Annotated in this window: 53 protein-coding genes (1 of these 53 cut by a window edge); 28 read left to right on the top strand and 25 right to left on the bottom strand. The window is 67.4% G+C overall.

What is annotated here, in order from left to right:
* The 3 genes from V6M63_RS05225 to V6M63_RS05235 form a co-directional block, all read left to right on the top strand.
* On the top strand, positions 1-436 hold a 436-nt coding region (locus tag V6M63_RS05225), incomplete at its 5' end, for an electron transfer flavoprotein subunit alpha/FixB family protein (protein ID WP_332740168.1).
* A 78-nt stretch (positions 437-514) separates the two neighbouring features.
* Complete coding sequence (locus V6M63_RS05230) at positions 515-2,305, top strand: acyl-CoA dehydrogenase (RefSeq protein ID WP_332740170.1); 1,791 nt, start codon at positions 515-517, stop codon at positions 2,303-2,305.
* 26 nt (positions 2,306-2,331) lie between these two features.
* Entirely contained in the window at positions 2,332-3,312 is a 981-nt protein-coding gene (locus tag V6M63_RS05235) for an NAD(P)H-dependent flavin oxidoreductase (RefSeq protein WP_332740172.1), read from the top strand.
* Positions 3,313-3,390: 78 nt separating this feature from the next.
* On the opposite strand, the gene V6M63_RS05240 is transcribed toward V6M63_RS05235, so the two are convergent.
* On the bottom strand, positions 3,391-5,700 hold the full coding sequence (locus V6M63_RS05240; RefSeq protein WP_332740173.1) for a penicillin-binding protein 1A: 2,310 nt from the start codon (positions 5,698-5,700) through the stop codon (positions 3,391-3,393).
* Between the two features lie 124 nt (positions 5,701-5,824).
* On the opposite strand from V6M63_RS05240, the gene creB reads away from it, so the two are divergent.
* The 3 genes from creB (at position 5,825) to creD (ending at position 9,411) form a co-directional block, all read left to right on the top strand.
* The gene (gene creB / locus V6M63_RS05245; protein ID WP_332740175.1) at positions 5,825-6,520 is read left to right on the top strand and encodes a two-component system response regulator CreB; all 696 of its coding nucleotides are present in this window, start codon (positions 5,825-5,827) and stop codon (positions 6,518-6,520) included.
* 3 nt (positions 6,521-6,523) lie between these two features.
* On the top strand, positions 6,524-7,963 hold the full coding sequence (gene creC, locus V6M63_RS05250) for a two-component system sensor histidine kinase CreC (protein WP_332740177.1): 1,440 nt from the start codon (positions 6,524-6,526) through the stop codon (positions 7,961-7,963).
* 95 nt (positions 7,964-8,058) lie between these two features.
* Complete coding sequence (creD, locus tag V6M63_RS05255; RefSeq protein ID WP_332740179.1) at positions 8,059-9,411, top strand: cell envelope integrity protein CreD; 1,353 nt, start codon at positions 8,059-8,061, stop codon at positions 9,409-9,411.
* Here creD and V6M63_RS05260 read toward each other — a convergent pair.
* Positions 9,405-9,692 (bottom strand): DUF1330 domain-containing protein, encoded by a 288-nt coding sequence (locus V6M63_RS05260; RefSeq protein ID WP_332740180.1) that lies wholly within the window; start codon positions 9,690-9,692, stop codon positions 9,405-9,407. The genes creD and V6M63_RS05260 overlap by 7 nt on opposite strands.
* Before the next feature lie 104 nt (positions 9,693-9,796).
* Between V6M63_RS05260 and V6M63_RS05265 the strand changes: the two genes are divergently transcribed.
* From V6M63_RS05265 to V6M63_RS05275, 3 genes are all read left to right on the top strand, one after another.
* On the top strand, positions 9,797-10,174 hold the full coding sequence (locus tag V6M63_RS05265) for an ArsR/SmtB family transcription factor (protein ID WP_332740182.1): 378 nt from the start codon (positions 9,797-9,799) through the stop codon (positions 10,172-10,174).
* The gene (locus V6M63_RS05270) at positions 10,171-10,731 is read left to right on the top strand and encodes an SRPBCC family protein (RefSeq protein WP_332740184.1); all 561 of its coding nucleotides are present in this window, start codon (positions 10,171-10,173) and stop codon (positions 10,729-10,731) included. The genes V6M63_RS05265 and V6M63_RS05270 overlap by 4 nt, the downstream gene beginning before the upstream one ends.
* Before the next feature lie 116 nt (positions 10,732-10,847).
* Complete coding sequence (locus V6M63_RS05275; protein ID WP_332740186.1) at positions 10,848-11,198, top strand: GFA family protein; 351 nt, start codon at positions 10,848-10,850, stop codon at positions 11,196-11,198.
* Between the two features lie 4 nt (positions 11,199-11,202).
* On the opposite strand, the gene V6M63_RS05280 is transcribed toward V6M63_RS05275, so the two are convergent.
* On the bottom strand, positions 11,203-12,282 hold the full coding sequence (locus V6M63_RS05280) for a LacI family DNA-binding transcriptional regulator (RefSeq protein WP_442909543.1): 1,080 nt from the start codon (positions 12,280-12,282) through the stop codon (positions 11,203-11,205).
* A 125-nt stretch (positions 12,283-12,407) separates the two neighbouring features.
* Between V6M63_RS05280 and V6M63_RS05285 the strand changes: the two genes are divergently transcribed.
* From V6M63_RS05285 to V6M63_RS05300, 4 genes are all read left to right on the top strand, one after another.
* The gene (locus V6M63_RS05285; protein ID WP_332740189.1) at positions 12,408-12,947 is read left to right on the top strand and encodes a gluconokinase; all 540 of its coding nucleotides are present in this window, start codon (positions 12,408-12,410) and stop codon (positions 12,945-12,947) included.
* Positions 12,944-13,438 carry a TRAP transporter small permease gene (locus tag V6M63_RS05290; RefSeq protein WP_332740191.1) on the top strand — a complete coding sequence of 165 codons (495 nt, stop codon included), beginning with the start codon at positions 12,944-12,946 and terminating at the stop codon, positions 13,436-13,438. Before V6M63_RS05285 ends, V6M63_RS05290 begins: the two co-directional genes overlap by 4 nt.
* Positions 13,439-13,523: 85 nt before the next feature.
* Entirely contained in the window at positions 13,524-14,801 is a 1,278-nt protein-coding gene (locus tag V6M63_RS05295; protein ID WP_332740193.1) for a TRAP transporter large permease, read from the top strand.
* Positions 14,802-14,861: 60 nt separating this feature from the next.
* Positions 14,862-15,878 (top strand): TRAP transporter substrate-binding protein, encoded by a 1,017-nt coding sequence (locus V6M63_RS05300; RefSeq protein ID WP_332740194.1) that lies wholly within the window; start codon positions 14,862-14,864, stop codon positions 15,876-15,878.
* Between the two features lie 55 nt (positions 15,879-15,933).
* On the opposite strand, the gene pgi is transcribed toward V6M63_RS05300, so the two are convergent.
* The 6 genes from pgi to V6M63_RS05330 form a co-directional block, all read right to left on the bottom strand.
* On the bottom strand, positions 15,934-17,511 hold the full coding sequence (pgi, locus tag V6M63_RS05305) for a glucose-6-phosphate isomerase (protein ID WP_332740196.1): 1,578 nt from the start codon (positions 17,509-17,511) through the stop codon (positions 15,934-15,936).
* Between the two features lie 16 nt (positions 17,512-17,527).
* Positions 17,528-18,166 carry a bifunctional 4-hydroxy-2-oxoglutarate aldolase/2-dehydro-3-deoxy-phosphogluconate aldolase gene (eda, locus tag V6M63_RS05310; protein WP_332740198.1) on the bottom strand — a complete coding sequence of 213 codons (639 nt, stop codon included), beginning with the start codon at positions 18,164-18,166 and terminating at the stop codon, positions 17,528-17,530.
* 15 nt (positions 18,167-18,181) lie between these two features.
* Positions 18,182-20,005 (bottom strand): phosphogluconate dehydratase, encoded by a 1,824-nt coding sequence (gene edd / locus V6M63_RS05315; RefSeq protein WP_332740200.1) that lies wholly within the window; start codon positions 20,003-20,005, stop codon positions 18,182-18,184.
* Between the two features lie 121 nt (positions 20,006-20,126).
* Positions 20,127-20,825 (bottom strand): 6-phosphogluconolactonase, encoded by a 699-nt coding sequence (gene pgl, locus V6M63_RS05320; RefSeq protein WP_332740202.1) that lies wholly within the window; start codon positions 20,823-20,825, stop codon positions 20,127-20,129.
* Positions 20,822-22,312 (bottom strand): glucose-6-phosphate dehydrogenase, encoded by a 1,491-nt coding sequence (zwf, locus tag V6M63_RS05325; RefSeq protein ID WP_332740204.1) that lies wholly within the window; start codon positions 22,310-22,312, stop codon positions 20,822-20,824. The genes pgl and zwf overlap by 4 nt, the downstream gene beginning before the upstream one ends.
* A 134-nt stretch (positions 22,313-22,446) precedes the next feature.
* A complete protein-coding gene (locus V6M63_RS05330) occupies positions 22,447-23,460 on the bottom strand; it encodes a PfkB family carbohydrate kinase (protein WP_332740206.1) in 1,014 nt (337 codons plus the stop codon).
* Between the two features lie 128 nt (positions 23,461-23,588).
* On the opposite strand from V6M63_RS05330, the gene V6M63_RS05335 reads away from it, so the two are divergent.
* From V6M63_RS05335 to V6M63_RS05355, 5 genes are all read left to right on the top strand, one after another.
* Positions 23,589-24,605 (top strand): sugar ABC transporter substrate-binding protein, encoded by a 1,017-nt coding sequence (locus tag V6M63_RS05335; protein ID WP_332740208.1) that lies wholly within the window; start codon positions 23,589-23,591, stop codon positions 24,603-24,605.
* 174 nt (positions 24,606-24,779) lie between these two features.
* Positions 24,780-25,739 (top strand): ABC transporter permease, encoded by a 960-nt coding sequence (locus V6M63_RS05340; RefSeq protein WP_332740210.1) that lies wholly within the window; start codon positions 24,780-24,782, stop codon positions 25,737-25,739.
* 135 nt (positions 25,740-25,874) lie between these two features.
* A complete protein-coding gene (locus V6M63_RS05345; RefSeq protein WP_332740212.1) occupies positions 25,875-26,672 on the top strand; it encodes an ATP-binding cassette domain-containing protein in 798 nt (265 codons plus the stop codon).
* Between the two features lie 3 nt (positions 26,673-26,675).
* On the top strand, positions 26,676-27,128 hold the full coding sequence (locus V6M63_RS05350) for an RbsD/FucU family protein (protein ID WP_332740214.1): 453 nt from the start codon (positions 26,676-26,678) through the stop codon (positions 27,126-27,128).
* Positions 27,129-27,240: 112 nt separating this feature from the next.
* Positions 27,241-28,389, top strand: a complete 1,149-nt coding sequence (locus V6M63_RS05355; RefSeq protein WP_332740271.1) for an ROK family transcriptional regulator — start codon at positions 27,241-27,243, stop codon at positions 28,387-28,389.
* 4 nt (positions 28,390-28,393) lie between these two features.
* On the opposite strand, the gene V6M63_RS05360 is transcribed toward V6M63_RS05355, so the two are convergent.
* From V6M63_RS05360 to mutL, 5 genes are all read right to left on the bottom strand, one after another.
* Positions 28,394-29,044 carry an ABC transporter ATP-binding protein gene (locus tag V6M63_RS05360; RefSeq protein ID WP_332740216.1) on the bottom strand — a complete coding sequence of 217 codons (651 nt, stop codon included), beginning with the start codon at positions 29,042-29,044 and terminating at the stop codon, positions 28,394-28,396.
* 5 nt (positions 29,045-29,049) lie between these two features.
* Entirely contained in the window at positions 29,050-30,015 is a 966-nt protein-coding gene (gene miaA, locus V6M63_RS05365; protein WP_332740218.1) for a tRNA (adenosine(37)-N6)-dimethylallyltransferase MiaA, read from the bottom strand.
* Between the two features lie 8 nt (positions 30,016-30,023).
* Positions 30,024-31,268: a Bcr/CflA family efflux MFS transporter gene (locus V6M63_RS05370; RefSeq protein ID WP_332740220.1), complete on the bottom strand. Its 1,245-nt coding sequence runs from the start codon at positions 31,266-31,268 to the stop codon at positions 30,024-30,026.
* A gap of 87 nt (positions 31,269-31,355) precedes the next feature.
* Entirely contained in the window at positions 31,356-32,222 is an 867-nt protein-coding gene (locus V6M63_RS05375; RefSeq protein ID WP_332740222.1) for an alpha/beta hydrolase, read from the bottom strand.
* Positions 32,223-32,357: 135 nt separating this feature from the next.
* Positions 32,358-34,286 (bottom strand): DNA mismatch repair endonuclease MutL, encoded by a 1,929-nt coding sequence (gene mutL, locus V6M63_RS05380; protein WP_332740224.1) that lies wholly within the window; start codon positions 34,284-34,286, stop codon positions 32,358-32,360.
* 35 nt (positions 34,287-34,321) lie between these two features.
* On the opposite strand from mutL, the gene V6M63_RS05385 reads away from it, so the two are divergent.
* The gene (locus V6M63_RS05385) at positions 34,322-34,975 is read left to right on the top strand and encodes a DedA family protein (protein WP_332740225.1); all 654 of its coding nucleotides are present in this window, start codon (positions 34,322-34,324) and stop codon (positions 34,973-34,975) included.
* Between the two features lie 7 nt (positions 34,976-34,982).
* Here V6M63_RS05385 and V6M63_RS05390 read toward each other — a convergent pair whose 3' ends face one another.
* On the bottom strand, positions 34,983-35,903 hold the full coding sequence (locus tag V6M63_RS05390) for a LysR family transcriptional regulator (protein WP_332740227.1): 921 nt from the start codon (positions 35,901-35,903) through the stop codon (positions 34,983-34,985).
* A gap of 132 nt (positions 35,904-36,035) precedes the next feature.
* On the opposite strand from V6M63_RS05390, the gene V6M63_RS05395 reads away from it, so the two are divergent.
* From V6M63_RS05395 to V6M63_RS05410, 4 genes are read left to right on the top strand one after another with little or no spacing between them, the layout of a single operon-like run.
* Positions 36,036-37,022 carry a 2Fe-2S iron-sulfur cluster-binding protein gene (locus V6M63_RS05395; RefSeq protein ID WP_332740229.1) on the top strand — a complete coding sequence of 329 codons (987 nt, stop codon included), beginning with the start codon at positions 36,036-36,038 and terminating at the stop codon, positions 37,020-37,022.
* 19 nt (positions 37,023-37,041) lie between these two features.
* A complete protein-coding gene (locus tag V6M63_RS05400; RefSeq protein ID WP_332740231.1) occupies positions 37,042-38,397 on the top strand; it encodes an aromatic ring-hydroxylating dioxygenase subunit alpha in 1,356 nt (451 codons plus the stop codon).
* A gap of 2 nt (positions 38,398-38,399) precedes the next feature.
* Positions 38,400-38,891: an aromatic-ring-hydroxylating dioxygenase subunit beta gene (locus V6M63_RS05405; RefSeq protein WP_332740233.1), complete on the top strand. Its 492-nt coding sequence runs from the start codon at positions 38,400-38,402 to the stop codon at positions 38,889-38,891.
* A gap of 6 nt (positions 38,892-38,897) precedes the next feature.
* Positions 38,898-39,221 carry a non-heme iron oxygenase ferredoxin subunit gene (locus V6M63_RS05410; protein WP_332740234.1) on the top strand — a complete coding sequence of 108 codons (324 nt, stop codon included), beginning with the start codon at positions 38,898-38,900 and terminating at the stop codon, positions 39,219-39,221.
* Positions 39,222-39,294: 73 nt separating this feature from the next.
* Here V6M63_RS05410 and V6M63_RS05415 read toward each other — a convergent pair whose 3' ends face one another.
* The 4 genes from V6M63_RS05415 to tsaE form a co-directional block, all read right to left on the bottom strand.
* Entirely contained in the window at positions 39,295-42,006 is a 2,712-nt protein-coding gene (locus V6M63_RS05415; protein WP_332740236.1) for a tannase/feruloyl esterase family alpha/beta hydrolase, read from the bottom strand.
* Between the two features lie 141 nt (positions 42,007-42,147).
* The gene (locus V6M63_RS05420) at positions 42,148-43,026 is read right to left on the bottom strand and encodes an alpha/beta fold hydrolase (protein ID WP_332740238.1); all 879 of its coding nucleotides are present in this window, start codon (positions 43,024-43,026) and stop codon (positions 42,148-42,150) included.
* 25 nt (positions 43,027-43,051) lie between these two features.
* Positions 43,052-44,506 (bottom strand): N-acetylmuramoyl-L-alanine amidase, encoded by a 1,455-nt coding sequence (locus V6M63_RS05425; RefSeq protein WP_332740240.1) that lies wholly within the window; start codon positions 44,504-44,506, stop codon positions 43,052-43,054.
* Positions 44,503-45,078 (bottom strand): tRNA (adenosine(37)-N6)-threonylcarbamoyltransferase complex ATPase subunit type 1 TsaE, encoded by a 576-nt coding sequence (gene tsaE, locus V6M63_RS05430; protein WP_442909544.1) that lies wholly within the window; start codon positions 45,076-45,078, stop codon positions 44,503-44,505. Before tsaE ends, V6M63_RS05425 begins: the two co-directional genes overlap by 4 nt.
* Here tsaE and queG point away from each other — a divergent pair.
* A complete protein-coding gene (gene queG / locus V6M63_RS05435; protein WP_332740242.1) occupies positions 45,073-46,161 on the top strand; it encodes a tRNA epoxyqueuosine(34) reductase QueG in 1,089 nt (362 codons plus the stop codon). The two genes, tsaE and queG, sit on opposite strands and share 6 nt — an antisense overlap.
* A gap of 7 nt (positions 46,162-46,168) precedes the next feature.
* Here the strand turns inward: queG and V6M63_RS05440 are convergent, their stop codons facing one another.
* A complete protein-coding gene (locus V6M63_RS05440; protein WP_332740244.1) occupies positions 46,169-46,612 on the bottom strand; it encodes a MarR family winged helix-turn-helix transcriptional regulator in 444 nt (147 codons plus the stop codon).
* 71 nt (positions 46,613-46,683) lie between these two features.
* Between V6M63_RS05440 and V6M63_RS05445 the strand changes: the two genes are divergently transcribed.
* Positions 46,684-47,490 (top strand): siderophore-interacting protein, encoded by an 807-nt coding sequence (locus V6M63_RS05445; RefSeq protein ID WP_332740246.1) that lies wholly within the window; start codon positions 46,684-46,686, stop codon positions 47,488-47,490.
* A 142-nt stretch (positions 47,491-47,632) separates the two neighbouring features.
* On the opposite strand, the gene V6M63_RS05450 is transcribed toward V6M63_RS05445, so the two are convergent.
* Positions 47,633-49,195: an acyl-CoA synthetase gene (locus V6M63_RS05450; RefSeq protein WP_332740248.1), complete on the bottom strand. Its 1,563-nt coding sequence runs from the start codon at positions 49,193-49,195 to the stop codon at positions 47,633-47,635.
* A gap of 156 nt (positions 49,196-49,351) precedes the next feature.
* Between V6M63_RS05450 and V6M63_RS05455 the strand changes: the two genes are divergently transcribed.
* The 3 genes from V6M63_RS05455 to V6M63_RS05465 are packed head-to-tail and all read left to right on the top strand — an operon-like array spanning position 49,352 to position 51,819.
* Positions 49,352-50,158, top strand: coding sequence for an MlaE family ABC transporter permease (locus tag V6M63_RS05455; protein WP_332740250.1), 807 nt, complete (start codon positions 49,352-49,354; stop codon positions 50,156-50,158).
* 6 nt (positions 50,159-50,164) lie between these two features.
* Positions 50,165-51,169: an MlaD family protein gene (locus V6M63_RS05460; RefSeq protein ID WP_332740252.1), complete on the top strand. Its 1,005-nt coding sequence runs from the start codon at positions 50,165-50,167 to the stop codon at positions 51,167-51,169.
* Positions 51,166-51,819 carry a hypothetical protein gene (locus V6M63_RS05465; RefSeq protein ID WP_332740254.1) on the top strand — a complete coding sequence of 218 codons (654 nt, stop codon included), beginning with the start codon at positions 51,166-51,168 and terminating at the stop codon, positions 51,817-51,819. The genes V6M63_RS05460 and V6M63_RS05465 overlap by 4 nt, the downstream gene beginning before the upstream one ends.
* On the opposite strand, the gene V6M63_RS05470 is transcribed toward V6M63_RS05465, so the two are convergent.
* The 4 genes in view from V6M63_RS05470 to V6M63_RS05485 are tightly spaced (at most 36 nt apart) and all read right to left on the bottom strand, a layout consistent with a single transcriptional unit that may run on beyond the window.
* Complete coding sequence (locus V6M63_RS05470) at positions 51,820-52,314, bottom strand: CreA family protein (protein ID WP_332740256.1); 495 nt, start codon at positions 52,312-52,314, stop codon at positions 51,820-51,822.
* A gap of 26 nt (positions 52,315-52,340) precedes the next feature.
* Positions 52,341-53,261 carry an AEC family transporter gene (locus tag V6M63_RS05475; RefSeq protein ID WP_332740258.1) on the bottom strand — a complete coding sequence of 307 codons (921 nt, stop codon included), beginning with the start codon at positions 53,259-53,261 and terminating at the stop codon, positions 52,341-52,343.
* 36 nt (positions 53,262-53,297) lie between these two features.
* On the bottom strand, positions 53,298-53,729 hold the full coding sequence (locus tag V6M63_RS05480) for a DUF1850 domain-containing protein (protein ID WP_332740260.1): 432 nt from the start codon (positions 53,727-53,729) through the stop codon (positions 53,298-53,300).
* An 8-nt stretch (positions 53,730-53,737) separates the two neighbouring features.
* Positions 53,738-55,006: the 3' portion of a TRAP transporter permease gene (locus tag V6M63_RS05485; RefSeq protein ID WP_332740262.1), read on the bottom strand. Its footprint extends 786 nt past the window's final position; 1,269 of the gene's 2,055 nt are visible here — the last part of the coding sequence; the start codon falls outside the window, past its right edge — the gene reads right to left on this strand; its stop codon occupies positions 53,738-53,740.

A 55,006-nucleotide genomic window follows, 5' to 3' on the forward strand; every position in this document is an offset into this window, starting at 1 on the left:
CGCCACGGCCGCGGCCGACGACGGCAAGTCCAAATTCATGGGCAGCGAGATCGCCAAGAGCGACCGCCCCGAACTCACCGCCGCGAAGATCATCGTCTCCGGTGGACGTGCCTTGGGCAGCGCGGAGAAGTTCAACGACGTGATGACGCCGCTGGCCGACAAGCTCGGTGCCGCACTCGGTGCGAGCCGCGCCGCGGTGGACGCGGGTTACGCGCCCAACGACTGGCAGGTCGGTCAGACCGGCAAGATCGTCGCACCGCAGCTCTACATCGCCGCCGGCATCTCGGGTGCCATCCAGCACCTGGCCGGCATGAAGGATTCGAAGGTGATCGTGGCGATCAACAAGGACCCCGAGGCCCCGATCTTCTCGGTGGCCGACTACGGCCTGGAGGCCGATCTGTTCGAGGCTGTGCCTGAATTGATCAAGGCGCTCTGAGCCCTCTGAACAACACAAGGGCATCGTTCGCGATGCCCTTGTCGTATCTGCATCCCTGAATTCCGTGGAGACAAGACCATGAGCTACACCGCCCCCCTCAAAGACATGCTGTTCGACATCGAGCACCTGGCACGCATCGACCAGGTCTCGCAGATGCCGGGCTTCGAAGACGCCGGCCTCGAGACCGCGCAAGCGGTGCTCGAGGAATGCGCCAAGCTCAACGAGGGCGTGATCGCGCCGCTGAACTTCGAGGGCGACAAAAACCCGTCGTCGTTCAAGGACGGCGTCGTCACCACCACGCCCGGCTTCAAGGACGCCTTCAAGCAGTACGCCGAAGGCGGCTGGCAGGGCCTGCAGCATCCGGTGGACTTCGGTGGCCAGGGCCTGCCCAAGACCATCGGCGCGGCCTGCGGCGAAATTCTCAACAGCGCCAACATGAGCTTCGCGCTCTGCCCGCTGTTGACCGATGGCGCCATCGAGGCGCTGATCACCGCGGGCAGCGACGAGCTCAAAGCCATCTACCTGGAGAAGCTGGTGAGTGGCCAATGGACCGGCACCATGAACCTCACCGAGCCACAGGCTGGCTCCGACCTGGCGGCCGTGCGCAGCCGCGCCGAACCGCAGCCCGATGGCAGCTACAAGGTCTTTGGCACCAAGATCTTCATCACCTACGGTGAGCACGACATGGCCGAGAACATCGTGCACCTCGTGCTCGCACGCGTGACCGGCGCGCCCGAGGGCGTGAAGGGCATCAGCCTGTTCGTGGTGCCGAAGTTCATGGTGAACCAGGACGGATCGCTCGGTGCGCGCAACGACGTGCACTGCGTGAGCATCGAACACAAGATGGGCATCAAGGCCAGCCCCACCGCCGTGCTGCAGTACGGCGACCACGGCGGTGCCGTGGGCTATCTCGTGGGCCAGGAAAACCGGGGCCTGGAGTACATGTTCATCATGATGAACGCCGCGCGTTATGCCGTGGGCGTGCAGGGCATCGCCGTCGCCGAGCGCGCCTACCAGAAGGCCGTGGGCTATGCGAAGGACCGCGTGCAGAGCCGCCCGGTCGATGGAACGCTCTCCGCGGCCGCGCCCATCATTCACCACCCGGATGTGAAACGCATGCTCATGACCATGCGCGCGTTCACCGAAGGCTGCCGCGCCATGGCCGCTGTGGCCGCAGCGGCCTACGACGCCGCGCACCACCACCCCGATGCCGACACGCGCAAGCAGAACGCCGCCTTCTACGAATTCCTGGTGCCGCTGGTCAAGGGCTACAGCACCGAGATGAGCCTGGAAGTCACCAGCCTGGGCGTGCAGGTGCACGGTGGCATGGGGTTCATCGAAGAAACCGGGGCGGCGCAGTATTACCGCGACGCCAAGATCCTCACCATCTACGAAGGCACCACGGCCATCCAGGCCAACGACCTCGTGGGCCGCAAGACCGCGCGCGACGGCGGCACCGGTGCCAAGGCGATTGCCGCGCAGATCGAGAAGACCGAAGTGGAACTCGCGAAGCGCGAGAGCGCCAACGCCAAGGCCGTGCACAAACGCCTGAAGGCCGCGCGCGAGGCCTTTGTGTACGTGGTCGAGTTCATTGCCACCAACACCCGCAGCCATCCCAACGCAGCGTTTGCCGGCAGCGTGCCCTACCTGATGCTCGCCGGCAACCTCATGGCGGGTTGGCAACTCGCGCGCTCACTGATGGTGGCCGAGGATCTGTCCGCCAAGGGACAGGACGCGGCCTTCATGCAGGCCAAGATCATCACCGCACGCTTTTACGCTGACCACATCCTCAGCCGCGCGCCGGGCACGCGTGATGCCATCGTGGACGGCGCCGAGGCCGTGACCGCATTGGCCATCGAATCGTTCTGACCCACAACACACCCGACGGAGACTTCATGACCGCACCCGCCCGCAGCCTGCCCCCGGTTCTCAAGAACATCAAGTTCCCGGTGATCGGTTCGCCGCTGTTCATCATCAGCAACCCCAAGCTTGTCATCGCGCAGTGCAAGGCGGGCGTGGTGGGCGCGATGCCCGCGCTCAACGCCCGCCCGGCCGCGCAGCTCGACGAGTGGCTGGCCGAGATCACCGAGGCGCTGGCCGCGCACGACCAGGCGAACCCGGACAACAAGGCCGCGCCGTTCGCCATCAACCAGATCGTGCACAAGAGCAACGACCGGCTGGAGCACGACATGCAGCTGTGCGCCAAGTACAAGGTGCCGATCATCATCACCAGCCTGGGCGCGCGCGAAGACGTGAACCAGGGCGTGCACAGTTGGGGCGGCGTGGTGCTGCACGACGTGATCAACAACGTGTTCGCGCACAAGGCGATCGAAAAAGGCGCCGATGGCCTGATTCCCGTGGCGGCCGGTGCCGGTGGCCACGCCAGCGTGAAGAGCCCGTTTGCCATGGTGCAGGAAATCCGTGAGTGGTTCGGCGGCCCGATCGCGCTCTCCGGCTCCATCGCCTCGGGCGGTGCTGTCCTGGCCGCGCAGGCCATGGGCGCCGATTTCGCCTACATCGGCTCGGCTTTCATCGCCACCGAGGAAGCTCGTGCGGTGGACGGCTACAAGGAGATGATCACCCAGTCGAACTCGGACGACATCGTCTACAGCAATTTCTACACCGGCATCCACGGCAACTACCTCAAGGGCAGCATCCAGAAAGCCGGCATGGACCCGGACAACCTGCCGCAAAGCGACCCGAGCAAGATGAACTTCGCCACGGGTGAAGGCGCCAACGCCGCCAAAGCCTGGAAAGACATCTGGGGCTGCGGCCAGGGCATCGGCGCCATCCGCGAGGTGGTGCCCGCGGCCGACTTGGTGGCGCGCTTCAAGCGGGAATACGCGGAAGCCAAAGCGCGCATCTGCGCGGGCTGATCAGGCCTCTTCGCTGACAAAAAAAGGCCGGCTTGAAGAGCCGGCCTTCTTGCGTCTGCGGAGCAATCTTCGTCAGGACTACCGTTCGCCTCTCAACCAGGCGCCGAAGCTGCTGAGGGCTTCACCAATGGCCGCCCCCGGCGTCTGCGTGTACTGCACGCCGCCCACGTCCGAGATCTGCGCCACCGAGCCGCTGCCTTGCCACTCGGCGTACATCCAGTCGTCCGCCACGCGCGCCAAGCCGTCGGGCACGGCGGGCGGCTGTGCCACCGGCGTGCCCTTGAGCGCTGCGCTCATGTAGTCGATCCAGATCGGCAGCGCGATGCGCCCGCCAGACTCACCGCCGCCCAGGCTGCGTGGCTTGTCATAGCCCACCCACACGGCGGTGGCCAGGCTGGGCTGGTAGCCGGCGAACCAGGCGTCGACGGCGTCGTTGGTGGTGCCGGTCTTGCCGTACACATCGGGTCGCTTGAGCGTGGCCTGTGCACGCGCGGCCGTGCCTGTGCGCGTCACTTCGTTGAGAAGGCTGGACATCACGAAGGCGTTGCGCGCGGGAATCGCGCGGTTGGCCTCGGTCAGCGCCTCGGGCGGAGGCGCCTCAAACAGCACCTTGCCTTGGGCATCGGTGATCTTCTCCACCACCACCGGCGCCACCTTCCAGCCGCCGTTGGCCACCGTGGCATAGGCCTGCGCCATCTGCAGCGGCGTGACACTGCCTGTGCCCAGGGCCAGCGTGAGGTCGTTGGGCTGGCGCGCGGGGTCCAGGCCGAAGCGGGCGGTCCAGTCGCGCGCGGCCTGGGTGCCGGTGTGTTGCAGCACGCGCACGCTGGCGATGTTGCTGGACTGGGCCAGTGCCTGGCGCAGCGTGATGGGGCCGGCGTATTGACCGTTGCTGTTGGTGGGGGTCCAGCCGTTCGAAGCGGTGAAGGGCAGGTCGTCGACCAGCGTGCCCGGCATCACGCGGGCTTCGAGCGCGGCCGAGTACAGCAGCGGCTTGAGCGCCGAGCCCGGCTGGCGCCAGCCCTGGGTGACGTGGTTGAACGGCTGGCGGGTGAAGTCAAACCCGCCCACCAGCGCGCGCACGCGGCCGGTCTGGCTGTCCATGGCCACCAGCGCGGCTTCGGCCTCGGGCCATTGTGAGATGGCCCAGGCCGGCGTGCCCTTCACCTTGCCTGCGCTCACCACCCTCACGATGGCGCCACGCACGATCTTCAGCGGTGCCTTGGCCTTGGGGTCCAGGCCTTTTTGCGCCCAGCGCAGGCCCTGGCCCTGCAAGGTGATGCGCTCACCGCTGGCCAGTTGCACCTGCATGGCCTTGGGGCTGGCCGCGAGCACGATGCCCACGCGCAGCGTTTCGTCGTCGCGGTGGTCCTTCAGGGCCTCGGCGGCCGCGCGCTCCACGTCTGCGCCACTGCCCGACGGGAGTGCTTCAAGGTCTTCCGGTCCACGCCACGGGCCGCGCCGGTCGAAGGCCAGCACACCGCGCTGCACGGCGGCATACGCTGCGCGCTGGTCGGCTGCGCGCAACGAGGTGGTGACGCGCAGGCCATTGGAATAGGCCTCGGTCCCGAAGCGCTCCACCACCGCACGGCGTGCCATTTCGGCCACGTGGGCGGCGTGCACGCTGCGCAAGCCGGGCGTGCGCAGGACGAGCTTTTCGGCGCGCGCGGCGGTCAGTTGCGCGTCGGTGATCGAATCGGTGGCGCGCATGCGCTCCAGCACCACGCGCTGGCGCTGCGTGGCGCGCGCGAAGTTGGCCACCGGATTGGCGTAGTAGGGGTTTTGCGGCAGGCCGGCGAGCATCGCGGTTTCGGCCAGCGAGAGCTTGTCCAGCGGTTTGCCGAAATAGGTTTTTGACGCGGCGGCGAAGCCATAGGCACGCTGGCCCAGGAAAATCTCGTTGAGGTAGATCTCCAGGATGCGGTCTTTGGAGAGTTCGTCTTCCAGTTTCAGGGCCAGCCAGATTTCCTTGGCTTTGCGCTCGGCAGAGAACTCGCGTGTGAGCAGCATGGTGCGCACCAACTGCTGCGTGATGGTCGACGCACCCTGCTTGCGCCCACCGGTCACGGCCGCCACCAGCGCGCGCGCCATGCCCCGGGGGTCCACGCCGTTGTGTTCGCGAAACCGCGCGTCTTCCACCGACAGCACCGCGTCCTGCAGCAGCTTCGGCGTGCGCGACAGCGGCAGGTATTCGCGCCGCTCGGTGCCGAACTGCGCGATCTCCACGCCATCGGTGGTGAACACCTGCAAGGGCAGTTTGGGCTGGTACTTGACGATGCTGTCCAGCGGCGGCAGATCGAAGGGTGAGGCCTGCACGGCGGGTGCCGTGAAGGCGGCGGGCATCACCACCAGGGTGATCACCGCACGGCGAAGGTAAAACTTGGGCATGGGTGAGATTGTCCCGGATCGGTGTGCGGTGCATGTGCAGGCCGTGCGTGAGGGTGGTAACCACCTGTGTCTGAACCCGCGGGTAAGATGGCCAGCCGCCCCTGGCCCACCTGTGAAATCGCCCATGCGCAAGCGCATTCTGTTGCTGGAAGACGAACAAGCCATCGCGGACACCTTGCTCTATGCACTGCAGAGCGAGGGCTTCGAGGTGCAGCATGTGCGCCTGGCTGGCCATGCGCTGGAGGCGTTCCGCGCGCAGGCGCCAGACCTCGCCATTCTCGACGTGGGCGTGCCCGACGGCAACGGCTTCGATGTCTGCCGCGCCATGCGCAAGACCAGCGACATGCCCATCGTGTTCCTCACCGCGCGCCATGAAGAGATCGACCGCGTGCTGGGTCTGGAACTGGGGGCCGACGACTACGTGGTCAAGCCGTTTTCACCGCGCGAGGTGTGCGCGCGGGTGCGCGCGATCCTGCGGCGCAGCGCAGCGCTGCCGGTGGCGGCTTCGCCTGAGCAGGCGTCTCCGGGCCCGCGGTTGCAGCTCGATGAAGCCGCGCAGCGCATCCGCTGTGGCGGCGAGTGGCTTGTGCTCACGCGCTACGAATTCCAGCTGCTCGCCACCCTGCTGCGCAGGCCTGAGCGCATCTTCTCGCGCGTCGAGCTGATGGATCTGGTCTGGGGTGGTGCGCTGGACACGTCGGACCGCACGGTGGACGCACACGTGAAGCTGTTGCGCGCCAAGCTGCGCGCGCGTGGCGTGGCCGCCGAGCTGATCCAGACCCACCGCAACATGGGCTATTCGATCCGCGCGGTGGACTGACCCATGCGCATCGGTCTGCGGCTGCTGCTGGGTTTTTTCCTCATCCTGGGCGTGGCACTGGTGGTGGTGCTCAACGTGTTCCTGCAGGAGGTCAAGCCCGGCACGCGCCTGGCCATGGAAGACAGCCTGATCGACGCAGCCCATGCGTTTGCCCGGCTGGCCGCCGCCGACATGAAGGCCGGCACCATCGCCTCCGGCGGCTTCGCGCAGGCGCTGCACGCTTATCCGGGGGCGCAGCCCGGCGCCAGCATCTGGGGCTTTCAGAAGAACAGCATCGACTACCGCATCACCATCACCGACGCGCAAGGCATCGTGCGCTTCGACACGCGCCAGGAGGCGGTGGGGCAGGACTTCTCGCGCTGGAACGACGTGCTGCGCACACTGCGCGGCGAGTACGGCGCGCGCTCCAGTCTGGCCAGTCCGAACGATCCGAACAGCACGGTGATGCACGTGGCCGCGCCCATCCGCGATGGCGATCGCATCATCGGCGCGCTCACCGTGTCCCGGCCCAACCGCAGCCTGGAGCCCTACATCGAGCGCAGCCAGCAGCGCATCCTGCGTTGGTCCTGGGCACTGCTGGGCCTGTCGCTGTTGATGGGTGTTCTGCTCAGTTGGTGGATGGCGAGTTCACTCTCGCGCCTGCGGGGCTATGCCAACGCGGTGGCCAGCGGTGAGCGTGTGGCCCTGCCGCGCTTCGGGCGCCTGAGCGGCAACACCGAGTTCAACGATCTGGCCCAGGCCGTGGAGCGCATGCGCATCAAGCTCGAAGACAAGGCCTATGTCGAGAACTACGTGCACACGCTCACCCACGAACTCAAGAGCCCGCTGGCCGCGATCCGGGGCGCGGCCGAGTTGCTGGAGGAAGACCTGCCCGGGCCGGAGCGACAGCGCTTCGCCGGCAACATCCAGCGCCAGACCGAGCGCCTGCGCCAGCTGATCGACAAGCTGCTGCGCCTGGCCGATGTGGAGCAGATGCGCTCACTGAGCAAGCTTGAGCGTGTGGACCTGAGCGCATTGACACGCGAACTGTTGCTGCGCGCCGAGCCCCGCCTGCGCCTGAAGGGATTGCGTGTGCGCGACGAGCTGGGAGAGGGCCACGTTGTGCGCGGCGATCCCTTCCTGCTCGCTCAGGCGCTGCAGAACCTGCTGGACAACGCGATCGATTTTTCACCCGAACAAGGCGATCTGTGGCTGCGGCTGGTCAACGATGGTGATGCGCTCGTGTGGTCGGTGCGCGACCAGGGTCCGGGTGTGCCCGACTATGCGCAGGCGCACATCTTCGAGCGCTTCTACTCGTTGCCCCGCGGCGAGGCGCAAGAGAAGAGTTCGGGCCTGGGCCTGTGTCTGGTGAAGGAAGTGAGCGACCTGCACCACGGAGACATCCAGGTCGGCAACGTGAGCGATCCGCCCGGTTGCCTGGCGCGCTGGCGCCTGCCGCTCTGAGCCGTTTCACATTCACTGCACAAAACGCCGCGGCACTGCACGGCCGCTGCACACCCGCTTGAGAGACTGGCGCGGTCCCAACCATGGAGCCCGCCTTGAACAAATACCCCTTGCTGAGCAAGTTGCTCGTCATCTTCTCCCTGATGCTGCTGCTGTCGATCCCGTTGCTGATGGTGTTCGACACGATCCAGGAGCGCAGCGCCTACCGCGCCGAGGCCGCCACCGAGGTGGCGCGCGCCCATGCCGGCGCCCAGACCATCACCGGCCCGGTGCTCTACGTGCCGTACACCGAAACCTTCACGCGCACCGTGCTGGTGGAGACGGGGCGCGGCGAGACGCGCGAGGAACGGGTCACGCAGGCCCACGTGGCCTTGCGGTTTCCCACCCGCCTGGACACGCGCAGCCAGCTTGAGACACAGACCCGCTGGCGCGGCATCTTCCCGGTCACGGTCTACACCAGTGCCCACCAGAGCACCGGCCGCTTCGTGTGGAGCGGTGTGGAGCCGATGGAGAAGAACGGCCAGATCACCCTAGGGCAGCCGCGCATGATCCTGGGCGTGAGCGATCTGCGCGGCCTGCTCAGCGCACCCCAGCTCACGGTGGCGGGTCAAGCCGTGACCATGGCGCCATCACCCGCGGCGCAGAAACTGCCGCTGCCCCTCGCTGCTCCGGTGGATGTGGCGCTGCTCAAGCCCGGCGCCGCGTTCGACATCACCCTCAACGTGGAGCTCGCAGGCACCGGGCGCATCGGCTGGGTGCCGCTGGCCGACGAGAACAGCGTGAGCCTGCGATCCAGCTGGCCGCATCCCAACTTCGGGGGTGATTTTTTGCCGCGCACGCGCACGGTGAGCGAGCAGGGGTTTGACGCCACCTGGAGCGTGCCTTCGCTGTCGACGCAGGCGCAGCAGCAGTTCGCGCAGCAGGGTGAGCTGCGCTCCGCACCCGACAGCTTCTCGGTGTCGCTGGACAACCCGGTGGACGTGTACCGCCTGACCGAGCGCGCCACCAAGTACGCGCTGATGTTCATCGTGCTCACCTTCGCCGCGTTCTTCGTGCTGGAGATGGTCAAGCGCTGGCGCATCCACCCCATGCAGTACCTCATGATCGGCGCGGCGCTGGTGCTGTTTTTCCTGTTGCTGCTCTCGCTTTCCGAGCACCTCGATTTCGCCTGGGCGTATGGGCTGGCGAGCGTGGCCTGCATCGGGCTGCTGACACACTACCTGCGCCACGTGTTGGGCGGCTGGCGGCCCGCTCTGGGCATGAGTGCCATGCTGGTGGCGCTGTACGGCGTGCTCTACGGCATCCTGGTCTCGGAAGACAACGCCTTGATGATGGGCTCGCTGCTGCTCTTCGGCGTACTCGCGGCCATCATGGTGGTCACCCGCAAGGTGGACTGGTACAGCGTGATGCGAACGCCTGAACAGCCACTTCAACAGACGCGTCAGTAGCCTTCGATGGCGAACAGCGTGCCGGTGGAGGCACGCTGGCGGATCGCGACCAGGCGCTGGTAGTCGGGCGAGGTGTAGAAGGCCTGCAGGTGCGCCATGTCGGGGAACTCCAGAATCACCTGCCGGTGCGGCACACCGCTGCCTTCGAGCACGCTGACCGCGCCGCCGCGCACCAGGTAGCGCCCGCCGTGGGCGGCGATGAGCGCGGGCACGTCGCGGCGGTATTCCTCGTAGAGGGCGGGGTCGGTGATTTCAACATTGCCGTAGATGTAGGCGGGCATGGGGTCTCCTGTGGTGTGGGTTGCCCTTGAGCTTAAAGCCCGAGTTGCATCGAAATACAACCGGATGGTTGACCGTTGGATGCGCAGTCGATATATTCAACCACATGATTGAATATCAACCCGCCCAGCTCGACGCCGTGTTTCATGCCCTGGCCGATCCGACGCGGCGCGCGATGCTGCACACCCTGTCTGCGCAGCCGTTGCCCGTGGGCGAGCTCGCGGCGCCGTTCGAAATGTCGCTGGCCGCCGCTTCCAAGCACATCCAGGTGCTCGAGCGCGCGGGGCTGGTCCAGCGCAGCATCACCGGCCGAACCCACCTGTGCCAGTTGAACGCGGCACCGATGCACGCGGGGCTGGAGTGGATGCGCCACTACGAGCAGTTCTGGCAGCAGCGCGTCGATGTGCTGGAGGCCTTGCTCAAGGCCGAGGACAAGGCCCGCGATCCGTCCAGACTCCCCCACAACCCAAGGAGAAAGCCATGAATGAAGACTACGGCGTGCTGACCGCACCCGACACCGTGCGCATTGAGCGCCTGCTGCCCGGATCCATCGATCGGGTGTGGGCCTGGATCACCGAGGAAGACAAGCGCGCCCGGTGGTTCGCGGGCGGCACGATGGAGCTGCGCGTGGGGGGCCGGGTGGCGCTGGCGTTCCGCCACAGCGAGCTGACCCATCCCGAAGACCCCGCACCCGCGAAGTACGCGGACATGGCCGACCACGCCGAGCTGCGGGGTCAGGTCACAGTGTGCGAGCCGCCGCATCTGCTGGCCCACACCTGGGGCGGGCAGGGCGAGGTCCGGTACGAATTGTCTGAAACCGCGGGCGGCGTGAGGCTCGTGATCACCCACCAGCGTTTGCCGGGTCGCGACGACGTGCTCAGCGTGTCGGCGGGCTGGCACGCGCACCTCGCCTTGCTGGTTGCGCAGCTTCAGGGTCGCGAGCCGCCGAGGTATTGGCAACTGCACACGCGGCTGGAAGCCGAGTACGCGGCGCGCATGGCGCGGACCTCGTTCGAACCGCGGAAACGGGTCAGCGACTGACGGCGGAACTCCGATCTCTTGTCGCCACCGTTTCACGACGATCTTGTTACTCCCCGTCGCACGGCCGTTTGACTAGAGTCGGGTCTCCCTCCAAACCTCACCGAGAGCCAACACCCATGACCACCTACACCGGCAGTTGCCACTGCGGCAACATCGCATTCGAAGTCGAAGGCACCATCGACAGCGGCCTGGCGTGCAACTGTTCGATCTGTTCACGCAGGGCGTCGCTGCTGTGGTTCGTGCCGCGCGCCAGCCTCAGGCTGAAGACGCCGGAGGCTGCGGCGGGCACCTACCTGTTCAACAAACACGTGATCAAGCACCGGTTCTGCACCACCTGCGGCATCCACGCCTTTGGTGAAGGCACCGATCCCAAGGGCAATGCCGTGGCCGCCGTCAATCTGCGTTGCATCGAGAACATCGAGCTCGCCGCGATCCCGGTGCAGCAGTTCGACGGCAAGGCCTTGTGAGGCCCTAGCTGCTCCCGCGCACCATCATCTCGAACCCCAGATCCACCGAGTTGCGCGCCGGCACCTCCCCGCGCATCAGACCCAGCAGCATCTGCGCACTCGCCTCGCCCATCGCCCGGCGAGGTGTGCGCACGGTGGTCAGCGGCGGCACCATCTGCTCGCTGCCCGAGAGGTCGTTGAAGCCGGCCACGGCGATACGGCCCGGCACGTCCACACCCAGGCGCAGGGCGGTGAGCAGGCCACCCTGGGCCAGGTCGTCGTTGCAGAAGAACACGGCGTCCACCTCGGGGCGGGTGCGCAGCAAATCCTCCAGCAGTTCACCACCCAGCCGCATCGACGACGGCTGCGGGCTCAGCAACTCAAGCCTTGCGTCGTACAGGCCGTGCTCACGCAGGCAGCGGCGGTAGCCCTCGGCGCGCTGCATGGTGCGCGGGTCGAGCTGGGCCGCCACGAAGGCGATGCGCTGGCGCCCGCGCTGCACCAGGTGTTCGGTGATGGCGTGGCCCGCCTCGATCTGCGAGAAGCCCACGCAATACACGTTGGGCGCTTGCGTGAGCTCCATCAAATACACGCAGGGCACACCGCTGGCGGCGATCATCTGGCGCGCGGCTTCGGTGCGGTCGAAGCCCGTGAGCAGCAGGCCGGCCGGGCGGTGCGCGAGGTAGCTGCGCAGCAGTTGTTCTTCTTCCTGCGGCTCGTAGTGCGTCACGCCGATCATGGGCTGGTAGCCGTGGGGCAGCAGCGTGCGATGCACGGCTTCGAGCACGTCCACAAACAAGGCGTTGGACAGCAGGGGAACGAGCACCGGCACCTGCGTGCTGCGCTGCGAAGCGAGGGCACGCGCGGCCGGGTCGGGCACATAGCCGAGCTGCGCGGCGGCACGCTTGACGCGCTCCACCAGATCGGCGGCCACGCCGCGCTCGCCGCGCAGTGCACGCGACGCGGTGATGGGGCTGACTTCGGCGGCCAGCGCCACGTCGCTGAGGGTGGTGCGCCCGCTGTGGCGGCGCTTGCGTTCGGTCGGTTCCAAGGGTTTTCCCGGTATTTGGTGTGGATCGTGTGGCGTTAGGATAGCGCTGTCCATGGCCTTGTGCCACCCGAATTTACCCTGAATCGCCCTGCATATGCCCGGGAACTCAACCGGAAAGAGCGGCGATGCCACACAGGGAATTCGCCCATTTTTTTGGCTCAACGGGATAGCGCTACCAAATGAACATCCGGCCCGAAAACACCTTCCTCGTCGTCATGGGCGTGGCGGGTTGCGGCAAGTCCAGCCTGGGCCAGTTGTGCGCCGGTTCCCTGGGCGTGCCGCTGCTCGAAGGCGACGACTTCCACTCCGGGAGCAACGTGGCCAAGATGCGCAGCGGCACACCGCTGAGCGACGACGACCGTGCGGCCTGGCTCGACACCCTGGCCGCCCAGCTGCAGGCCCACCCGCAAGGTGTGGTGTTGACCTGCTCGGCGCTCAAGCGGCGCTACCGCGACCGCTTGCGCGCCGCCGCGCCTGGCTTGCGCTTCGTGTTTCTCGACCTCACGCAGGAGCAGGCGCGCGAACGCGTGGCCGCACGCCCTGCGCACCTGTTTCCGGTGAGTCTGGTGGCCAGCCAGTTCGCCGCGCTCGAAGACCCGCGGCTGGAACCCGGTGTGCTGCACCTGGACGCCACGCAGTCCCTGACCGACCTGGGCTCGGCGGTGGTGCGCTGGGTGCGCAGCGCGCACGCCCCTGCAACCCTGGAGAACCGCTCATGAAACCGGGTCAAGTCTTGAAGCACGGCATTGAAGGCCTGCTGGCGCTGTGCCTGCTGGGCATGGTGATCTGTGTGTTCGGCAACGTGTTGCTGCGCTACTTCTGGGGCACCGGCTGGGTGGTATCCGAGGAGCTCTCGCGCCTGTTGTTCGTGTGGCTGGTCTGCCTCTCGGCGATTCTGGCTTTTGGTGAACACAAGCATCTGGGCTTTGACCTGGTGACGGCGCGGCTCAAGGGGCCGGCGGCTGCGGTGTTTCGCTGGCTCACGCGGGGCCTGATCGCGCTGGCGCTGTATTACTTGATCGACGGCTCGTGGTCGCAGGTGCTGGTGGGCCTGGACAGCCGCAGCCCGGTGATGAACACGCCGCTGGCCGTGGGCGCTGCGGGCACGCTGGTGATGGGGGTTTGCATGGCCGTGCTGCTGGTGCTGCAGGCTTGGGATGACTTGCATGGCAACGCGCCGCAGTCGATGACCGAGGGAGAGCGGACATGAGCGCAGCGCAGGGCCGCCCCAAGCAAGCTCGCACCCCCTCGGGGGGCAGCGCAGCCAACGAAGTGGCAAGCGTGGGGGCCACATCATGACCATCGGCATTTTTCTGCTGGTGCTGTTCGCCACCATGACGGTGGGCGTGCCCATCGCATTCGCGCTCATGCTGACTGCGCTGGCGCTCATGGTGCACCTGGACTTTTTCGACGCCCAGTTGCTCGCGCAAAACGTGCAGGCCGGCTTCGACAGCTTTCCGCTGCTGGCCGTGCCGTTCTTCATCCTCGCGGGTGAACTCATGAACGCGGGCGGTCTGAGCCGGCGCATCATCGATCTGGCACGCTCCATGGTGGGGCACGTGCCGGGCGGCCTGGGTTATGTGGCGATCGCGGCCTCGGTGCTGCTGGCCTCCATGAGCGGCTCGGCGATTGCCGACACGGCCGCGCTGGCCACGCTGCTGCTGCCCATGATGCGGCGACAGAACTACCCCGATGGATCGAGTGCGGGCCTGATCGCCTCGGGCGGCATCATCGCGCCCATCATCCCTCCGTCCATGCCCATGGTGATCTATGGCGTGACGACCAACACCTCGATCAGCAAGCTGTTTCTCGCCGGCATCGTGCCCGGCTTGATGATGGCCACGGCGCTGGTGATGGTGTGGCGCTGGGTGGCGCGCACCAAACAGCTGACCGTGGCCGAGAAGACCACCTGGCCGCAGCGCCGCCATGCGCTGGCCAGCAGTGCCTGGGCGCTGATGATGCCCGTCATCATCATCGGTGGCCTGCGCATGGGTTTCTTCACGCCCACCGAAGCGGCGGTGGTGGCCGCGGTGTACGCCTTGCTGGTGGCCACGCTGGTCTACCGCGAGCTGAACCTGCAAGGCATCTACCGCGTGCTGGTGGACGCCTCGCGCACCACCGGCGTGGTGATGTTCCTGTGTGGCGCGGCCACCGCCGCCTCTTACATGATCACGCTGGCCGACCTGCCCAACGAGTTGGCCAAGAGCATCGGCCCGCTGCTCTCGGAGCCCATGCTGTTCATGGCCGTGGTGTGCCTGTTCCTGCTGGCCGTGGGCATGGTGATGGACCTCACGCCCACCATCCTGATCCTGGCGCCGGTGCTCTCGCCGCTGGCGGCCAAGGCCGGCATCGACCCGGTGTACTTCGGCTTCATGTTCATCTTCGTCGGCTGCCTGGGCCTGCTCACACCGCCGGTGGGTACGGTGCTCAACGTGGTGGCCGGCATCGGGCAACTGCGCATGGAGACCGTGATCCGCGGCGTCATGCCATTTCTGCTGGTGTATTTCGCCATGCTGGCCCTGCTCATCCTGTTCCCGGCCATCGTGCTGTGGCCCCTGAAGCTGATGTTCTGACGTTCAAGCTTTTTTTGTTCCCCGCGGCGCTTCGCCGCATCCAACCCGAGGAGACTCAACATGAAACTCAAGCAACTCACCATCGCAGCCGCCGTCGCGCTGGCCACCCTGGGCGCGGGCATGGCCCAGGCGCAGGACATCAAGCCGCGCCTGATCCGTTTTGGCTACGGCCTGAACGAGGTGTCCAACCAGGGCCGCGCCACCAAGGTGTTCGCCGACGAGGTCGAGAAAGCCTCGGGCGGCAAGATGAAGATCCGCGCCATCGGTGCGGCCGCGCTCGGCTCCGACGTGCAGATGCAGCAGGCCCTGATCGGCGGCGCGCAGGAAATGATGGTGGGCTCCACCGCCACGCTGGTGGGCATCACCAAGGAAATGGCGATCTGGGACACGCCTTTCCTGTTCGACAACGCCAAGGAAGCCGACGTGGTGCTCGACGGCCCGGTGGGTCAGAAGGTGATGGACAAGCTGCAGGACAAAGGCCTGGTCGGCCTCGTGTACTGGGAAAACGGTTTCCGCAACCTCACCAACAACAAGCGCGCCGTCACCAAGCTCGAAGACATGGACGGCATCAAGCTGCGCGTGATGCAGAACAACGTCTTCATCGACAGCTTCAAGACCCTGGGCGCCAACGCCGTGCCGCTGCCGTTCTCCGAGCTCTTCACCGCGCTGGAGACCAAGACGGTCGATGGCCAGGAGAACCCGTACAACACCATCCTCTCAAGCAAGTTCTACGAGGTGCAGAAGTACCTGACCGTGACCAACCACGTCTACAGCCCCTGGATCGTGCTGGTGAGCAAGAAGTACTGGGATGGCTTGAGCAAGGACGAGCAGAAGGTGCTGATGGACGCCGCGAAGAAGAGCCGCGACTTCGAGCGCCAGGACACGCGCACCGAAGCCGACAAGGCACTGGCCGACCTCAAGGCCAAGGGCATGCAGATCAACCAGCTGTCACCGGCCGAAGCCAACCGCATGCGCGAGAAGCTGGCTGCGGTGAACACCGGCATTGCGGCCAACGTGGGTGAAGACCTGTGGAAGGAAACGCAGGCCGCCGTGGCCAAGGCGCGCGCTGCGAAATAACGAAACCGGGGCCCGCCCCGCGTTCAGAAGGCCGGCTTTGCAGCCGGCCTTTTTTTTATCCGCGCGCTTCCATCGCCTTCGCCATGGTCTTGCCCAGCTCCACGCCCCACTGGTCGTAGGCGTTGATGCGCCAGATGGCGGCCTGGGTGAACACCTTGTGCTCGTACAGCGCGATCAGCGCGCCCAGGCGCATGGGGTCCAGGCGGTCCAGCCACAACACGTTGCTCGGGATGTTGCCTTCGAACGTGCGGTGCGGTGCCATGGCCGCCGCAGCGGCTTCGTTCAGCCCGTCCTTCATCAGCGCGGCTTGCGTGTCCTGCAGCGAACGACCGCAGGCCATGGCCTGGGCCTGCGCGCGCAGGTTGAGGTTGACCACCGCGTGGTGCGTGGCGGCCATGGGCATCGGTGTGTCTTCGTTCTGCACGCCGATGAAGTCCACCGGCACGGTGTGCTGGCCCTGGTGGATGAGCTGGAAGTAGGCGTGCTGCCCGTCGATGCCCAGGCCGCCCCAGACGATGGGGCCGGTGTCCACCGTGGCGGGTGTGCCGTCGGTGTGGGTGCGCTTACCGTTGGACTCCATGTCCATCTGCTGCACGAAGGGCGTGAAGCGCACGAGCCGCGAGGCGTAGGGCACGATGAGGTGCGTGGGCATGTGCAGGAAGTTGCGGTTCCAGATGCCGGCCAGCGCGAGCTGCATGGGCAGGTTGTGTGTCGGCAGTGCGGTGCAGAAGTGCTCGTCCATGGCGCGCGCCCCGGCCAGGAAGGCGCGGAAGTTCTCCGGCCCGATGGCAATGGCCAGTGGCAGACCGAGCGCCGACCACACCGAGTAACGCCCGCCCACCCAGTCCCAGAACAGGAAGGTGCGCTCGGGTGGATAGCCCAGCTTGGCGGCTTGTGCCGGGCTGGCGGTGATGGCCACCAGGTGTTTGGACAAGGCCTCGGGCGGGCAGCCGTGGTCGGTCAGCCAGCGCTGGGCGCTGGCGGCGTTGGTCAGCGTTTCCTGGGTGGTGAAGGTCTTGCTGGAGACCACCAGGATGGTGCGTCTGGCATCGAGCCCGCGCAGCACGCTCCACAGTGCCCAGGCGTCCGGGTTGGAGACGCAGTGCACGCGGATGCCGGGCACGGCGGGGGCGGCCAGATGCGCCAGTGCGTCGATGGCCATGCGCGGGCCGAGGTCGGAGCCGCCGATGCCGATGTTCACCACGTCGGTGATGACCTCGCCGGAGAAGCCGAGCACGGCGCCAGCGTTGATCGCCTGGGCGAACTCGCAGACCCGCGCCAGCTCGCGGTGCACATCGCCCTGCACGGCGTTGCCCCAGGGGCCCGCGTGCAACGGATCGCCGCGCAGCGCCACGTGCAGCACGGGGCGGTCCTCGGTGGTGTTGATGGTGTCGCCGCGAAACATGGCATCGCGCTGCGCCGCCACGTCGGACTGCTCGGCCAGCGCGAGCAGTGCGTGCTGAATGGCGGGTGTGAGGCGCTGGCGGCTGGTGTCGAGCGTGATGCCGGCGGCGGTCGTGTGCATGCGTTGGGCACGGTGCGGGTCGGCGAGCAGTTCGCGCAGGTGCGGCGTGGGGTTGTCGGCCAGCCTCTGCAGCTCTTGCCAGGCGGGCAGGGTGGTGGGCAGTTTCATGGCTGTGGTTTCCCTTTCAATGGGGTGCTGCCAACGCAGTGGCCTCGCGCGCCAGCTTCGTGATGCCGGCCCAGTCGCCATGGCGCACGAGATCGGCTGGCGTGAGCCACGAGCCCCCGGCCATGGCCACGTTGGGCAGTTTCAGAAAGTCGCGCAGATTCTCCACGCTGACGCCGCCCGTGGGACAAAAGCGCACGTCGGGCAGCGGCGCGCCCAGTGCCTTGAGCATGCCCAGACCGCCGGCCTGCGAGGCGGGAAACAGCTTCATCAAGGTGAAACCGTGGTCGCGCGCGCGCATCACTTCGCTGGGCGTCATCACGCCGGGAATGAAGGGCAGCCTGGCCTCGCGCACGGCGTGCACGAGGTCGTCGGTGCAGCCAGGCGACAGCGCAAAGGTGGCGCCAGCGGCCATCACCTGCCTGACCTCGGTCACGCGCGTGACGGTGCCCGCGCCCAGGTGCATCTTCGGCACGGCGCGGGCCACGGCTTCCATGGCCTGCAGCGCCACGCCGGAGCGCAGGGTGATCTCCATCACGTCGATGCCGCCTTCGAGCAGGGCGTGGGCGAGCGGCACGGCATGGGCCGCGTCGTTGAGCACGATCACGGGGACGACGCGGGAGGTGAAGGCGGGGCGGGTGAAGCAGGTGGTGGTCATGGTGTTCCTTGTGGTTCAGCCAAACAGCGGCGAGGCGCCGAGCTCGGCCACGCTGGCGTGCTGGCGGAACATGGCGAAGAGTTCGCGTCCGCTGCCGTGCTGGTTGGCGCTGAGATCGGGGTGGTGCAGTTCTCGTGCATTGAAGGTGGCGACGTCCACCTCGAGTTCGAGCACGCCACGCTCGCAGTCCAGCGTGATCCAGTCGCCGTCCTTCACGCGGGCGATCGGGCCGTTGGCCAGCGCCTCGGGGCTGACGTGGATGGCCGCGGGCACCTTGCCCGAGGCGCCGGACATGCGGCCGTCGGTGACGAGCGCCACCTTGAACCCTTTGTCCTGCAGCACGGCCAGCGGCGGCGTGAGCTTGTGCAGTTCGGGCATGCCGTTGGCGCGCGGTCCCTGGTAGCGCACCACGGCGATGAAGTCGCGTTCGAGCTGGCCCGCGTTGAACAGGGCCAGCAGGTCCTGCTGATCGCTCACCACCACCGCCTGGGCGCGCACCACGCGGTGCTCGGGCTTCACCGCCGAGACCTTCACCACGCTGCGGCCCAGGTTGCCCTGCAGCAGGCGCAAGCCGCCGTCGGCGCTGAAGGGCTCGGCCACCGGGCGCACCACCGAGGTGTCGCCGCTCTGCATGGGCACGGGGCGCCATGCCAGTTCGCCATCGTCCAGCCAGGGCTCCTGCGTGTAGGCCTGCAGACCGTGGCCCATCACGGTGGCCACGTCGGCGTGCAACAGGCCGGCATCGAGCAATTGCCGCATGAGGTAGCCCATGCCACCGGCGGCGTGGAAGTGGTTCACGTCGGCGCTGCCGTTGGGGTAGACGCGGGCCAGCAGCGGGATCACGTGCGAGAGCTCGGCGAAGTCGTCCCAGTCGATCAGCACACCGGCGGCCCGCGCCATGGCCACCAGGTGCAGCGTGTGGTTGGTCGAGCCGCCGGTGGCGAGCAGGCCGATGATGCCGTTGACCAGGGTCTTCTCCGTCACGATGTCGGCCATGCAGATGGCGGCCTCACCCGTGCGCCCGGTGTTGGCCAGGCCGCGTTTCACTGCCTCGGCGGTGAGCGCGTCGCGCAGCGGTGTGCCGGGGTTCACGAAGGAAGCACCGGGCAGGTGCAGGCCCATGATCTCCATCAGCATCTGGTTGCTGTTGGCGGTGCCATAGAAGGTACAGGTGCCGGGGCTGTGGTAGGCCTGCGATTCCGATTCGAGCAGGGCCTCACGCCCCACCTGGCCCTGCGCGTACTGCTGCCGCACCTTGGCCTTGGCGTCGTTGGAGAGGCCCGAGGTCATGGGGCCGGCGGGCACGAAGACGTTGCTGAGGTGACCGAACTGCAGCGCGCCCATGAAGAGGCCGGGCACGATCTTGTCGCAGATGCCGAGGAAGAGCGCGGCGTCGAACACGTTGTGCGAGAGCGCCACCGCGGTGGAGAGCGCGATCACGTCGCGCGAGAACAGCGAGAGCTCCATGCCGGCCGCGCCCTGGGTGACGCCGTCGCACATGGCGGGCACGCCGCCGGCCACCTGCACCGTCACGCCCAGCCCGTGGGCGATGGAGCGGATCTGCTGCGGGTAGGTCTCGTACGGCTGGTGGGCCGAGAGCATGTCGTTGTAGGCGGTGACGATGCCGATGTGCGGCGCGCGCTCGGCGTGGATCTTGAGTTTGTCGGCCGCCGGCAGCGCGGCCGTGGTGTGGGCCATGTTCGCGCAGCCCATGCCGGTGCGTTGCGTGCCGCTCTTGCGTTGTGCGGCCATGGAGTCCAGGTAGGCGGCGCGGGTGGTGGCGCTGCGTTCGGTGATGCGGTCGGTGACGCGTTGCAGCGTCGGGTGCAGTGTGGTCATGATGTGTCCGATTCAATTCAAGTGAACACCGCGGAACGGGCTTTGCCCGGCCGCAGGTGTTGCCCCCTTGAGGGGGGATGCGGCTACACGCAGTGAGCAAGCGACGGGGGAGTGCATGGTGCTAGGCTATCCAGACACTCACGGGCGTCTGGTGCTGGTTGAGGATGAGGGACACCGGCAGTGCTTCGTCGGCGCCGAGGCGGGCTTGCTGGAACACGGCCAGCTTGCTGGCGCCGCTGATGGACAACGCCAGTTCGCGCGTGGCCAGCAGGGCGGGCAGTGTGAGGGTCAGGCGCGCGTGGGGCGCGGTGGCCGGACGCACCCAGGCCACCGGGCCGCTGCTGTGCAGGGCCTGGCCCAGGCCGGGTGCGCCGGGGAACAGCGAAGCGGTGTGGCCGTCTTCGCCCATGCCGAGCAGCGCCATGTCCATGGGCCAGGGCTGGGTGGCCAGTCGCCGGTTGGCGGCATCGGCCAGCCTGTCCAGCGCCGCGTCGTCCAGGGTGTCTGGCAGTGTGTCGAAGAACGGCACGAAGGTGGCGGCCGCGGCCGCGTCCCGCAGCAGATGGTGGCGCACCAGCCCGGTGTTGCTCTCGGCATGGTCGTGTGGCACGCAGCGTTCGTCCACCAGCAGCACGGTCACGCGTGGCCATTCGAGCGGCAGCGCGCGCAGCGCTTCAAACAGCGCGATCGGTGACTTGCCACCCGAGACCGCCAGCACCGCGTGGCCACGCAGAGTGATGGCGGCGTGCAGGCGCTCGGCGATGGCGTCGGCCAGTTGCCAGGCCAGTTCGGCGGTCGAGTCACAGACGTGTTCGTTCATGATTCCTCGACCCAGGCGGAATTCTCCCGGGCCATCAGGGCCGACGAGGCGGCCGGGCCCCAGCTGCCGGCGATGTAGGCCTTGGGTTTTTCATTCAGGTTCTTCCAGCCGTCCAGGATGGGCTCGACCCAGGTCCATGCGGCCTCCAGTTCGTCGCGGCGCATGAAGTGGGTCAGGCGGCCTTTGATCACGTCCATCAGCAGGCGCTCGTAGGCTTCGGCGCGGCGCGCGCTGAAGGCGGATTCGAGATCGAGGTTCAGGCTCACCGGGCGCAGGCGCATGCCGCTGCCGGGTTCCTTGGCCATCATCTGCAACTGCACGTGTTCCTCGGGCTGCAGGCGGATCATCAGGCGATTGACGGGCTGGCGCGGCGCGTCGGGGAAGATGGTGTAGGGCAGGTCGGCGAACTCGATCACGATCTCCGAGCGGCGCTCGGCCATGCGCTTGCCGGTGCGCAGGAAGATCGGCACGTTGGCCCAGCGCCAGTTGTTGATGTGGGCGCGCAGCGCCACGAAGGTCTCGGTGGTGCTGTCGGGCGGCACGTTGTCCTCTTGCAGATAGCCCACGGCCTTGTCGCCATTGGCGCTGCCCGCGGCGTACTGGCCGCGCACCGTGTCGCGCGCCACGTCGGCCACGGTGAGCGGGCGCAGCGAGCGCAGCACCTTGAGCTTTTCGTCGCGCACGGCGTCCGGGTCGAGCGAGACCGGCGGCTCCATGGCCACGATGCACAACAGTTGCAGCAGGTGGTTCTGCAGCATGTCGCGCAATGCGCCGGTGCCGTCGTAGAAGCCCGCGCGGCTGCCCACGCCCACCGATTCGGCCACCGTGATCTGCACGCTCTTGATGAAGGGGCTGCGCCACAGCGGCTCGAAGATGGTGTTGCCGAAGCGCAGCACCATCAGGTTCTGCACGGTTTCCTTGCCCAGGTAGTGGTCGATGCGGAAGGTCTGGGCTTCGCTGAAGTAACGGCCGACTTCTTCATTGATCTGGCGCGCCGAAGCCAGGTCGTGGCCGAGCGGTTTTTCGAGCACCACGCGCGAGCGGGCGTCGATCAGGTTGGCGCTGGCCAGATGCGCGCAGATGCCGGTGAACAGCGTGGGCGCGGTGGCCAGGTAGTACACACGGTCGGAGCCGTTCTGCATCGCGGCGCCGAGTGCCGCAAAGTCGTCTGGCTGGGTGGCGTCCAGGCACACATAGCCCAGGCGGTCCTTGAAGGCGGTCCAGGCCGTGTCTTCGAGGGCTTCGGGTTCGATGAAGCCGCGCACCTTGTCGTCGATGAAAGCGGTGAAGGTGGCGCGGTCCCAGGGCTGACGGCCCAGTGCCAGGATGCGCGTGGCCTCGGGCAGGTTGTGGTGCAGGTGCGCCATGTAGAGCGCGGGCAGCAGCTTGCGCACCGAGAGGTCGCCCGCGCCACCGAAGATCACCAGGTCGAGCGGGCCCGGGGGGGTGGAGGAAGCGGCGGCAGCGGTGGGGCTTGAGGTGACCATGGTTCTAATTAAGTTACTTCAGAATCTCGATCGTAATGTAATTAAGTTACATCTCGGGTACAGGATGCCAGCGGCGGCTGGCGAGACCTCGGGGTCTTGCCTCCACCTTAACCGCCCAACTGGCGCGTGCCCAGTCAGAGGACGCGAAAAACCGGCGGATGGGCGGTGGTGCGGGCCACCACCTCGGGCAGGCTGGGCGGTGTGCAGCCGGTCTGCATCACGCACAGGCTGGCGCTGGCCACGGCGTGGGCCAGCAGGTGTTGCGCGTCGCTGGCGTCCAGCCGGAGCTCGTCGGCATGCGTGCTCTGCCGCAGTGCGGGGCGCTGCAGCAAGGCCACCAGCAGACCGGCCAGAAAGCAGTCGCCCGCGCCCACGGTGTCCACCACCGTCACCGGGGCCGATTCGGCACAGTGCCAGGTGTGGCCATCGCGCGCCAGCAGCACGGCGCCGCCCGCGCCCAGCGTGAGGGCGAGCCATTGCGCGCGCGTGCTGGCCAACAGCGCACGGGCCCTGGCGAGGGCGTCCGCTCCCGGCACGCCCAGCGTGTCGAGGTCGTCGTCGCTCACCTTGATGAGGTGGGCTTGCTGGAGCGCCGCCATCACGCTGCTGCGGTAGGCGCCCATGTCCGGCACGATGGCCGGGCGCAGGTTCGCGTCCACCGCCACCAGCCGCCCCGCCGCGCGCTGGGCCTGCAGCCAGGGCAGGTACTTCGCGCTGTCCTCGGCCACCAGGGCCAGGCAACCGGTGACGGCCAGACGCAGTCCCGGCAGCGCTTCGCAGGCGGTCATCAGACCGGGCGCCGACACCTGCCGGTCGGCCACGCCCTCGCGGTAGAAGCTGTAGCTGGCCTTGCCCTGCGCGTCCAGGCCCACCACCGCGAGCGAGGTGGGCGCGTGCACCGGTTGTGGCTGTGCCAGGGTCACGCCGGCCTGCGCCATGCCCTCGGCCAGCAGGCGACCGAAGCGATCGCCCGCGAGCGGGTTGAGGTAGAGCGTGCCCACGCCTTGCAGGCCGAGCGCGCGGGTGAGGTTGTAGACCGCACCGCCCGCGCAGGGGCGCAGACGCCCGTCGGACTCTTCGATCAGGTCGATCAACGCCTCGCCAGCGGTGGCGACTTTCACGGTGTCCGGAAGACTAGGGAAAACCATAAGTAAATCCAGTTGATTTATTAACCTGACTCGAAATATAGTTCAACCACACCGCAACGGGCCTCGTGAAAACCCCAGTGTCTGGCGGCGTGATCCCTGAGATGTCCATACCACCCGAGGAGACCCACATGAATTTCCGCGCATCCAAACTCGCCGCGTCCGCCGGTGCCTTTTCCGTGCTCGCGCTGGCCGCATCGCTGGCCCATGCGCAGGCCCAGCCCGTCATCGGCCTGATCACCAAGACCGATTCCAATCCCTTCTTCGTGAAGATGAAAGAGGGCGCCGACGCCGAAGCGAAGAAGCTCGGCGCCAAGCTGCTGTCGGCCGCCGGCAAGACCGACGGTGACAACGCCGGCCAGGTGACGGCCATGGAAAACATGATCGCCGGTGGTGCCAAGACCATCCTGATCACGCCCAGCGACGCCAAGGCCATCATCCCCGCCATCAAGCGCGCGCAGGCGCAAGGCGTGATGGTGATCGCGCTCGACAGCCCGACCGACCCGGTCAGCGCGGTGGACGGCCTGTTTGCCACCGACAACTTCAAGGCCGGCGTGCTGATCGGCCAGTACGCGAAAGCCGCGCTCGGCGGCAAGGCCCCGGTGATCGCCACGCTCGACCTGTTCCCCGGCCACCCGGTGGGCGCGCAGCGCCACAACGGCTTCCTGCAGGGCTACGGCCTGAAGTCGCTGGATGCCAAGAGCAACGACCTGGCCAAGCCGGCCGAGGTGGTGTGCATGGCCGACAGCTTCGGTGACGCCGCCAAGGGCCAGACCGGCATGGAAAACTGCCTGCAGAAGAACCCGGCCATCAATGTGGTCTACACCATCAACGAACCCGCCGCCGCTGGCGCCTACAAGGCGCTCAAGGCGGCCGGCAAGGACAAGGACGTGGTCATCGTCTCGGTGGACGGTGGCTGCGCCGGCATCAAGGACGTGGGCGGTGGCGTGATTGCTGCCACCTCGCAGCAGTACCCGCTGCGCATGGCCGCCATGGGTGTGGCCGCGGGCGTGGAATACGCCAAGACCGGCAAGAAGGTGAGCGGCTACACCGACACCGGCGTGACCCTGATCGCGGCCAAGCCCGTGAGTGGCGTGGACAGCAAGGATGTCAAAACCGGCATGGACCTCTGCTGGGGTGGGAAGTAACGAGCACCCCCCTGCGCCGCTTTGCGGCTTCCCCCCTCTCTGACGCCTTCGGCTTGGAGGGGGGACGGCACCTTGGGCCGGCGGAGCCGGACCCTCGGTGCCCCTGGGTTTTGCACCGTTTCGTGCGGAGCGGCTTGCGCTCCGGCCTGGTGACCAACTGATTTGAGAATGTCCATGAACACCCTTGCTTCCAAACTGCCGCCCCTGGGCACGCTCGGGCCCTTCATCGCCCTGCTGCTGGCCTGCACCTTCTTTGCCACGCAAAGCGACCGCTTCCTCACGCTGCAGAATTTCTCGCTGATCCTGCAGCAGGTGATGGTGGTCGGCACCATCGCCATCGGCCAGACCCTGATCATCCTCACCGCGGGCATCGACCTCTCGTGCGGCATGATCATGGCGCTGGGCAGCATCGTGATGACCAAGATGGCGGTCGACTTCGGTCTCTCGGCGCCGGTGGCGATTGCCCTGGGCATCGCCGCCACCACGCTGTTCGGCCTGGTCAACGGCCTGCTGGTGACCAAGGCCAAGCTGCCGCCCTTCATCGTCACGCTGGGCACGCTCAACATCGCGTTTGCCATCACCCAGCTCTACAGCGGCTCGCAGACCATCACCGACGTGTCCGAGGGCATGACCTGGCTCGGCAACTCGTTCCGCATCGGCCAGACCAACGTGCTCTACGGCGTGGTGCTCATGCTGGCGCTCTATCTCATCACCTGGCTGTTCCTGCGCGAAACCGCACCAGGACGCCACATCTACGCCGTGGGCAACAGCCCCGAAGCCACGCGTCTCACGGGCATTTCCACCGACAAGGTGCTGCTCGGTGTGTACATGCTGGCCGGCGTGTTCTACGGCCTGGCCTCGCTGCTCTCCGTGGCGCGCATCGGCGCCGGTGACCCCAACGCCGGGCAGACCGAAAACCTCGACGCCATCACCGCGGTGGTGCTGGGTGGCACCAGCCTGTTTGGGGGTCGCGGCATCGTCCTCGGCACCCTGGTGGGCGCACTCATCGTGGGCGTGTTCCGCAACGGCCTCACGCTCATGGGTGTGTCTTCCGTCTATCAGATTCTTGTCACCGGCATTCTGGTGATCCTGGCGGTGATGACCGACCAGATGTCCCGCAAAGGAGTCAGGTAATGGCACACCCCCCGCGCCGCTTCGCGTCTCCCCCCTCAAGGGGGGCCACGCCTTTGGCCCGGCAAAGCCGGTTCCTCGGCGTGTGCTGGAGCTGCCCCCTTGCGCGCCCAACATCCCTCTCGCTGGAGAAATGACATGGCTCTGAATGCTTCCACAACGCTCGTGATCCAGGCCAAGGGCCTGGTCAAACGCTACGGCCAGGTCACCGCGCTGGACGGCGCCGACTTCGAACTGCGAGCCGGTGAGATCCTGGCCGTGATCGGCGACAACGGCGCCGGCAAATCGAGCCTGATCAAGGCGCTCTCGGGGGCGACCATCCCCGACGAAGGCGAGATCTACCTCGATGGCCAGCACATCCATTTCAAGAGCCCGATCGATGCGCGCCGCGCCGGCATCGAGACCGTCTACCAGGACCTCGCCGTGGCGCCGGCCATGACCATCGCCGAGAACCTGTTCCTCGGCCGCGAGATCCTGCGCGCTGGCTTCCTCGGCCGCTTCCTGCGGCTGCTGGACAAGAAGCAGATGCTGGCCGAGAGCATCTCTCGCATGAACGACCTCAAGGTCGGCATCCGCTCCATGACGCAGGCGGTGGAGACACTCTCGGGCGGCCAGCGCCAGTGCGTGGCGGTGGCGCGCGCCGCGGCCTTCGCGCAGCACGTGGTCATCATGGACGAGCCCACTGCGGCCCTTGGCGTGAAGGAAGGCAACATGGTGCTCGAACTCATCCGCCGCGTGCGCGACAAGGGCCTGCCGGTGATTCTCATCAGCCACAACATGCCGCACGTGTTCGAGATCGCCGACCGCATCCATATCGCGCGCCTGGGCAAGCGCGCCGCGGTGGTCAACCCCAAGGTGATCAGCATGAGCGACACCGTGGCGGTGATGACCGGCGCCAAGCTGGCCGAAGAACTGCCACCCGAAGCGCTCGCCTGAACCATGCTCAAAGGCATCGACCCCCTGCTCAGCCCCGAGCTGCTGAAACTGCTGGCCGAGATGGGTCACGACGACGCGCTGGTGCTCGCCGATGCGAACTTCACCGCCATGAGCCTGGGCGCGGGCAAGACCGTGCTGCGCCTGCCCGGCGTGGGCATGGCGCGCACGGTGCAGGCCGTGGCCAGCGTGCTGCCACTGGCGGATGACGTGCCGCAGCCGGTGGCCTACATGCAGGTGGGCGGTACCGAGGCGCCCTACCGCTCGGCCCTGCAGCGCGAGACGCTGGCTGTGCTGGCCGCCGAAGGCCTCGTGGAGGGCCAGGCCGAAGCGGTGGAGCGTTTTGCCTTCTACGAGCGTGTGAAGAAGGCCTACGCCATCGTGGTCACCGGCGAGTTGCAGCCCTGGGGCAACTTCATCCTGCGCAAGGGTGTCATCGGCGACACTTTGCGCACCTGAACCCGACACCGAAGCCGACGCAGTGAACCCCAACGACGCCACCGAAGCCGTTCCCGATGTTGAGCCGGGCGATCAGCCGCGCCTGCGACCGCGGGGCTCCAACCAGGTGGGCATGCGCCAGTTCAACGAGCGCGTGGTGCTGCAGGCCCTGCGCGTGCACGGCAGCCTGGCCAAGGCCGACATCGCGCGCCTGACCGGGCTCACCGCCCAGACCATCGGGCTGATCACGGCCCGGCTCGACGAAGACCAGCTGCTGCGGCGCGAGGCACCGGTGCGCGGGCGCGTGGGCCAGCCCTCGGTGCCGCTGGGCCTTCACCCCGACGGCGCGTTCGCCATCGGCATCAAGGTCGGTCGGCGCAGCGCCGACTGGTTGCTGGTGGACTTCACCGGCCAGGTGCGCGAGCGCCTGGTGCTGGACTACGCCTTTCCCGACATCCCGGTGCTGCTGCCCGCGATCAAGACCAACCTCCACCGCCTGCTGAAGAAGCTGGGGCCCCTGAGCGACCGCGTGGTGGGGGTGGGCGTGGCCGCGCCGTTCCAGCTGGGTGGCTGGCACCGCATGCTGGGCCTCACGGCCGAACAATCGCAAAGCTGGAACCAGATCGACCTGGGTGCCGAAGTGCAGAAGCTCACCGAGCTGCCGGTGAGCTTTGCCAAGGACACCTCGGCCGCCTGCGTGGCCGAGCTGCTGCAGGGGCGAGGGCGCGACATCCGCAGTTTTCTCTACCTGTTCATGGACACCTTTGTCGGCGGTGGTCTGGTGCTCGACTCGCACCTGCACCGCGGCATCCACGGCAACGCGGGCGCTGTTGCCTCACTGCCGCTGCGCGTGGCGCAGGGCAGTGAGCCGGCGCCGCAGCTCATCAGCGAAGCGTCGCTCTGGGACCTGGAGCAGCGCTTTCGCCAGCACGGCCTGGACCCGATGGCCGCCTACGATGCGCGTGCCCTGCAGGCGCCCTGGTTGCCGTACAGCCAGGAGTGGATAGCGCGCGCAGCGCCGGCGCTGGCGCAGTGCGTGGTCTCGGGCACGGCGTTTCTCGATGTGGAGGCGGTGGTGATGGACGGAGCGATCGCACCCGATCTGTTGCGCGCCCTGTGCGAGCGCACGCGCGCGGCGCTGGCGACCTACAGCTGGGAAGGTCTGCACCGCCCACGTCTGGAGTTGGGCAGCATCGGCTCGGACGCGCGCGCGCTGGGCGGCGCGCTGCTGCCGCTGCACGCCTGCTTCGCGCCCGACCACGACGTCATCCTCAAGGTCTGAAACCTCAAGCCGGCTGCAGTCCGCCGGCGGTGAGGTTCAACACGCGCTGCGCGCGCGCGGCAGCGGCCTGGGAATGTGTGACGAGCACCAGCGCGGCGCCGCTCTCCCGAGCCTGCTGCTCCAGCACGCCCATCACCTGCGCGGCGGTGGTGGGGTCGAGGTTGCCGGTGGGCTCGTCGGCCAGCAGCAGGCTGGGGCGGTGCACCAGCGCACGGGCAATGGCCACACGCTGCAGTTGGCCACCCGAGAGTTCGGCCGGCAGGCGCGCGCCGAGCTCACCCAGACCCACGGCATCCAGCATCTGCTGCACGCGTGCCGCATCAGGCCGACCCAGCAACAGCAGGGGCAGGCCCACGTTCTGCGCCACGTCCAGGTGGGGCAGCACATGGAAGGCCTGGAACACGAAGCCCAGGTGCTCGCGGCGCCAGTGCGCGCGCTGCGTGTCGCTCAGGGCACCGAGTTCCACACCCGCGTGCGTGATGCGGCCTTCGCTCCAGTCGTCCAGCGCGGCCAGGCAGTTGAGCAGGCTGGACTTGCCCACACCCGATTCGCCCACGATGGCAATGAACTCACCGGGCGCCACCGTGAGGTTCACGCCGCTGAAGACAGTGGTGTGCCCATAGCGTTTGCCGAGTTGTTCGACGACGAGGGACATGCGGTTCAGGTGGGTGCGCCCAACAGGGCTTGCACCGATTCGATCACGCGCGCCAGCGCATCGGGTGCGTCGCACGCAATGACCCGGCGCTGCGGCATGGAACGCAACCAGGTGAGCTGGCGCTTGGCGAGCTGGCGCGTGGCCGCGATGCCGAGTTCGCGCAACTCGGCGAGTTGCTCGGGGGCGAGCGTGTTGCCGTGCGCGTCCAGCAGTTCCCAGGCCTGCCGGTAGCCCACGCAGCGCATCGAAGGCAGGTCGGTGCCCAGGTCGCCGCGCGCGCGCAGGCGCTTCACTTCGTCGAGGAAGCCCTCAGCCAACATCACATCGAAGCGCTGCGCGATGCGCGCGTGCAGCCAGGCGCGGTCCAGCGGCTCCAGCGAGATCAGCTGCCCCGGTGCGAGCGGGCTGTCGGGGTTGTGCGTGCGCCCGGTCTGAAAGCTGGAGAGCGGCCGACCCGAGACCTCGAACACCTCGAGGGCGCGCTGGATGCGCTGCGCATCCAAGGGCGCCAGGCGCGCGGCCGTCACCGGGTCGACCCGCATCAGCTCCGCGTGCAGCGCCGGCCAGCCGAGTGCCTTGGCCTGGGCGTCAATGCGCTCCCGCACCGCGACGTCGGCCTGCGGCATGTCGTCCAGGCCCACCAGCAGCGCCTTGAAGTACAGCATGGTGCCGCCCACCAGCAAGGCGGTGCGCCCGCGCTGGTTGATCTCGGCCACCAGCCGGAGGGTGTCGCGCACGAAGTCGGCTGCGCTGTAACTCTGCAGCGGGTCGAGGATGTCGATCAGGTGGTGCGGCACCAGCGCTTGTTCGGCCGCGCTGGGCTTGGCGGTGCCGATGTCCATGCCGCGATAGACCAGCGCCGAGTCGACACTGATGATCTCCACCGGCCAGCGCTGTGCGATGGCCAGCGAGGCTGCGCTCTTGCCGCTGGCGGTGGGCCCGGCCAGGCCGATGCAGGACACGTGGGGCATGGACCGGGTCAGCCTTGCGCCACGCTGCCCGGCGCCGCGCGCTCGGGCCCGGGTCGGCTCTCGCCAAAGCGCTGCACCAGCGTCCAGGCGGTCAGGGAGATGAACACGCTCCAGAACCAGATGCCGTTGGTGAGCGGGTGCACCGTACCGGTGCCGGCCTGAATGGTTGCCAGGCTTTGGCCCAGCCAGCCGCCCACCAGAAATGCCGCGATCATCATGATGAAACCGGCCAGTGCCGATGCCGCGCCGGCGGCCTGCGGAAACGGACCCACCGCGCCACTCTGGCTGCAGGGCTGGTGCACACCGTGACCCATCATGAACAGGTAGAACGGCAACATGATGGCCCAGGCGCTCTGCACGCCCAGCCAGGCCAGCACACCCATGCTGGTGCCACCCACCAGCGTGAACACCGCGGCCACGGCCACGGTGCGCCGCACGCCCAGAAGCAGCAGCAGACGGCGGCAGATGAAGGTGCCCGCGATGTAGCTCAGCGACATCGTCATCATCAGCAGGCCATAACCCGTCTTGGTCATGCCGAGCACCTGGATGAACACGAAGGGTGAGGCCGCGAGGAAGGTGAACAGGCCGCAGTACGAGGTGGCGGAGAGCAGTGCAAAGGCCCAGAAGGTGGGGTGGCGCGCGATCTGCACCCAGGTGCCCAGCAGCATGGCGGGTTGCAGGGCGCGGGGGTTCTTCGCGAGCAGGGTTTCCTCGAACCGCCAGGCGATCACGCCCAGCGTGATGGCACCGAACACGGCCACGGCCATCAGCGACAGACGCCAGCCCAGCAGGTCGGACAGGAAGCCGCCCAGCGGCGCGCTGGCGCAGGCGATCACGCCCAGCCCGGTGAGGCCTTTGGACATCATGCGCGCGCCTTCGGTGGGCAGGTACAGATCGCGCACGAGGGCGCGCGCGCACATCACGCCCGCGCCCATGGCCGCGCCCTGCACCGCGCGCCAGACGATGAGCTGTTCGATGGAGGGCGAAAAGGTGCTGCCGACCGACGCCACCACGAAGGCGCTCATGCCGATCAGCAGAACAGGGCGCCGGCCAAAGCGGTCCGACAGCGGACCCCAGAACATCTGCGACACGCCAAACGCCAGCAGCAGCGCGGTGAGCGTGAGCTGGGCCTGCGACATGGCCGCGCCAAAGCCGGCCGTGAGGGCGGGCAGGGCGGGCAGGTACAGGTCGGTGGCGATGGGCTGCAGGCCCAGCAGAAGAGAGAGCGCCAGCACCACAAGACCGGGTGACATGGCTGAAGAGGATGGCGTTGCGGGCATCCGGTCGAGGGTAGCAGAAGCCCTTGGAATTTTCCCGGTGCCTCCACCGCACCGACAGGCTCAGCGCTTGACGACGTCGATCGAGTCGTCGAGGCCGAACAGGCTGGCCAGCGCGGTGCGGTACTGCGCCTGCCCGACCGAGTTGGTGTTGTGGTGCGAGCCGCCCTCGACCAGCACGAAGGACTTGCGGCCAGCGGCGGCGTCGTACAGCTTGCGCCCGAGCTCGGGCTGGATCAACCGGTCGGCTCCGCCATGCACCACGAGCAGCGGCGAGCCGATGTCGGGCACACGCTTCACCGCTTCAAAGCGCTGGGTGATCAGGAGACTCACCGGCAACCAGCCCCATTTGAAGGTGCTCACCACGTCGGGGATGGAGGTGAAGGTGCCCTCGACCACCGTGCCGGCCTCGTCCTTCACCTGCGCCGCCAGTTCGATGGCGATGGCGCCGCCCAGCGAATGGCCAAAGATGTAGCGCGGCCGCCCGGGGTACTTGTCGCCCAGCCAGTCCCAGGCGGCGCGAGCGTCCTCGTAGGCCTTGGTCTCCGAGGGCAGCTCGTTGGTGCTCTTGCCGAAGCCGCGGTAGTCGATGGCGAGCACCGAGAAGCCGAGTTCCTGCATGCGTTGGGCGCGAAAGGCCGAGCCGGTCACGTTGAAGCGCGCACCGTGCAGGTAGAGCATCACCGGTGCATCGGCGCGCGCGGTGAAGTTCTCGTTCTGTGCCCACAGCCCATGCAGCTTGACGGGTTTGTCGGTGACGTGCGAGGTGAAGTCGATCCACACGTCTTCCATGCTCTCGGCCGCGTAGGTGCCGCCAGCCCAGCTGCGGTCCGACGGCTGGAAGATCCAGGCGCGCTGCTGCTCGTCGAGCGTGGCGCAACCGGCGAGCAGTGCCAGCGAGGCCAGCAGGAGGGCAATCAGTCGTTTCATGACGGGTATGGAGCGGCTCGCCTGGTAAAAAGTTCACACGTCGCTGCGCGCACGTTCCGTGCCGGCGGGGACGCCCATCATGGCGGGTGGCTGGATTTTTCGCTGAATTCCCGACCAAAGGCCGGGACAGGCCGTTCAACGCCCGCGCAGGAACAGCGCGTCCAACTCTTTCATGCCCACCTGGCGCCAGGTCGGGCGGCCGTGGTTGCACTGGTCGGAGCGCTCGGTCACTTCCATCTGGCGCAGCAGCGCGTTCATCTCGTCCAGCGTCAGGCGCCGGTTGGCACGCACCGCGCCGTGGCAGGCCATGGTGGCCAGCAGCTCGTTGCGCGCGCGTTGCACCACGGTGCTTGCATCGTGCAGGCCCAGCTCGGCGAGCACGCTGCGCGCCAGCTCCACCGGGTCGCCCTGGGCGAGGGTGGTGGGCACGGCGCGCACCGCCAGCGTCCTGGGCGAGAGTGCGGTGACCTCCAGGCCCAGTGTCTTGAGCACCTCGGTGCAGTCTTCGGCGGTGGCCACCTCGTCGGGTGTGGCGGAAAACGTGGCCGGGATCAGCAGCGGCTGGCTGGCCACCTGCTGGTCGTCCAACTGCTGCTTGAGTCGTTCGTAGACGATGCGCTCGTGCGCGGCGTGCATGTCGACCACCACCAGGCCCTGGGTGTTCTCGGCCAGGATGTAGACGCCTTGCAGCTGGGCGATGGCGCGACCCAGGGGCCAGTCGCCGGTGGGCAGGGGCTGTGGGTGGGTGGGGGCTACGACAGGCTCAGCCCGAACGGAGTTGGGGTGGGAGCCTGACGTGAAATCCATTCGGTCTGCCACCCGCTCGTCCTGAGCTTGTCGAAGGATCGAAGCCTCGCCAGCACCCGTGCCCCACAAGGCTGCGATATCGCTCACCCGGTGCTCCACCCCGGGCTCACGAGGCCGGAACGCAAATCCATCTTGCCGTGCTGGCGGCGTCCATGCGGGTGCAGGCGCCGTGCTCGCGGGCTCGGCTGTTGAACCTGAGCGAGGCACGGCGAGTGCCGCTTCCACCGCGTGCCGCACGCCCTGGTGCACTTCGCGTCCATCGCGAAACCGCACCTCGATCTTGGTCGGGTGCACGTTCACGTCCACCCGCGCCGGGTCGAGCGAGACGAAGAGCGCATACACCGGCTGGCGGTGGCCGTGCAGCACGTCTTCGTAGGCGCTGCGCGCGGCGTGGGTGATGGTCTTGTCGCGCACGTAACGACCGTTCACGTAGGCGAACTGCCAGTCGGCGCGCGAGCGCGCGGCGTCGGGCACACCCGCGAAGCCCCACACGCGCAGGCGCTGCGCTCCGGCGTCGTCCGGTGCGTCCAGCGGCCAGTTCAGCGCCACGGCCTGCTGCACGAAATCGTCACCCAGCACGTCGGCCAGGCGCTGGCGCAGGGCGTCCATGCCGCCACCGGCCACGGCGCGCCACTGCGCCACCAACTTGCCGTCGTGCCAGATCGCAAAACCCACGTCGGGCCGCGCCAGCGCGTGGCGGCGCACCGCCTCGATGCAGTGGGCCAGCTCGGTGGCATCGGTCTTGAGGAACTTGCGCCGCGCCGGCGTGGCGAAGAACAGTTCGCGCACCTCCACCGTGGTGCCGGGCGCGCGGGCGGTGGGTTGCAGTTCGCCGCTGCGGCCATCGAGCAGCCAGCCGTGGGGCTCATCGGCCGTGTCCACGCGTGTGAGCAGCGAGACCTCCGCGATGGAGCAGATGGCGGCCAGCGCCTCGCCACGGAACCCCATGGTGCCCACCGATTCCAGATCGGAGAGGCTCGCGATCTTGCTGGTGGCGTGGCGCTTGAGCGCGTTGGGCAGTTCGCTGCGCAGGATGCCGCTGCCGTTGTCTTCCACGCCGATGAGCCGCACGCCGCCGGCCTGCAGACGCAGCGTGATCTGCGTGGCGCCGGCGTCCAGCGCGTTGTCCACCAGTTCGCGCACCACCGAGGCCGGCCGCTCCACCACCTCGCCCGCAGCGATCTGGCTGATCAGTTCATCGGGGAGTTCGCGGATGGGCCGACGCGGCGGCTGGAGGGTGCTGGGTGGGGTTGTCACGATCAAATTGTAGGCGGCAGGGATAATCCCCCTCCATGGAACTGATTGCCTTTCTCATCGACTTCATCCTGCACGTCGACCAGCACCTGCAGACCTTTGTTCAGAACTATGGCGCCTGGGTCTATGCCCTGTTGTTCCTGATCATCTTCACCGAGACCGGCTTGGTGGTCATGCCCTTTCTGCCGGGCGATTCGCTGCTGTTCGTGGTGGGCACGCTGTGCGGCGCGGGCCTGATGAGCCTGCCGCTGGCCATGGGCCTGCTGGTGGCCGCGGCCGTGCTGGGCGACCAGACCAACTATTCGATCGGCCGCTACTTCGGACCCAAGGTGTTCCAGTGGGAGAACTCACGCCTGTTCAACCGCAATGCCTTCAACCAGGCGCATGCGTTCTACGAACGCTACGGCGGCATCACCATCATCCTCGCGCGCTTCATGCCTTTCATCCGCACCTTTGCGCCCTTCGTGGCCGGTGTGGCCGAGATGACGCGCACCAAGTTCACTGCCTACAACGTGATCGGCGCGCTGATCTGGGTGGTGGGCCTCACGGCCGCGGGCTACTGGTTCGGCAACCTGCCCTGGGTGCAGACCAACCTGAGCAAGATCATCTGGGCCATGATTTTCATTCCGGGCCTCATCGCCCTGTACGGCGGCTGGAAGGCCAGCCGCGAGGCCAAGCGCAACCCGGCCTGAACCGGGCTCATGGCCGCGCGCCCGTGCGGTCGGCGTGCAGCTCGAAGACCAGGTTGCGCAGCCACTGGTTGGCCGGGTCCTTGTGGTACTTCGCGTGCCAGAACACGTTGATGGCTATCCTGGGCAAGTCCACCGGGTGCGGCAGGTGCTTCAGACCGAAAGGTTGCACCATGCGCTCGGCCAGGCGCTCGGGCACGGTGGCGATCAGGTCGGTGGACTGAAGGATGTGGCCAATGGCCACGAAGTGCGGCACTTTCAGCTTCACGCGCCGCTGCGGCGAGTGGTTGTCGAGAATCTCGTCCACCTGCCCATGCCCCGTGCCGGCCGAGACCACGGCCACATGTTCGGCGGCAAAAAAATCGGCCGCCTTCATGCGCTTGAGATCAAGCGGATGCCCCTGCCGGAACAGGCACACGTAGCGCTGCTCGAACAGGCGTCGCTGAAAGAAGCCGGCCTTGAGCTGCGGCAGCAGGCCAATCGCCAGATCGACCTGGCCGGCCTCCATCGCGTCGCGCAAGTGCAGCGAAGTGTTGCGCACCGTGCTGATGGTCACCGAGGGCGCCAACTGCCGGATGCGCTGCATCAGCAGCGGCAGGAAATAGATCTCGCCGATGTCGGTCATCCCCACGGAGAAGCTGCGCTGGCTGGTGGCCGGGTCGAACGAGCTGCGTGCGTTCACCGCGCTGTGGATCATGCCGAGCGCATAGCCGATCGACTCGGCCAACTGTTCGGCATAGGGCGTGGGCTGCATGCCGTGGGCGGTGCGCAGGAACAGCTCGTCGTCGAACAGCTTGCGCAGCCGGGCCAGTGCGTTGCTCACCGCCGGTTGCCCCAGGCCCAGGTTCTCGGCCACCTTGGAGACCTTGCGTTCGGTCAGCAACTGGTTGAACACGACCAGCAGGTTCAGGTCGATCTCTTCGAGCTTCATGGCGGGTCTCTGAGGTGGGCTCTTCAATATTGATATGAATGATAGTGTCAATCGATCTCATCGCATTGACTGATTTTCATGCGGTAGTGATCATGGCCTCCGTTCCCACAAAAACCCCCGAGACGCACCACGATGGACATTCATGTACGCCCGCTGCAGCGCACGCTGCGTGTCGACGCGGGCGTGAACCTGCTGGAGGCGCTGCGCGCCCACGACATCCCGGTGTCGTACAGCTGCCTGGCGGGCCGCTGTGGCACCTGCCGCTGCAAGGTGACCTCGGGGCATGTGCTGGAGTCCGGCCGCGAACAGCGGCCACCGCAAGCCCTGGACGACGCGGCCAGCGTGCTCGCCTGCCAGACCTTCCTCACCGAACCCTGCACCGTCGAGATTCCCGAACCCGACGAGGTGGTGGTGCACCCCGCGCGCATCATCAAGGCCACCGTGGTCGCGATCGAGTCGCCCACGCACGACATCCGGCGCCTGCGGCTCAAGCCCGCCAAACCGCTGGAGTTCTCGCCCGGTCAATACGCGCAACTGCAGTTCACGCCCGACCACATCCGCCCTTATTCCATGGCCGGCCTGTGCACCGATGGCGAGCTCGAATTCCATGTGCGGCGCGTGCCCGATGGCCGCGTGACGGGCTACATCGAGCGCGAGCTGAAGGTGGGCGACGCGGTGCGCGTGACCGGCCCGCTGGGCTCGGCCTACCTGCGCCGCAAGCACACCGGCCCCATGCTCTGCGTGGCGGGCGGCACTGGCCTCGCGCCCATCCTGTCCATCGTGCGTGGCGTGGTCGCATCGGGCATGCACAACCCCATCCACCTCTACTTCGGTGTGCGCTCCGAACGCGACGTGTATGGGCAGGACTGGCTGGCCGAACTTCAGCAGCGGTATCCCAAGCTGAAGGTGCACACGGTGGTTGCCTCGGGCCGCGCGCCGGGTTGCCGCACGGGTCTGGTTACCGACGCGATCGAGCAGGACTGGCCCGACCTGCAAGGCTTTCGCGCCTACCTCTGTGGCGCGCCACCCATGGTGGAAGCCGCGTCGCGGCTCGTGCAGCGCATGGGCGTGGTGCCCGGGCAGATGTACGCCGACGCGTTCTACGCCAGCAACACCTGAACAGAAGGAGACAGCACCCATGAGCACATCACCCGCCGTCGAAGGCACGTTCCCGCAGCGCATCCGCTGGGAATCCGAGGGCACGAGCCGCATCCCCTTCATGGTCTACACGGATGCGGAGCTGCACAAGAAGGAGCTCGAGCGTTTCTTCTACACGAAGCACTGGAACTATGTCGGCCTGGAAGCCGAGGTGCCGAACGCGGGCGACTACAAGCGCACGGTGGTGGGCGAGCGCTCGGTCATCATGGTGCGCGACGCCGATGGGGGCATCGGCGTGGTGGAGAACGTCTGCGCCCACCGGGGCATGCAGTTCTGCCGCGAGCGCCACGGCAACAAGAAGGAATTCGTCTGCCCCTACCACCAGTGGAGCTACACCCTCAAGGGCGATCTGCAGGGGGTGCCGTTTCGCCGCGGCGTGAAACAGGACGGCAAGGTCAACGGCGGCATGCCGGCCGATTTCCAGACCGCCGACCACGGCCTGAACCGGCTCAAGGTGGCCACGCGCGGCGGGGTGGTGTTTGCCAGCTTCGACCACGGCATCGAGTCGCTGGAGGAGTTTCTCGGTCCGACCATCCTGGGCTATTTCGACCGGCTGTTCAACGGCCGCAAGCTCACCATCCTGGGCTACAACCGCCAGCGCATCCCGGGCAACTGGAAGCTGATGCAGGAGAACATCAAGGACCCCTACCACCCGGGCCTGCTGCACACCTGGTTCGTCACCTTCGGCCTCTGGCGCGCCGACAACAAGAGCGAGCTCAAGATGGACGCGCGCCACCGGCACGCCGCCATGATCTCCACGCGCGGCCAGTCGGGCAAGGCCGAGCAGGTCACCCAGGTCTCCAGCTTCAAGGAGAGCATGCAACTGCACGACCCCCGTTTCCTGGACATCGTGCCCGAGCCCTGGTGGGGCGGGCCGACGGCGCCGGGCCGCCCCAAGGCGTCGGACGCCCCCTCGGGGGGCAGCGAAGCACGCGAAGCGCCGAGCGTGGGGGCACCTGTTCCCACGGCGGTGATGATGACGATCTTTCCCAGCATCATCCTGCAGCAACAGGTCAACAGCGTGTCGACGCGGCACATCCAGCCCGACGGCCATGGCGCCTTCGATTTCGTCTGGACGCACTTCGGTTTTGAAGACGACAGCGACGAGATGACCCAGCGCCGCCTGCGCCAGGCCAACCTGTTCGGCCCGGCGGGCTTTGTCTCGGCGGACGACGGCGAGGTGATCGAGTTCTCGCAGCAGGGGTTCGAGCAGAAGCCGTACCACCGCACCCTGGCCGAGCTCGGCGGGCGCGAGGTGGGCGACACCGACCACATGGTCACGGAGACGCTGATCCGTGGCATGTACCAGTACTGGCGTGAAGTGATGGAGGCCTGAGCATGAGCGGCCTCACACCAGACATTCGCTTCGAGGACCACCTGGCGATCACACGCCTGTACGCCGACTACGCCCAGGCGGTCGATTCCGGCGACTGGGACCTCTGGCCCGAGTTCTTCATCGACGACTGCGTCTACAAGCTGATCCCACGCGAGAACCACGAGCGCGGTTTCCCGCTGGCCACGCTGTTTTTCGAGAGCAAAGGCATGCTCAAGGACCGGGCCTACGGGATCAAGGAAACGCTGTTCCACGATCCCTACTACCAGCGCCACGTGGTGGGCGCACCGCTGGTGCACAAGGCCGAAGCCGATCGCTTCGAGGTCGAGGCCAACTACGCGGTGTTCCGCACCAAGCTGTCGCACGAATCGACGGTCTTCAACGTCGGTCGCTACCTCGACGTGATCGTGCGCACGCCCGAGGGGCTGAAGTTCGCCTCGCGGCTGTGCGTGTACGACAGCGAAATGATCCCGAATTCCATCATCTACCCCATCTGACACACCATGAGCAACGACCAGGAATGGCTGGACGCCAGTGACGAAGCCGACGTTCCCGAGGACGACGTGATCGGGGTGCAGGTCGCTGGCCGCGACATCGCGCTCTACAAGGTGGACGGCAGCGTGTTCGCCACCGACAACACCTGCACCCATGGCCAGGCGCGCCTGTGCGACGGTTTCCTCGAAGGGCACGAGATCGAGTGCCCGCTGCACCAGGGCAGGTTCGACATTCGCGATGGCAGCGCGACCTGCGCGCCGGCCACCGACGCGCTGCGCTGCCACCCGGTGCGCATCGAAGGCGGGCGGGTGTTGCTGCACCTGCAAGGTTGAGACCGCTCACTGTTCGCGGAGCCCGGTGCCTCGGCGGCGCTGGGCGACCCGCATGTCCGCCCATGGTCTCCCCTCAGTGCCGCACCCCCAGCAGCAGGCGACCGCCCTCGAGCTGGCCGAGCGCGCCGTTGTTGAACAGCAGGTGGCCCGGCGATGCCGCGCGGGTCTGCGCCACGCCCACCACCGGGGTATCGAAGTCCAGCACATCGGCCAATGCGCCACGTGTGAGGCTGCTGCCCAGCACGGTGGCGTCGACGACGGCCGCGCCGTCGGTGCTGTTCATCGCGTAGCGGCCATCGCCGGTGCCGGGCAGCATGGTGGCCTGTTTGGCGTAGAAGCGCATGCCCGAGCTGCTGGCATCGGCCGCGCGCAGCAGCACCAGGGGCATCGGATTGCCGCCGACCATGCCCGCCACGATGGAGCCGGTGACGGTGCCGCCCGAGGTGGGTGTCGACGGGCAGCCCGCACCGCCACAGGTGGAGGTGAGCATCAGTTCGTAGGCATTGCGCACGGCGCTGTACTGCAGGTAGCCCTTGGTGGCCGGTGAGCAGTTGGCTTCGTAGAGCATGAAGCCGGGCGGCGTGCCCGTGGCCTGGCAGGTCTGCCAGGTGCCGGCGTTGCGGATCTTGCCCGTGCCTGCCGAGGTGGTGAGCGTGCCGCCCGCGCTGTGGTCGGCGCCCACGGCATTGAAATCGCCCGCGATGGTGTTGAAGCCAGCGCCCGCCGTGGTGTTGACGAAGGTGTCGCGGAAGGCCAGCAGCGGCAGATAACCACCGCCGCTGGCCGCGGCCACACCTCCGTGCACCAGGCCACCGGCGCTGAAGGTGAAGACCGCGCCGCTCTCCGCACTCGCATAGCTGCACTGTCCCTGCGCGAGCAGGGTGCCCGTGCGCTGCGTGCCGGCGGTGCGCTGCAGGCTGGCGTCGATGGTGATGGTGTAGGCCAGGGTGGTCGGGTCCACCTGCAGCGTGAGTTCCTCGCCGCGCGTGTTGCCGCCCTTGTAGCTGGTGAGGGCCACGGGCAGGTGGGCGCAGGCCAGCGGATCGCCCACGGCGGTGACGCAGCTGAAGTTCATCGCGGCGTCCAGGCTGCCGCTGCCCCTGTACGTGGGGTACGCCGGGTATTCGCACAGCGGGCGCGTGCGGCCGTAGGTGCCGGCCACCGCGTCGAAGGCGGTCACGGTGGCGGGCGCCAGCCCACGTTCCACCCAGTTCTCCAGCGCGGCCAGCGAGTCCCAGGTGGGGATGAACACGCCGGTGCCGTGGCCCATGCCGGGCACGGTGTAGAAGCGGATGCCGGCGTCAACAGCCGGCCGCCCCACGGTCGTGACCACACGGTTGTAGTAGTCGATGGTGGAGTTGGGGCTGATCACTTCGTCGGCCAGGCCGTGCAGCACGATCAGGCGGCCGCCGCGCGCGAGAAAGGCCGACAGGTCGGGATTGGTGGCATCGGTCTGCTCGGAGGCCGCCTGCACGCGCGCCGTGTACAGGCCGGGGTTCAGCGGGTCGAAGCCGAGGGAATCGAACGAGGTCAATCGCGTGACGAAGTACTTGGCCCACTGGTCGCCCGTGACGTACATGTTGGCGTCCGCCGAGGTGGCGGGGTTGCCCGGCACCGGTCGCGTGCCGAGGTCGCGCGAGGTATAGGGGCCGGCGACCAGTGCGCCTTCGAGCAGGTTGTAGCCGCCGGCGCGTGTCACGCCGTTGGCCAGGGTGTAGGTGGTGAAGTCCAGCGGCGACTCGATGGCGCGCACCGTGTCGAGCTGCGCGTCCGACAGGCAGGTGTTGCCGGTGTCCACGCCGCCGGGGCAGCGCAGCGCGTTGAGCACCTGCGTGTTGAGCAGGCGGCAGCTCTCCACGTTGCTCACGATGCCGTCGGTTGCGCCGTCAAGGCTGTCGCAGCTGGTCATCGCGGTGCGCTGCACCAGCAGCGTCTTGGCCACGTTGAGCCAGCCCGCGCCACCGTTGAGGTAGAGCGCGCGGCCGACGGCCAGGTTGCTCAGGCGCGTGCCGCTGTAGTTGAGCGCCGGCTCGTTGGCGACCACGCCGTCGTAGTCGGCGGGCCAGCGCTGGATGTGGGCCAGCGCATCGCGGCCACCGGTGGAGGTGCCCAGGAAGTAGCGCTGCGTCGGCGCGCGGCCGTAGCGCGCCTGCACGAGCTTCATCGCGACCTCGTGGGTCTTCTTGAGCGCCAGGCCGCCGTAGTTGGCGAGCGCCTCGTCGTGGGCAGCAAAGGAGCCGTCGGTGATGCTGCTGCTCCGGTGGCCTCCGTCGTCGCCGAAGGTGGCGTAGCCCAGCGCCAGGGGCGCGGGCTTGTCGGGCGGGCCGAAGCGGATCTGCTCGGTGCCGTCGATCAGGCGGCCATTGAAGCCACCGCCGCCGAAGTGGATGGCCTTGCCGTTCCAGGTGGTGGGCAGGTTGACGGCGAACGTGATGTCGGGCGCGCTCGGGTCGACCGGGCGGATGGCGCCGCGCACCTGGCAGTGGTTGCCGAGCGTGCCACCGGTGAGGTAGGTGGCGCCGGTCACCGCAGCGCCGGTGGTGGGCAGCGACAGGTCGGCCGCCGAGAGCGTGAAACCACTGAGCGCGGCGCAAGCCGCCATGGCGTCCACCGGCGGTGTGACCACCAGGGGAGGGCCGCCGCCAGCGTCATCGTCGTTGCCCGAGGCGCTGTCGGAACCACCACCGCCACAGGCGGCCAGCAGCAGGCACAGCGTGGTGCCGGCGAGCAAGGTGGGTGAACAGGGAATGCCGGGGGTGCGCCCCGTGCGGTGCGAAAGTGCCATGTCCGTTGTCTCCGTTGTTGTGGGCGGGACGATAGGGACACAAGGGGGTGCACGTCAAATATATGAAATCGGCAAGGTCGATATCTTTAAAGTATGTATTTGATGGGGTGAACGGCCCACTCCGGGCGAGATGGTGCTGATCTAGCCGATCTGAACGGAGGGCGCGGCGTTCACGCGCCGCACGAAGTCCCTCATCAGCGCGGCACACTCGGCCGCATGGGTTTCCAGCAGGAAATGCGGCCCATCGAGGATGTGAGCCTCCATGCGTGGGAGTGCTTGCATCCAGGACAGGGTTTCGTCCAGATCGAAGAAGACGTCGTGCCGTCCCCACAGCATCAGTGCCGGGGGCTGCCAGCGGGCGAGGTACTCGGCAATCTCGCCGAACCGCGCGACATGTGTTCCATAGTCGCGCACCAGACGGCGCTGCGTTTCGAGCCGGCCGGGGAGGGACATGGTGAGCCAGTCCTGTTCCCATCGCTGCGGATCGATGCGCGCGGCGATGTCGTCGGGAATGCCGCTCACATACTGGTCCCGCGTTCCCTCGAACGTCAGATGCGCCGTCGCGGTGGCCTCGTGGTTCGGTGTGGGACTTTTCCAATACGCCCGCGTTGCCGACCATTGCTCGCCCAAGCCGCTTTCATGCGCATTGGCGTTCTGAATGACAAGGCTGCGAATGCGGCGCGGCGCTCGTGTCGCGAGGTGCAGTCCCACGGCCGCTCCGTAGTCGTGCAGATAGAGGTGGACGCGCTCGACATCAAGCCGCTGGAGCAGCCGCTCCACGGTGTCTGCAAACCGGGAGAACGATGCGTTCTCCACTGGCGAGGAACTCCCGAAGCCAGGGAGATCGGGTGCGATCACGAAACAATCGTGTGCGAGCGTGTCGATCACGTCTCGGAACGAAGCCGACGAACTCGGAAAACCGTGAATCAGGAGCAAGGCTGGCTGGCGGCGATCGCCCGCGAGGCGGGCCGCCACCTCGGTGCCGTCGAGCTCCAGCGTCACAAGCTCGGTGTGGCCCATGGCGTCAGGCTCCGGCTGGGTGCCCTCAGATCTGGCGGTTCCGCGCCAGCGGCGGGTTCTTGCTGAAGTACGCCACGATGCCGCGCAGCAGCGCATCGGCCAGGTCGTCCTGGTACTTCGGGTCGTTGAGCCGGGCTTCTTCATCGGGGTTGCTGATGAAGGCGGTTTCGACCAGCACGCTGGGAATGTCAGGGGCGCGCAGCACGGCGAAGTTGGCTTGTTCCACGCGCGGCTTGTGCAGCTTGCCCACCTGCTTCACGTGGCCGAGCATGGCGCTGCCGAGTTTGAGGCTGTCGTTGATCTGCGCGGTGGTGCTCATGTCGAGCAGGGCGCGCTGCACCGTGGCGTCCTTGGCCTTCACGTTGAGGCCCCCCACCTGATCGGCCGCGTTTTCCTTGTTCGCCATCCAGCGCGCCGCGGCGCTGCTGGCGCCCTTGGTGCTGAGCGCGTACACGCTGGCGCCTTGCGGGCGTGGCGTGAAGAAGGCGTCGGCGTGCAGGCTGATGAACAGGTCGGCCTGCACGCGTTGGGCCTTCTGCACGCGCACCTGCAGTGGGACAAAGAAGTCCTTGTCGCGCGTCATGTAGGCCCGCATGGGGTTGCCGTTGACGCGTGTGTCGTTGATGCGGTCGCGCAGCTTCTGCGCGATCTGCAGCACCACCTTCTTCTCGTGCGTGCCGCCTGGGCCGATCGCGCCCGGGTCTTCGCCTCCGTGGCCGGGGTCGAGCGCGACGATGATGAGGCGCTCGGTCTTGCCCCTGCCGCCGGGCGGCTGTTTGGCTGGGCTGCCCTTGTCGGGCCTGGCGCCGGCCACGGCGATGTCGTCGTCGACCGATGGCTGGGGCGCCGGCGAGGTCGGGCCGGGGCCGTGATTCGGGTTGACGGGGGACTTCGGCCGATCGCGTCCCGCGATCAAATCACCCAGCGGGTCGTCTGTCCGCGTCGCCGGCTTGGTGACTTTGTCGGCCTCCAGACCCAGCAGTCGCGCGGCGCGTTCACTGGCCGCGTCCATGTCCTTCATGCGCTGGGCAATCAGTTGCTCCAGCGGATCGGGCGCGTTCACCGGATACAGGTCGAGCACCAGGCGATGCTGGTACGCAGCCACCGGCTCCAGATTGAACACCTGCGGCTTGATGGCCTGTTTGAGGTCAATCACCAGCCTGACCACGTTGGTCGCGTTCTGCGCCACGCGGATGCTGTCGATGTTCGGATCGTCCGATTTCAACTTGCCCACCAGTTCGCGCAGGCCAGGCAGCAGGTCGATGCCTTCGATGTCCACCACCATGCGGGGCGGGGCGGTCACGAAGAACTTCTGAGCCCTGAGCTCACCGTCGGACTCGATGGTCACGCGGGTGTAGTCCTCGGCCGGCCAGATGCGCACCGCCAGCACACTGGCCCCGCGCGCGATGTGCTGCACGCCCAGCAGCAGCACCAGCGTGCCGGTGCGCAGCAAGCTGCGGCGGCTGACGGCTCCCGTCATGCCAGCGCCTCCAGCAGACGCTGGCCGGTGAGGGTGAGGGCGGTGGCGCGCACGGCGCGTGCGCTGTCGTGTTCCGGGTCGGTGTGGGCGTTCATGTTGTCGGGTTGGATGTCGATCTGCAGATCGACCGCCGGCAAGAACGCGCCAGCGCGTTCGGGCCACTCCACCAGCTTGAGACCCGGGCTGGCAAAAAGTTCGCGAAAACCCGCGTCTTCCCATTCGCGCGGGTCGTTGAAGCGGTAGAAGTCGAAGTGCCAGACCGACAGCGGCTCGCCCGCGGGCATGACCGGGCAATCCATGGCGCTGTGCGGCTCCACCACCGCGTAGGTGGGGCTTTTGATGCGACCGCGCACGCCGAGCGCACGCAACAGGTGCCGCGCCAGGGTGGTCTTGCCCGCGCCCAGGTCACCTTGCAGGGTGAGGGTGGCGTGGGCGATGGCCGGCGACAGCGCGAGGCGTTGTGCAAAGGCCTGGGTGTCTTCTTCATTGGTCCAGCGGCCTTGCCACTGTGGCGACGCGCACGCCGATCCCGCAGGCGCCGAACCGGTTCCTACAATGCTCGTCACATGAATGTCGCTTTGGATGCCGCTCAACTCGTCTCTCGGATTCAGGCCTGGGGCCAGGAGCTCGCATTTTCCCAAATTGGGGTGGCCGGTGTGGATTTGTCGGCTGCCGAGCCCGGATTGTTGGCCTGGTTGTCGGCTGGATGTCACGGTGACATGGCCTACATGGCCGCGCACGGCCTCAAACGCGCCCGCCCGGCCGAACTGGTGCCGGGCACGCTGAGCGTGATCACCGCCCGCATGGACTACCTGCCACGCGCCACGCCCGAGGGCTGGCAGGGCATCGAGTTCGAGCGGCTCGACCGGCCGCAAGAGGCGGTGATATCGATGTATGCGCGTGGACGGGACTACCACAAGGTCCTGCGCAACCGTCTGCAGACACTGAGCGAGCGCATCGCGGCGGCCATCGGTCCGTTCGGCCACCGCGTGTTCACCGACTCCGCCCCGGTGCTGGAGGTGGAGCTGGCGTCCCGAAGCGGCATCGGCTGGCGCGGCAAGCACACGCTGGCGCTGCACCGCGAGGCGGGCTCGATGTTTTTCCTGGGCGAGATCTGCGTGGATCTGGCCCTGCCGCCCACCGAGGCCAGCAGCGAGCACTGCGGCAGCTGCACGGCGTGCATCGATGTCTGCCCCACACAGGCCATCACCGGTGCGCAGCGGGTGGACGCGCGGCGCTGCATCAGCTACCTGACCATCGAACACGCCGGCGCCATCCCCCTGGAGTTGCGTCCCCTCATGGGCAACCGCATCTACGGCTGCGACGATTGCCAGCTCATCTGCCCCTGGAACAAGTTCGCGCAACGCTCACCCTTGCCCGATTTCGACGAACGCGCCGGGCTCTCGGGCGCGGCGTTGGTCGAGCTGTTCTCCTGGAGCGAGACCGAGTTCCTGCGCCGCACCGAGGGCAGCGCGATCCGCCGCATCGGCCACGAACGCTGGCTGCGCAACATCGCGGTGGCGCTGGGCAATGCCTTGCGCGCGGGGCACGACGAACATGTGCTGCTCGCGCTGCAGACCCATGCAGACCACCCCAGCGAACTTGTGCGCGAGCACGTGGCCTGGGCGCTGGCGCAGTGCGACGAGGCCGGCTGAACCCGTTTCAGTGAGCTTCTTCGCCCACGTTGTCCTGCAGCCGGTCGAGCAGGGCGAGCAGGGTGGCGCGGTCGCTCTCGCTCAGGCCGGCGGTCATCGACTTCTCGAAGCGCACCCGGTGCAGCTGCATCGTGCGTTGCAAAGCCTGGCCCGCGGGCGTGACGCTCACGCGCTGACTGCGGCCGTCGTTCGGGTCGGGCTGGCTCTGCAGCAGGCCGCGCTCGTGCAGGGCCTTGACGATGCGCGCGATCTGCGCCTTGTCGCGCCCCGAGTGCTGCACCAGATCACTTTGTGTGGCGCCATCGTGGCGCAAAAAATAGCCCAGGCAGCGAACCTCCATCGGACCGAGCCCATCGCCGTCCTGCCTTGCGGCTTCCTGCAGGTGGCGCCGCAGGCCGTGCATGAGGGTGTGCAGGCGGTCCAGCACCTCGGTGTTTGCTTGTCTCGTCATCGCGGGATATTTTGGTTGACAGTATCATCCAATGTGGGCATGATGGTTGTCATTATCAACCAGTTGCACCTATGAACACAAGCCAGATTTCATCCCTCACCGTCGAGCGCGTGCGCCATCCGCTCCAGGTGCGCCGCCTGCAGGTGCAGCGCATCGACCGCATCGGCGCGAGCTTCCTGCGCGTCCGCCTTGCCGGTGACGCCCTGCACAACTTCGTGAGCGCATCGTTCGACGACCACGCCAAGCTCATGTTGCCGCCCGAGCCGGGCCAGCCCCTGGTGTTGCCCGAACCCGGCCCTGATGGCCTGGCGCTGCCGCCCGGTGCGCAGAAGCCGGCCATGCGCGACTACACGCCGCGCCACTTCGACGCCGCGGCCCAGGTGCTCGACATCGAGTTCGTGTTGCACGGCGACGGCGTGGCGTCGCGCTGGGCGGAGGCGGCCAAACCCGGCGACGAGGTCGGTCTGGGCGGGCCACGGGGCTCGTTCGTGGTGCCCACGGGCTTTGACTGGCACGTGCTGGTGGGCGACGAAACCGCCATTCCGGCCATTGCGCGGCGGCTCGAAGAACTGCCCGACACCGCGCAGGCGATCACCGTGATCGAGACCAGTGATGCGGACGACCGTCGCACCTTCAGCACCCGCGCGCGCCTGCAGACGCACTGGATCGAGACCGGCCCCACCGATGCGCTGGCGCGCCAGGTGGCCGCGTTGACGCTGCCGGCCGGGGAGGGCTTTGCCTGGGCCGCCGGCGAGGCGGCCAGCATGGCGGCGGTGCGTCAGGCCCTGGTGGACGGACATGGACTGGACAAGGCGCGCGTGCGCGCCTCCGCCTACTGGAAACGCGGCAGCGCCGGCCACCACGAGACGCTGGGGTGAGAAACACCCCCCTGCGCCGCTTCGCGGCTTCCCCCCTCTCTCTGGCGCGCCTTTGGCGCTGGGAGGGGGGACGGCTCCTTGGGCTGGCGAAGCCGTCCCTCGGTGCCTAGGAGTGGGTCACTGCCATTGACGTGGAGGGTGTTCAGGTCGCGTAGTGCTGGCGCAGCTCGCGTTTGAGCAGCTTGCCGCTGGGGTTCTTGGGCAGGCTGTCGGTGAACACCACGCGCTTCGGGCTCTTGAACGCGGCCATGTGCTGGTTGCAGTGTGCGATCACCTCGGCCTCGGTGAGCTGTTGCCCGGCCTTGACCACGATCACCGCCGTGACGGCCTCGACCCACTTGGCGTCGGGCAGACCGATCACCGCCACCTCGCTCACGCCGCTCAGGCGGTAGATCATCTCCTCCACCTCGCGGCTGGCCACGTTCTCGCCACCGGTCTTGATCATGTCCTTCTTGCGGTCCACCACCGTGATGTAACCCTCGTCGTCGATCACCGCGAGGTCGCCGCTGTGGAACCAGTCGCCTTCAAATGAAGCCTCGGTGCGCTCGGGGTCGTTGAAGTAGCCCAGCATGAGGTGGGGCGAGCGGTGCACGATCTCGCCCACCTCGCCCACGACCACGTCTTCCATGGTGTCGTTGACCACGCGGGTTTCCACGTTGAGCACGGCCTTGCCGCAGGAGCCGGGTTTGCGCAGTTGGTCCTGCGGCCCCAGCATGGTGGCCAGTGGCGCAATCTCGGTCTGGCCATACAGGTTCCACAGCCGCATCGCGGGCAGGCGCGAGGCCAGTTCCTTGAGCACCTCCACCGGCATGATGGACGCGCCGTAGTAGCCCTTGACCAGGCTCGTCAGCTTCGTGGCATCGAACAAGGGCGAGCGCAGCAGCGCGATCCATACCGTGGGTGGCGCGAAGAAGCTGGTGATCTGCATGCGCTCGATCAGCGCCAGCAGGTTGTCGGGCACCGGCTTGGCCGTGATCACGTTGCTGCTGCCGATGTAGATGGCGGGGCCGAAGAACACGTCGAGCTGGGCGCAGTGGTAGAGCGGCAGCGCGTGCAATGCACGGTCTTCCTCGGCGATCTCGGCATTGATCACGCAGCTCACGTATTGCCACAGGACCGCGTCGTGCGTGAGCATGGCGCCCTTGGGCGTGGACTCGGTGCCGCTGGTGTAGACGATCTGGGCCAGATCGAAACTGCCCAAGGTCACCTCGGGCAACGGATCCGCGCAGGCGGCGAGGTGGTCAAAGCGGTGCATGGCGGCGTCGGGCTCGCTCGGGTCTTCGCTGGGCAGCCAGATGAATCGCTCCACCACGGTGTCCAGGGCCGCGGCATCGCGCGCCAGCGCGGCCAGACCGCTGTCGGTGGCGAGCGTGCGGGCGCCCGCGTGGCGCAGGATGTAGGCCACCTCGTCGGCCTTGAGCATGAAGTTGATCGGCACCAGCACCGCGCCGCGGCGCGCCATGGCGAAGCGCAGGGCCGCGAAGCCGTGGGAGTTGCGCGCCAGCACGGCCACCTTGTCCCCCTGATCCACGCCCATGCGGGCCAGGCCCGCGGCCAGGCGGCTGACCAGCGCGTCGAACTCGGCGTAGGTCCATTGGGTGGTGCCGCAGACGATGGCGATCTTGCCCGGCAAACGCAGGGCGGTGCGGTGCAAGGCGTCGGCAATGGTCTGGCGGCGCACCACCGGGTGAAGGGACGAGGACATGCGTGGGCTCCTGGATGGATGGACGTTGGCTTGGGCCAGTGGTCTGATTGAAGCCGAATCGCCGGCTTTGGCCATGCGCGTTTTCACCAGCCTGCTGTCACCTTTGCACACGGCATGCTCGCTGAACTTTCACAGACCGAGGACTATCATCGAACGATGAACCCCGTCTCCGCCAGTCAGACCCTCATGACCCGCTGGGGCCGCCGTGTGCGAACCTCGTGGATCGCCTGGTGGCAGGTGGTCATGCTCGGTGCCCAGATCCTCGTGTTGGCATTGACGCCATCGAGCTACGCCGCGGGTCCGCGCCGCCGGGCCGTGCAGTCGCAGATCGTCGCGGCCACCGCGCCACTGCTCACCTGGTTCCTGGTGTTGTCGGCGCTCATCAGCCTGGTGGTGATCCGCATCGTGGTGGCCACCGCCTACAGCTACGGCTTGTCGCAGTACGCGCTCGATGTGCTGGTGCGCACCCTGGTACTTGAATTGATTCCCCTGTACGCCGCCATGTTCGTGGCCACGCGTTACGCCATGCCCGAGGCGCAACGCGTGCGCCAGTGGCTCGCCGCGCACCAGCGTGAAGGCCGGGTGTTGGGAGACGCGACGCTGCTGACCACCGAGCTGCTGCCGCGCGTGTTGGCCGCTGTGTTCTCCGTGCTCATGCTGGCCGCCCTCAGCTGCGTGATCGCGCTGGTGCTCACCTATCTCACGGTCTACGGGTTTTCACCCTGGGGGTTGCCCGGCTACACGCGCAGCGTGGGCCAGGTGTTCACGCCCGCTGTCACGCTGATCTTTTCGCTCAAGACCTTGTTCTTCAGCCTGGCGGTGGCGGTCGTGCCGCTGGCGGGCAGTGCGCAGCCGGATGCGCAAGGCACCTACGCCCAGCGCAGCGACATCTCCGAATTTGCCCGCCTGTTCTCTGTGGTGCTGCTCATAGAAATCATTTCATTGGTCGGCAACTACTATTGATCACTCATGAACTCCAAGCCAGACGAAGCCCTAGTCACCGAACCAGAGCCGGTGAAAAATCTCGAGTTCAAGGCCGCGCTGCTGCTGATGGTCATGCTGGTGCTGGTGATCGGATCGGCGGTGTACGTGATGTTTGCGCGCGGCATGTTCGAAGACACGCAGCGGCTGGTGCTGATCTCCGACGACTCCGAAGGCGTGGTGGTGGGCATGGACATGACCTTCGCCGGCTTTGCCATCGGGCGCGTGGCGCGCATCGAGTTGGGTGATGACGGCAACGCCCGCATCCTGATCGACGTGCCGACCAAGGAAGCCAAGTGGCTGCGCACCTCCAGCATCTTCACCATGGAACGCGGCCTGGTGGGCGGCACGCGCATCCGTGCCTACAGCGGCGTGCTGGACGACCCGGCGCTGCCCGACGGTGCCGAGCGCACCGTGCTGCGAGGTGACACCGCGGCCGAAATCCCGAAGCTGGCGGCGAGCATGCGCGAGGTGCTGGAGAACGTGGCCGCGCTCACCAAAAAGGACGCCGCGCTGGATGTGGCGCTGACCAACGTGCAGAGCACCACGGAGCGACTCAAGGGACCGCAGGGTGCCATGGGCGTGCTGATGGGCAACGACGAAGACGCGAAAAAGCTGGTGCTCACCATCGAGCGCGCCAACGCCTTGCTGGCGCGCGCCGAAACGCTCACCGCGCGCATGGACAGTCTGGTGAGCAATGCCAACAAACAGGTGTTCGGCCAGGGCACGGACCAGGGCGGGCTGGTGGCCGATGCGCGCGTGACGGTGCAGCAGCTCAACGGTCTGCTGGCCGAGGCTCGCACCAGCCTGCAGAAGGTGGACGCGGTGCTGGTGGAGGCCCAGGGCATCGCCGGCAACACGCGCGAAGCCACCACCGATCTGGGTGTGTTGCGCGGTGAGGTGGAGTCCAGCCTGCGCAAGGTCGACGGGCTCATCAACGACATCAACCGCAAGTGGCCTTTCGCTCGCGACACAGAAATTCGACTGCCATGAACACAAGAATCTTCATCGTCGTATACGCGCTCATGGTGCTGTCTGCCTGCTCCAGCAATCCACCCCCACCCGACTGGCCGGGCGAGGCCAAGGGCAGCAGCGAGCGGGCCACCGAGGCCTGGCTCAGCGGCAACAGCCGGATCGAGATGGCGGAGTTCAACCGGGCGCGCGCCGAGGTGGCGCGCACGGGGCAGGTGACGCTGGTGGCGCGGCTGGAGCTGCTGCGCTGCGCCACGCGCGTGGCCAGCCTGGTGCTGGAACCCTGTGTCGGCTTTGAAGCGCTGGCACAAGACGCGGCGCCGGCCGAGCTGGCCTATGCGCGTTATCTGGCGGGCACCGCGCAAGCGGCGGATGCGGCGCTGTTGCCCGCGGCGCACCGCAGCCTGGTGGGCAGCGCAGCGCCCGATGCGGCCTTGAGCGCGATCCAGGACCCGCTCTCGCAACTGGTGGCCGCCGGCGTGTTGTTTCGCAGCGGTCGCACCACGCCCGGCGTGATGGCCCAGGCGGTGGAGACCGCATCGGCGCGGGGCTGGCGCCGGCCCTTGCTGGCCTGGTTGCAGGTGCAGCAACAACGTGCCCAGGCGGCAGGCGACGCCGAGGCAGCGGCCCGCCTGCAGCGGCGCATCGACCTGGTGGCGCCGGCCCGTTGATCAGCGCATGGGAATCGTTGTGCCGGGGGGCAGCGGCACGGCGGTGATGCTGTTGTCCGGCGAGCCTTCGATCACGCGGTCGGAATAGCTCAGGTAGACCAGGGTGTTGCGGGTCTTGTCGACCATGCGCACCACCTGCAGCTTCTTGAACACCAGTGACGTGCGCTCGGTGAACACCACTTCCTGCTGCCTCAAGGGATCGCCCACAAACGACACGGCGCCCACCTGCTTGCACTCGATGCTGGCGTCCGACTTGTCTTCGGCCAGACCGAGCCCGCCCTTGATGCCGCCGGTCTTGGCGCGTGACACGTAACAGGTGACGCCCTTGACCTTGGGGTCGTCAAACGCGTCGACCACGATCTTGTGGTCGGGGCCCAGCCACTTGAACACCGTGTCCACCTCGCCAATGGCCTGTGCAAGGGCGGCCGACGCAGCGCACGACAGACCCAGCAGGAGGCTGGCCAGGCGGGTGGTGGGCAGATTGAAAAAACGCATGTGGATCCCCTTGAAAACCTTGTTCATCATGCGCCCGCCAGCGGCTTCAACACGCCCAGGGCAAACGGCAGGCTCACGACGCCCAGCAGCGTGGAGAGCGTGACCAGCCCGGCCACATAGGGTCCGTTGTAGCCCATGCGCGCGGCCAGCACATAACAGCTGGACGCGGTGGGCACGGCCGAGAACATGAGCAGGATGGTGGTCTGGGTCGGGTCGAGCCGGAACAGCAGCGCCAGCCCGAGCGCCATGAGCGGCATGCCCAGGTGCTTGACCGCCAGCACCAGGCCGCCCAGCGTCTTGGCACTGGCCAGCATGCCGAACTGCATGCCCGCGCCGGCAGCCATCAGGCCCAGCGCCAGCGAGGCCTGGCCGATGCGGTTGACGGTGGGTTCCAGCCAGAACGGCACGGAAAAGCCCAGCAGGTTGGCCACCAGGCCCGAGACGGTGCCGATGATGAGCGGATTGCGCAGCAGCTCGCGCATGAAACCCTTGTTGGCGTGCCGCGCCATGGGCCAGACCGCGCCCACGTTGAACAGCGGCACACACACGCCGATGAGCACCGCGATCATGAGCAGGCCCGGCGGCCCGGCCATCTTCTCGGCCAGGGCCAGTGCAATGAACGAGTTGAAGCGAAAACCCACCTGGGCGCTGGCCGCGTGCAGGCGCACATCCAACCGTTTGCCGATCCAGGGCCAGCGGGGCAGGGAATACGACAGCGCGATGCCACACAGACCCAGCGAAATGCCCGCGCCCATGAGGCTGGAAGCCTGGCCCAGATCCAGCGGGCTCTTCACGATGCTGTGGAACAGCAGCACCGGAAACAGAAAGTAGTAAACCAGGCTCTCGACCTGTTCCCAGACCTTGCGGTTGAGGGCGGTGAAGCGGCAGACCAGATAGCCGCAGAGGATGAGCGAGAAGTCGGGGAAGAGGAGTTGGGCGAAATTCACCGGTCGAGCATAACGGCCTGTGCGGCGCGTCCGTGTTCACGGTTTGCCAGGTGCGCGGCAGGCGGTGAGCAAGGTCACGGCCCCGTCCGAGGCCAGCCAGTGCGACAACGGTCGGCACTGGCCATCCATGCAGAGTTCGTAGTCGGGCACGAAGCCGGAGCGGCTCAGCGGCAAACCGGCGGGGGCACGCTCGGCCGGGGTGTAGCCATACCAGCCGTCTTTCAGCACCGCGTCGGGTGGTGGCTCCATGCCGGCACCCGAGCCGCGCACGCGGGCGGTCAAGGCGCGCAGTTCGGCGCGCCCGGCAGTGCCCGGTGCCGCCACCACCGCGTAGTCTTCTTCCCAGCGCAGCTTTTCGATGGAGTGCGTCCAGGCCAGCGTGAACCGCTCGGTGGCGATGAAGGCGGGCCCGTGGCCCGGCGTGGCGGCCAGGGCCGCCAGCACCAGACACACGCCCAGGTCGGCCACGGTGGTGCTCAGCGCACGGCGCTCAGCGCGCGCTGCTGGCGGGTACGCCAGAGGTGCCAGGCCACAAACACCGCGACCGCGCCCAGACCGATCTCGTCGGTGAGCGGCAGCGCCACCACCAGGAAACTGGCCGACACCACGGCCACGATGCGCTCGACCGCGTTCAGGCGGCCGAACAGAAAGCCGATGGCACCTGCGCCCCACATGCCGATGGCCACCAGGGCCTTGAACACGATCCACACGGTGTCGGTCCAGTCGCCAGACTGCAGCATGAGGGCCGGGCTGTACACCGCCATGAAGGGCACGATGAAGCCCGCAATGGCCACGCGAATGGCCTGCACGCTGATCTTCAGCCCCGTCTCTCGCGCAATGGGTGCCGCCGCAAAGCACGCCAGCGCCACCGGGGGCGTGAGGTCGGCCATGATGCCGAAGTAGAAGACGAACATGTGCGAGACGATCAGCGGCACGCCCAGCTCCAGCAGCACTGGCGCGGCCAGCGAGCTGGTGATGATGTAGTTGGGAATGGTGGGGATGCCCATGCCCAGGATGAGGCAGGTGAACATGGTCAGCAGCAGCGCCAGGAACAGGCTCTCGCGGCCCACGGCGATGATGTAGCCCCCGAGTTCGGCGGCCACGCCGGTGAGGTTGATCACACCGATGATCACGCCCACCAGCGCGCAGGCAATGGCCACCGGCAGCGCATGGCGCGCGCCTTCGACCAGTGCGCGCACCGCGAGCGCGCGAGCGTCGCCACCCACGCGGCGGATGTAGGTGACTGCCAGCAGCACGGCGGTGATCACGAAGAAGGTGATCACGCCGAAGCGGATGAAGCCGGCGCACGCCAGGCCGAGCAGAACCCAGAACAGGCCACGCAAGGGCAGGCCCCTGACGCCGGTCATGACGGCCGCGCCGAAGATCAGGATCACGGTCAGTGCCAGACCCACGGTGCCGGAGAACAGCGGCGTGTAGCCCGAGAAGAGCAGCGCCACCAGACCCGCCAGCGGCAGCAGCAGGTACCAGCGTTCGCGCACGGCCGTCCAGGGGTTGGGGCAGTCTTCCTTGGCCAGACCAGTCAGGCCCTTGGCGCCGGCCTCCAGGTGCACCATCCAGAAGGCAGTGACGAAGTACAGGATGGCCGGAATGATGGCCGCCTGGACGATGGACAGGTAGGGCACGTTGATGGTCTCGGCCATGATGAAGGCCACGGCGCCCATCACCGGCGGCATGATCTGCCCGCCCATGCTGGCCGTGGCTTCCACACCGCCCGCAAAAGCGGG

It is taken from the genome of Hydrogenophaga sp., from assembly GCF_036675665.1.
Lineage (GTDB): Bacteria > Pseudomonadota > Gammaproteobacteria > Burkholderiales > Burkholderiaceae_C > Hydrogenophaga.

Excerpts from the sequence above, each read along its gene's own strand:
- V6M63_RS05230 (WP_332740170.1), top strand. The coding sequence starts at position 515 with ATGAGCTACACCGCCCCCCTCAAAGACATGCTGTTCGACATCGAGCAC.
- V6M63_RS05235 (WP_332740172.1), top strand. The coding sequence starts at position 2,332 with ATGACCGCACCCGCCCGCAGCCTGCCCCCGGTTCTCAAGAACATCAAG.
- V6M63_RS05240 (WP_332740173.1), bottom strand. The coding sequence starts at position 5,700 with ATGCCCAAGTTTTACCTTCGCCGTGCGGTGATCACCCTGGTGGTGATG.
- creB (WP_332740175.1), top strand. The coding sequence starts at position 5,825 with ATGCGCAAGCGCATTCTGTTGCTGGAAGACGAACAAGCCATCGCGGAC.
- creC (WP_332740177.1), top strand. The coding sequence starts at position 6,524 with ATGCGCATCGGTCTGCGGCTGCTGCTGGGTTTTTTCCTCATCCTGGGC.
- V6M63_RS05260 (WP_332740180.1), bottom strand. The coding sequence starts at position 9,692 with ATGCCCGCCTACATCTACGGCAATGTTGAAATCACCGACCCCGCCCTC.
- V6M63_RS05265 (WP_332740182.1), top strand. The coding sequence starts at position 9,797 with ATGATTGAATATCAACCCGCCCAGCTCGACGCCGTGTTTCATGCCCTG.
- V6M63_RS05270 (WP_332740184.1), top strand. The coding sequence starts at position 10,171 with ATGAATGAAGACTACGGCGTGCTGACCGCACCCGACACCGTGCGCATT.
- V6M63_RS05275 (WP_332740186.1), top strand. The coding sequence starts at position 10,848 with ATGACCACCTACACCGGCAGTTGCCACTGCGGCAACATCGCATTCGAA.
- V6M63_RS05280 (WP_442909543.1), bottom strand. The coding sequence starts at position 12,282 with ATGGACAGCGCTATCCTAACGCCACACGATCCACACCAAATACCGGGA.
- V6M63_RS05285 (WP_332740189.1), top strand. The coding sequence starts at position 12,408 with ATGAACATCCGGCCCGAAAACACCTTCCTCGTCGTCATGGGCGTGGCG.
- V6M63_RS05290 (WP_332740191.1), top strand. The coding sequence starts at position 12,944 with ATGAAACCGGGTCAAGTCTTGAAGCACGGCATTGAAGGCCTGCTGGCG.
- V6M63_RS05295 (WP_332740193.1), top strand. The coding sequence starts at position 13,524 with ATGACCATCGGCATTTTTCTGCTGGTGCTGTTCGCCACCATGACGGTG.
- V6M63_RS05300 (WP_332740194.1), top strand. The coding sequence starts at position 14,862 with ATGAAACTCAAGCAACTCACCATCGCAGCCGCCGTCGCGCTGGCCACC.
- pgi (WP_332740196.1), bottom strand. The coding sequence starts at position 17,511 with ATGAAACTGCCCACCACCCTGCCCGCCTGGCAAGAGCTGCAGAGGCTG.
- eda (WP_332740198.1), bottom strand. The coding sequence starts at position 18,166 with ATGACCACCACCTGCTTCACCCGCCCCGCCTTCACCTCCCGCGTCGTC.
- edd (WP_332740200.1), bottom strand. The coding sequence starts at position 20,005 with ATGACCACACTGCACCCGACGCTGCAACGCGTCACCGACCGCATCACC.
- pgl (WP_332740202.1), bottom strand. The coding sequence starts at position 20,825 with ATGAACGAACACGTCTGTGACTCGACCGCCGAACTGGCCTGGCAACTG.
- zwf (WP_332740204.1), bottom strand. The coding sequence starts at position 22,312 with ATGGTCACCTCAAGCCCCACCGCTGCCGCCGCTTCCTCCACCCCCCCG.
- V6M63_RS05330 (WP_332740206.1), bottom strand. The coding sequence starts at position 23,460 with ATGGTTTTCCCTAGTCTTCCGGACACCGTGAAAGTCGCCACCGCTGGC.
- V6M63_RS05335 (WP_332740208.1), top strand. The coding sequence starts at position 23,589 with ATGAATTTCCGCGCATCCAAACTCGCCGCGTCCGCCGGTGCCTTTTCC.
- V6M63_RS05340 (WP_332740210.1), top strand. The coding sequence starts at position 24,780 with ATGAACACCCTTGCTTCCAAACTGCCGCCCCTGGGCACGCTCGGGCCC.
- V6M63_RS05345 (WP_332740212.1), top strand. The coding sequence starts at position 25,875 with ATGGCTCTGAATGCTTCCACAACGCTCGTGATCCAGGCCAAGGGCCTG.
- V6M63_RS05350 (WP_332740214.1), top strand. The coding sequence starts at position 26,676 with ATGCTCAAAGGCATCGACCCCCTGCTCAGCCCCGAGCTGCTGAAACTG.
- V6M63_RS05355 (WP_332740271.1), top strand. The coding sequence starts at position 27,241 with ATGCGCCAGTTCAACGAGCGCGTGGTGCTGCAGGCCCTGCGCGTGCAC.
- V6M63_RS05360 (WP_332740216.1), bottom strand. The coding sequence starts at position 29,044 with ATGTCCCTCGTCGTCGAACAACTCGGCAAACGCTATGGGCACACCACT.
- miaA (WP_332740218.1), bottom strand. The coding sequence starts at position 30,015 with ATGCCCCACGTGTCCTGCATCGGCCTGGCCGGGCCCACCGCCAGCGGC.
- V6M63_RS05370 (WP_332740220.1), bottom strand. The coding sequence starts at position 31,268 with ATGTCACCCGGTCTTGTGGTGCTGGCGCTCTCTCTTCTGCTGGGCCTG.
- V6M63_RS05375 (WP_332740222.1), bottom strand. The coding sequence starts at position 32,222 with ATGAAACGACTGATTGCCCTCCTGCTGGCCTCGCTGGCACTGCTCGCC.
- V6M63_RS05385 (WP_332740225.1), top strand. The coding sequence starts at position 34,322 with ATGGAACTGATTGCCTTTCTCATCGACTTCATCCTGCACGTCGACCAG.
- V6M63_RS05390 (WP_332740227.1), bottom strand. The coding sequence starts at position 35,903 with ATGAAGCTCGAAGAGATCGACCTGAACCTGCTGGTCGTGTTCAACCAG.
- V6M63_RS05395 (WP_332740229.1), top strand. The coding sequence starts at position 36,036 with ATGGACATTCATGTACGCCCGCTGCAGCGCACGCTGCGTGTCGACGCG.
- V6M63_RS05400 (WP_332740231.1), top strand. The coding sequence starts at position 37,042 with ATGAGCACATCACCCGCCGTCGAAGGCACGTTCCCGCAGCGCATCCGC.
- V6M63_RS05405 (WP_332740233.1), top strand. The coding sequence starts at position 38,400 with ATGAGCGGCCTCACACCAGACATTCGCTTCGAGGACCACCTGGCGATC.
- V6M63_RS05410 (WP_332740234.1), top strand. The coding sequence starts at position 38,898 with ATGAGCAACGACCAGGAATGGCTGGACGCCAGTGACGAAGCCGACGTT.
- V6M63_RS05415 (WP_332740236.1), bottom strand. The coding sequence starts at position 42,006 with ATGGCACTTTCGCACCGCACGGGGCGCACCCCCGGCATTCCCTGTTCA.
- V6M63_RS05420 (WP_332740238.1), bottom strand. The coding sequence starts at position 43,026 with ATGGGCCACACCGAGCTTGTGACGCTGGAGCTCGACGGCACCGAGGTG.
- V6M63_RS05425 (WP_332740240.1), bottom strand. The coding sequence starts at position 44,506 with ATGACGGGAGCCGTCAGCCGCCGCAGCTTGCTGCGCACCGGCACGCTG.
- queG (WP_332740242.1), top strand. The coding sequence starts at position 45,073 with ATGAATGTCGCTTTGGATGCCGCTCAACTCGTCTCTCGGATTCAGGCC.
- V6M63_RS05440 (WP_332740244.1), bottom strand. The coding sequence starts at position 46,612 with ATGACGAGACAAGCAAACACCGAGGTGCTGGACCGCCTGCACACCCTC.
- V6M63_RS05445 (WP_332740246.1), top strand. The coding sequence starts at position 46,684 with ATGAACACAAGCCAGATTTCATCCCTCACCGTCGAGCGCGTGCGCCAT.
- V6M63_RS05450 (WP_332740248.1), bottom strand. The coding sequence starts at position 49,195 with ATGTCCTCGTCCCTTCACCCGGTGGTGCGCCGCCAGACCATTGCCGAC.
- V6M63_RS05455 (WP_332740250.1), top strand. The coding sequence starts at position 49,352 with ATGAACCCCGTCTCCGCCAGTCAGACCCTCATGACCCGCTGGGGCCGC.
- V6M63_RS05460 (WP_332740252.1), top strand. The coding sequence starts at position 50,165 with ATGAACTCCAAGCCAGACGAAGCCCTAGTCACCGAACCAGAGCCGGTG.
- V6M63_RS05465 (WP_332740254.1), top strand. The coding sequence starts at position 51,166 with ATGAACACAAGAATCTTCATCGTCGTATACGCGCTCATGGTGCTGTCT.
- V6M63_RS05470 (WP_332740256.1), bottom strand. The coding sequence starts at position 52,314 with ATGCGTTTTTTCAATCTGCCCACCACCCGCCTGGCCAGCCTCCTGCTG.